Here is a 56,841-nt window from a genome sequence, read left to right as displayed (position 1 = left end):
CACCCCCGACGCTTCCGACCCGGCGGCCGAGGACGGGCCCGGCGAGGACGGGTCCGCCCCGGCCGACGGCGGGGGGACGTCCGCGTCCCAGGGAGACGCCGGAGTCCCGGCGTCCCCGGCCCACGCCCGCGCCCTCCCGCCGGAGGCGGCCGTCACCGTCCCCGCCCCCCGCGAGCCCGGAGCCGACGGCCCCGCCGCCCCCGCCGGGGACCAGGCGGGGGCGGACGCCGACGGGGCGCCCGCGGCGGCCGCCCCGCGCAGACCCGCCGGACCGGCGGCCCCCGGGTACGACGACGCCGAGCGCGAGGCCGTGCTGAAGGTCATGCGGGAGCGCCGCGACATCCGCAACGGCTTCCGCGACGACCCCATCCCGCACGAGGTGCTGCTCCGGGTCCTGGAGGCCGCCCACACCGCGCCCTCCGTCGGCCACTCGCAGCCCTGGGACTTCGTCGTCATCCGCTCCGGCGAGACCCGCCAGGCGATGCACGAACTGGCGATGCGGCAGCGCGACGCCTACGCGAAGTCGCTGCCCAAGGGCCGGGCCAAGCAGTTCAAGGAACTGAAGATCGAGGCCATCCTCGACACCCCGGTCAACATCGTCGTCACCGCCGACCCCACCCGGGGCGGACGGCACACCCTGGGCCGCCGGACGCAGCCGCAGATGGCGCCCTACTCCTCGGCGCTCGCCGTCGAGAACCTGTGGCTCGCCGCCCGCGCCGAGGGCCTCGGCGTCGGCTGGGTCAGCTTCTTCGACGAGCGCGAGATGGTCCGCGCCCTCGGCCTCCCCGAACACCTGGAGATCGTGGCCTACCTGTGCGTCGGCTACGTCGACGAGTTCCCGGACGAGCCCGAGCTGGTGCGGGCCGGCTGGTCCAAGCGCCGCCCGCTGTCCTGGGTCGTGCACGAGGAGACGTACGGCCGCCGCGCCCTGCCCGGCGAGGAGCCGCACGACCTGCTGGCCGAGACCGTCGCGCAGATCCGCCCGCTGGACGCCAAGGCGCTCGGCGAGGCGTGGGAGCGCCAGAAGCGGATGACGAAGCCGTCCGGCGCCCTCGGCATGCTGGAGATCATCTCGGCCCAGCTCTCCGGGCTCTCCCGGCAGTGCCCGCCGCCCATCCCGGAACCCGCGGCCGTCGCCGTCTTCGCGGGCGACCACGGGGTGCACGCCCAGGGCGTCACCCCCTGGCCGCAGGAGGTCACGGCCCAGATGGTGGCCAACTTCCTGGGCGGGGGAGCGGTCTGTAACGCCTTCGCCACCCAGGTGGGCGCCGAGGTCTGCGTCGTCGACGTCGGCGTCGCCGCCGACCTGCCCGCCACCCCCGGTCTGCTGCCGCGCAAGATCCGCGGCGGCACCTCCGACATGACCGCCGGGCCCGCGATGACCCGCGAGGAGGCCAAGCAGGCCGTCGAGGTCGGCATCGAGACCGCCCGCGACCTCGTGGCGGCCGGGAACAAGGCCCTGCTCACGGGGGAGATGGGGATCGCGAACACCACCGTGTCCGCCGCGCTCATCTCCGTCTTCACCGGGGTCGACCCGGCCGAGGTCACCGGGCGGGGCACCGGCATCAACGACGAGACCCTGGTCCGCAAGACCGAGGTGGTGCGCCGGGCCCTCGAACTGCACCGGCCCGACCCGGCCGACCCGCTCGGGGTCCTCGCCGCGATCGGCGGGTTCGAGCACGCCGCCATGGTCGGCCTGCTCCTCGGCGGCGCCTCGCTGCGCACACCGGTGATCCTGGACGGGGTCAGCGCCGGCGCCGCCGCGCTCGTCGCCCGCGCCATCGCCCCCGAGGTCCTCGCGGCCTGCATCGCGGGCCACCGCAGCGCCGAGCCCGGCCATGTCGCCGCGCTCAACACGCTGGGCCTGCGTCCGCTGGTCGACCTCGACCTCCGCCTCGGGGAGGGCACCGGCGCGCTGCTGGCCCTGCCGATGGTGCAGAGCACGGCACGGGCCATGCACGAGGTGGCGACGTTCGACTCGGCCGGCGTGACCGAGAAGTAGCCCCGGCCGGGGGTTCCCGGAGGGCGGCGAACCCCGCACCCTCCGGGAGATCCCCGGCCCCGGGGAACCCCCACCAGGGAACCCCGGCCCCTCGGGATCTCCCCGAGCCGAGCCGGGGCACCGCCCAGGGGGCCAAGCCGCCGCCGTCCCGGGCGCGCACCGGGCCCCCAGGGGCATCCGTCCCTCCCGCAGGGGGCATCCGCCCCGGGGGAGGCGGTCCCCCTCGGGGGAGGCGGCCCCGCGCACGGCCCGCCCCACCCGTAGGGGCGACCACGGCGCACCCCGCCCCACCCGCGTCTTCTAGAATTCCGCACGTCAGGGCCGCTCCAGAGCCGAAGCGTCCCACCGCACCGCCAGGACGAGGAGCCCCGCCTCATGGCCGAACAACCCGCCTACCCCGTAGGCCTCCGCCTCGCCGGACGCCGCGTGGTCGTCCTGGGCGGCGGACAGGTGGCCCAGCGCCGCCTCCCGGCGCTCATCGCGGCGGGCGCCGACATCCGCCTCGTCTCGCCGGAGGCCACCCCCTCCGTCGAGGCCATGGCCGACGCGGGCGAGATCACCTGGGAGCGCCGCCCGTACGCGGAGGGCGACCTCACCGACGCCTGGTACGCCCTGATCGCCACCAGCGACGCCGAAGCCAACACCCGCGCCTCCGCCGAGGGCGAGCGCGGCCGCGTCTGGTGCGTCCGCTCCGACGACGCCGAGGCCGCCACCGCCTGGACCCCGGCGACCGGGCACAGCGAGGGCGTCACCGTCGCCGTCCTCACCGCGAGCCTGCGCGACCGCGACCCCCGGCACACCGCCGCCATCCGCGACGCGGTCGTCGAGGGCCTGCGCGACGGCACCCTCGTCGCCCCCCACCACCGCCGCCGCGGCGGCCACGTCGCCCTGGTCGGCGGCGGCCCCGGGGACCCGGACCTCATCACCGTCCGCGGCCGCCGTCTGCTGGCGGAGGCCGACGTGGTCATCGCCGACCGGCTCGGCCCGCGCGACCTGCTCGCGGAACTGCCGCCGCACGTCGAGGTGATCGACGCCGCGAAGATCCCCTACGGCCGCTTCATGGCCCAGGAGGCCATCAACGCCGCCCTCGTCGAGCACGCCCGGAGGGGCAGGGCCGTGGTCCGCCTCAAGGGCGGCGACCCCTTCGTCTTCGGACGCGGCATGGAGGAGGCCCAGGCGCTGGCCGAGGCGGGCGTGCCGTGCACCGTCGTTCCCGGCATCTCCAGCTCCATCTCCGTCCCCGGCGCGGCCGGCATCCCCGTCACCCACCGGGGCGTCGCCCACGAGTTCACCGTCGTCAGCGGCCACGTGGCGCCGGACGACCCGCGCTCCCTGGTCGACTGGCCCGCGCTGGCCCGGCTCACCGGGACCCTGGTGATCCTCATGGGCGTCGACAAGATCGGCCGCATAGCCGAGGCGCTCGTCGCCCACGGCAAGTCCCCCGACACCCCCGTCGCCCTCGTCCAGGAGGGCACCACGGCGTCCCAGCGCCGGGTCGACGCCACCCTCGCAACGGTCGCCGAGGCGGTCGTCGCCCGCGAGGTCAGGCCGCCCGCCGTCATCGTCATCGGCCCCGTCGTCGACGTGGGCCCCGGGGAGACCGTCGGACGGCCGGGGGAGGAGACCTGACATGGCGGAGCCCATCACCGTCGACGACCCCGACGACCCCCGCCTCGGCGACTACACCGACCTGACCGACGTCGAACTGCGCCGCCGCCGCGAGCCCGCCGAGGGCCTGTTCATCGCCGAGGGCGAGAAGGTGATCCGGCGGGCCGGGGACGCGGGCTTCGCGATGCGCTCCATGCTGCTGTCGGCCAAGTGGGTCGACGCCCTGCGCGACGTCATCGACCGGTCCACCGCCCCCGTGTACGTCGTCGAACCGGCCCTCGCGGAACGCGTCACCGGCTACCACGTGCACCGCGGCGCCCTCGCCTCCATGGAGCGCAGACCGCTGCCCGCCCCGGCCGACGTCCTGGGCGCCGCCCGCCGGGTCGTCGTCATGGAGTCCGTCAACGACCACACCAACATCGGCGCGATCTTCCGCTCCGCCGCCGCCCTCGGCATGGACGCCGTCCTGCTCTCCCCGGACTGCGCCGACCCGCTCTACCGGCGCAGCGTCAAGGTCTCCATGGGCGCCGTCTTCTCGGTGCCGTACGCCCGCCTCGACCGCTGGCCGGGCGGGCTGGACGAGGTCCGGGTGGCGGGTTTCACCCTCCTCGCCCTCACTCCCGACCCGGAGGCCCGCACCCTGGCGGAGACCGCCCCGCAGCACATGGAGCGGGTCGCGCTGATGCTCGGCGCCGAGGGCAGCGGACTCTCCCGCCGGGCCCTGGCCGCCGCGGACAGCCGGGTGCGCATCCCCATGTCCCACGGGGTCGACTCGCTCAACGTCGGCGCGGCGGCCGCCGTCGCCTTCTACGCCGTGGCCACCGGAGGATAGCCGCCCGGCCCGCCGACGCCCGGTCCCGCCGGTGACGGCGGGTGCTCCGGCGGCGCCGGGGAGCGGAGCATGGCGTGGTGCGCGTGCGGGCCGCCCCGCTCGCCGCCGAGCCCGTTCGACGGGCCCTGGCAGCCCTGGGCCGCCGCGATGCCCAGCGCGACCAGCAGCGTCACGACGACGAAGACGAAGAGCCGCTGGCGCAGCAGCCGCGGGTTGGCGGGCCGCAGCCCGGTCCCGGTGGGCCGTTGCCGCGGACGCCCCGCCCCGCTGCGGGGGCCGGTGCGGCCGGGGCCGGGGCGGGTGGCGGTACGCCCCGTCCCGGTGCCGCTGCCGCCGCGGGCGGACCTGGGCATGGCGGGCGTGGGGCGCGCGCCCGTCCCGGTGCCCCGGGAGCCGCCGCGCGCCTGGCCGCCGCCCCGGGAGGACGTGCCGCCGCGCGAGGGGGTCCCGCCGCGCGCGGGGCCGGGGCCCCGGCCGGGCAGCGAACCCGGCTCGGCCCCGGAGGCGGGACCGCGGGAGCCGGTGCCCCGCGCGGCCGGGGTGCCCCGGCCCCCGGCACGGCCGGGGGAGCGCCTCGGCGTCCGTTCCGGGTAGGTGTCCGCGAGCCGGCCGGAGTGCTGGTCCGCCTCCGCCGGGCGGGGCGCGGGCGGCCGCACGTCGGCGAGGCCCTGGGCCTCCCGGGTGGCGATCTCTCTGAGCCGCAGCGAGAGCTGCAGGGTGGTGGGCCGGTCCTCGGGGTCCTTCGCCAGACAGGCCCGCACCAGCGGGGCCAGGGCGTCCGGGACGTCCTGGAGCTGGGCCTCCTCGTGCACCACGCGGTACAGCATCACCTCGGAACTCCCGTGCCCGAAGGGCGAGTCGCCCATCGAGGCGTAGGCGAGGGTGGCGCCGAGCGAGAACACGTCCGTGGCCGGGGTGACGGCGGCGCCCCGGACCTGCTCGGGAGCGAGGAAGCCGGGGGAGCCGACGGCCGTGCCGACGTGGGTCAGCGTCGAGGCCCCCGTGGCCCACGCGATCCCGAAGTCGATGATGCGCGGGCCCTTGGGGGAGAGCAGGATGTTGGACGGCTTCAGGTCCCGGTGCACCACGCCCGCCTCGTGGACGGCGACCAGGCCCTCCGAGAGGGCGGCGCCCACCGAGGCGACGTCGGCCGCGCAGAGCGGCCCGTCGTCGACGACCTTGTCGTGCAGGGACGGGCCGGGCACGTACTGGGTGGCGAACCAGGGGCGCTCCGCGTCCAGGTCGGCGGCGACCAGCCGGGCGGTGCAGCCGCCGCGGATGCGCCGGGCCGCCGACACCTCCCGGGCGAAGCGGGAGCGGAACTCCTGATCCTCCGCCAGATCCGGGCGGATGACCTTCAGCGCGACCCGCTGCCCCTTCTTGTCGGAGCCCAGGTAGACCACGCCCATCCCGCCCGCGCCCAGCCGTCGGTGAAGCCTGAACGAGCCGACGACGCGCGGGTCCTCGCGCCTCAGGCGCATCATCGCCATGTTCATCCCCGCTGCCCGGTCCTGTGACGTGCCCCAGCTTACGTTTCCCCACCCGTCCGGGGGCAGAGGCCGCGCCCTCTCGGGGCGGCGGATTGTCGGTACGGAACGGGAGAGTTGAGGGGGCGTCGGCGGGCCCGGACACCGGGCGGCGCGGGACGGTACGGGGCCAACGTCCCAGCGTCCCGCGGGGGTTGGCCCCGAGCGGGGACGGGCCCGGGGCGTACGGGGCGGGTGGGGCGGAAGTGGCGTCGGGGTTCCCCGGGGGGAGTGAGGGAAGTCACCCGGGGGATGACCCGCACGACCCTTCCGGGAAGACCCCGAGGCGGGGAAGCCCGTCTCCACCCAGGGGAGTACACCGCGGGCGGCGGCTCATCCTCCGGGAGGCCCGGCAAGCGGTACGAGGGCATGACGTCGGGGAATCGGCGGACGCCTAGATTTGTGGTCGAGCGGCGGGTGCCGTACTCGTCCCCCGAGGTCAGACGCCCGCCGCCATCAGGACGGACCACCGGTACGACATGCGAGACGGCCAGGAGAGGACCATGATCCGGACGGCAGCGCGGACCCCGCTCCGCACGCGGGACGACCGCGACCGCCCGGAACGCCGCCACCCCGCGGTGGCGACGCTGATGGCCCTGCCCCTGGCGGCCCTGCTCCTCCTCGTCTTCGACGGGTGGGAGACGGTGGCCACACAGGCGTCGTCCGTGGGTGCGGTGCTGGGGCGCTGAGCGGCGCCCCCAGACCCGGAAGAGCGGTCCGGGCAGTGGGCACCCACCCGGGAAACCCCGTGGGGACGGGGGTGCGGCGGACGGCACGATGCCGGCGCGGCTGGGGAAGCCGCGCCGGCATCCCCTCTCGCCCTCCGGCGCGAGGCTCCCCCGTCGGGGCGGGGCTTTCTCCGGGGCGACCCCGCTTCCCCGCCCTTCCCTGCCCTTCCCCACCGGGCCCGGCCGCCCGTGACTCCGCGCCCGCCGCCCGGCGCCCCGCCCCCGTCGGTCGCGTCCCCGCGCCCCGCCCGGCGCTACGCTCACCCACCGTGACCCCCGCCCCCCTCCTCGCCGCGCTCGCCGACCGTGTCCGAGCGGTCGCCCACGCCCCCGCCGGGCAGGGCGCCCCGCCCGCCGTGCCGCACTGCGACTGCCCGTCCGCCACCCTCGCGCAGCGCCCCGACACCACCGTCGTCCGCCATGCCGCCGCCGTCGCCAAGGCGCACGCGCCGGACAGCGACCCCGACGGCCTCGCCCACCGCGTCGCCGTCGCCGCCGGACTCCCCGGCGTCCTGCTGCCCCCGCTCGCCCCGGCCCCGGCCACCCTCCACGGCCGTCTCGTGACCTACTGGCCCCACGGCCGCCCGGTGGACCCCGGCGACCCCGACGCGGCCCCCTGGGAGGCCGCCGCCACCCTCCTCGCCCGCCTGCACCGCAGCCCCCTGCCCCCGGCGCCGCCCCCGATGCGCGGCCCCGCCAAGACCTCCCGGGCCGTCGCCGCCCTGCGGGCCCTGCCCCGCCCCGGGGCCGACACCGCGGCCGTGCTGCGGGCCTGGGACACCCTCCCCGCCTGGGCCCGCGGCGAGGCCCCGATGCCCCGGGAGGGCGCCGCCCTGTGCCACGGCGACTTCCACCTCGGCCAACTCGTGCGGCACCCCGTCCCCCGGGGCCCCTGGCTGCTGATCGACGTCGACGACCTGGGCGCGGGTGTACCGGCCTGGGACCTGGCCCGCCCCGCCGCCTGGTACGCCTGCGGCCTGCTCCCGTCGGGGGAGTGGGACCGCTTCCTGGCCGCCTACCGGGCGGCGCGCGGCCCGGCCGTCCCACCGGACGGGGACCCCTGGCCCGTCCTGGAGGTCCCGGCGCGCGCCCTCACCGTGCAGACCGCCGCCCGCGCCCTCACCAAGGCGGCGGAGGCGGACCGGCGGCCGGACGAGGGGGAGCGCCGCGTCATCGACGCGTGCGCGCGCATGGCCGCCCTCCCCCTGTCCTCCTCGCGCGGTTGAGCCCACCCGGCGGGCAGTAGGGTGCAACCGACCGCGGCCGGACGGAGTCTGTTCCGGCGAGACGCGAAGCAGCAGCGAACGGCGAGGAGTTGAGCCGACCATGCAGTGCCCCAAGTGCCACGCACCGATGCACACCTACAACCGCAACGGCGTGCAGATCGAGCAGTGCAGCGGATGCCGGGGGATCTTCCTCGACTACGGCGAGCTGGAGGCGCTGACCCGCCTGGAGGCCCAGTGGGCCCAGCCCGCCCCGCCGCCGCCCGCGGCCCCGCAGGCGTACCCCGCCGCCGCGCCCCCGGCCTACCCGGCGGCCCAGGCCCCCGCCTGGGGCGCCCCGCAGGGCCACCACGGGCACTACCGCCAGCGCGGCTTCGGGCGGATGCTCTTCTCCAGCTGAGGAGCGTCCCGCGCTCCGCGGTGGCCGGCGCGCGGCGTCGGGCGCCCGCCGGGGAGCGCGGGACGGCCCTCGGGCGGGAACGCGGAAGCCCCCGGCCGTGGGGAACGGCCGGGGGCTTCCGGATGCGTGGACGATACTGGGATTGAACCAGTGACCTCTTCCGTGTCAGGGAAGCGCTCTCCCGCTGAGCTAATCGTCCTCGGTGGTGCTGCGTGCGCGATACTGGGATTGAACCAGTGACCTCTTCCGTGTCAGGGAAGCGCTCTCCCGCTGAGCTAATCGCGCGGGGTGCGGCCCTCGCGGACCGTCGGTCCTCGCGGACCAGTGGACGATACTGGGATTGAACCAGTGACCTCTTCCGTGTCAGGGAAGCGCTCTCCCGCTGAGCTAATCGTCCTTGGAGGTGGAGACGGGATTTGAACCCGTGTAGACGGCTTTGCAGGCCGTTGCCTCGCCTCTCGGCCACTCCACCAGGAGTGCAGGGGCCCGGGAGGCCCCATCGTTTCGCGAGCGGACGACGAGGTTCGAACTCGCGACCTCAACCTTGGCAAGGTTGCGCTCTACCAACTGAGCTACGTCCGCCTGTCGGTTCGGTCCGCTTGCGCGTCCCGGCGACGTGTTGAACTCTAGCGGATTCCCGGGCCAGCACAAAAACGCGTTTGCGCAGCGTGCTGCGGTGGCTCCGGTACGGGACCGGGCCGGGGCCCGCGGAGGACGGCGTCCGGGCCGCCCCCGTACGGCCAGCCTAGACTCGGACATGTGCACGAACACCCTCCCCTGGCGCGTTTCGGGGACCGCCTCGCGACCGGCCTCCTCGACGTCACGAGCGACCCCGCCGCCCTCGACTCCACCGGCTTCTGGGCCGTCTGCGCCGACTTCGAGGGCCGTGTGACCTGCGCGCGCTTCGCGGACGTACGGACCGTGCCGGTGCCCGCGCCGGTGCCCGGGGGGTGGCGCGGACCGGGGCCCGGCGACTGGACGACCTCGCTGGACCGCGCGGCGTACACCGCCGGGGTGCGGCGGATCCGCGAGCACATCGCGGCCGGGGAGGTCTACCAGGCCAACCTCTGCCGCGTCCTGTCCGCCCCGGTCGGCCCCGACGCCGACGCCGACGCCCTCACCGCGCTGCTGGCGCGCGGCAACCCGGCCCCCTACGCCATGACGATCCGCCTCCCCGGCCACGGTGTGGAGATCGCCGGCGCCTCCCCCGAGCTGTTCCTGCGGCGCGCCGGGCGCACCGTGGAGTCCGGGCCGATCAAGGGCACCGGGGCGACCGAGGACGATCTGCTGGAGAAGGACTTCGCCGAGAACGTGATGATCGTGGACCTCGTCCGCAACGACATCGGCCGGGTCTGCGTCAGCGGCAGCGTGACCGTGCCCGACCTGTGCGCCGTCGAGAAGCACCCCGGGCTCGTGCACCTCGTGTCCACCGTGCGCGGCGAACTGCTCCCGGACGCGGGCTGGCCGGAGCTGCTCGACGCGGCCTTCCCGCCCGGCTCGGTGACCGGGGCGCCCAAGGCGAGCGCGCTGCGGATCATCGACGCCCTGGAGACCGCCCCCCGGGGCCCCTACTGCGGCGGCACCGGCTGGGTCGACGCCGACCGGCGGACGGGGGAGCTGGCCGTCGGCATCCGCACCTTCTGGATCGACCGCGCCGAGGGGGCGCTGCGCTTCGGCACCGGGGCCGGGATCACCTGGGGGTCCGATCCCGGACACGAGTGGCGGGAGACCGAACTCAAGGCGTCCCGGCTGCTCGCGGTAGCGTCTGGCACGTACGAGGCGAACGGCACGGGAGAGGCACTGCACACGTGAAGATCTGGCTCGACGGCGGGCTCCAGGACATCCGGTCCGCCCGCGTCTCCGTCCTCGACCACGGGCTGACCGTGGGCGACGGCATCTTCGAGACGCTCAGGACGACGGACGGCAGGCCGTTCGCCCTCACCCGGCACCTCGACCGGCTGACCCGCTCGGCCCGCGGCCTCGGCCTGCCCGACCCGGACCTCGACGAGGTCCGCCGCGCCTGCGCCGCCGTCCTGGAGGCGAACCCGATGCCGCTGGGCCGGCTGCGGATCACCTACACCGGCGGCCACGGCCCGCTCGGCTCGGACCGCGGTGAGCAGGGCACCACGCTGGTCGTGGCCCTCGGCGGGACCGAACGCCGCCCCGACACCACCGCCGTGATCACGGTGCCCTGGACCCGCAACGAACGTGGCGCGCTCACCGGCCTGAAGACGACCTCCTACGCCGAGAACGTCGTCGCCCTCGCCCGCGCGCGCGAACAGGGGGCCAGCGAGGCCCTGTTCGGCAACACCGCGGGGCGGCTGTGCGAGGGCACCGGCTCCAACGTCTTCGTCGTGCTCGACGGCGAGATCCACACCCCGCCGCTCGCCTCCGGCTGCCTCGCCGGCGTCACCCGGGCCCTGGCCGTGGAGTGGACCGGCGCCCGGGAGACCGATCTGCCGATGGACGTCCTGGACCGCGCCGACGAGGTCTTCCTCACCTCCACCCTGCGGGACGTGCAGGCCGTGCACCGGATCGACGGCCGCACCCTGCCCGGCGCCCCCGGCCCGGTGACCGCCAAGGCCATGCGGGTCTTCGAGGAGCGCGCCGCGGACGACCTGGACCCGTGACCTCCACGGACCCCGGGGCCCAACGGGACTCCCGGGGCCCACGGGTCCCGCCGGTCCCGGGGGTCCCATGGGACCGCGGTGTTCCCCGAAAGCCCGGCGCCCCGGGGCCGGGCGGCACGGGGAGCGGGGCAACAGCCCGGGGAAATGGGCTGATTCACGCGCTCCCGCCGGGTAGAAATCGCTTGATGACCACTACCCTGCGGCCGACCGAGCCGCTCCAGCAGGCGGCCGACGGGACCCGTTCCCGCCACTTCCAGGTGTGCGTGAACAGCCGTCCCGTCGGTGCGGTGCACCTCGCCACGGACCCCTTGTCCGGTGGCGCGGTGGCCCTGATCCACTCCCTGAGCATCGACGAACCCGACCGCCGCCGGGGCCGGGGCACGGTCGCGGCGCTCGCCGCCGAGGAGGTGGCGCGGGGCTGGGGCTGCCGCAGGCTCGAGGTGGCCGTCCCGGCGGGCTCCGAGGCGGGCACCGCGCTGGCCCGCGCCCTCGGCTACACCCTGCGCAACAGGAACATGGCCAAGCGGCTGGACGGTGCCGCGCCCGCCCTGCCCCCGGGCAGCACCGCGCGGGCCATGACGCCGGACGAGTTCGTGGAGTGGCTCGCGGCCGAGACGGAGTCGTACGTCCGGGCCTGGACCGAGCGCGGCATGACCGAGGAGCAGGCCCGCGCCAAGGCCCGGCACGACCACGAGAAGCTGCTGCCGCACGGCGCGGACACCGAGGGCATGCTGATCAGCGTGCTGGAGCACGAGGGCACCCGGGTCGGCACCCTCTGGCTCGCGCTCCAGGCCGAGCAGTCGTTCGTCTTCGACGTCGAGGCCGACGCCGCCCACCGGGGCCGGGGGCACGGCCGCACACTGCTGCTGCTGGCCGAGGCCCAGACCCTGGCCGCCGGGCGCCGCGCGATCGGCCTCAACGTCTTCGCGGGCAACACCCCGGCCGAGCGGCTCTACGAGGGACTCGGCTACGTGCCGACGCTGTACGCGTACTACAAGCCCCTGCTGTAGGGGGAGGGAGGCGGGCGGTGCGGGCGCGGCCGCCGGCCGGGGACGTCCGCATCCCGCCGAACAGGGCCCAGGGACCCCGGACCTCCCGGACCCCGGCTGCCCACCCCGTCCGGGAACGCCCGGTCCGGGAACGCCCGCACGGTGCCCGGGAGCTCCCGGACCCGTGGCCCGGGCTCCGGCGCGGTGGGTCAGTCCTGCGGGGCGGCGGCCAGCAGCCGGTCGGCGATCTCCTCGATCCGCTCGCGCAGCCCCTCCTGGCTCCTGCCGCCGTCCAGCCGCTCGCCGCCGATCACATAGGTGGGGGTGCCGGTCACGCCGATCGCCTTGCCCTCGGCCTGGTCGGCGTCCACGATCAGGATGTGCCGTCCGTCGATCAGGGCGGTGTCGAACTCCTCCGCGTCCAGCCCCAGCTCCCCGGCCACCTCGACGAGCAGCGGCTCGCCACCGCGGTCCAGCTCCTCGACCCGCTCCAGGACGGCCTCCGCGTACGGCCATCCCCGGCCCTGCGCCGCGGCCTCCTCGGCGGCCTGGGCGGCGGGGAAGGCCTGCTTGTGCTTCTCCAGCGGGAAGTGCCGGAGCCTGATGTCCAGCCGTTCGCCGTACCGGGCGCGCAGGGCGCGCAGATCGTCGAGGGCGGTACGGCAGTCGGGGCACTGGAGCTCGAACCAGACGTCGAGCACGGCCGCGGGGGAGCGGTCGGGGGCGGAGTCACTCATCCCCCCAGTCTTCCAGCCCGCGCCCGGCCCCCTCGCATCGCCCGGGGCGGCGCGGGCCCGGCCGGGTGCGCGGTGGGAGGGTGACCCCGAGATGTCCCTGATGTTCACCCCGGGACATGGCGCCCAGGGGTGGGGGCGGGGCAGGATGGAAGGGAGAAGCGCCACCGCACGACCGAGCCTGGAGGACCGCATGATTGCCGAGACCGTCTGCTCAGCGGTGTCCGCGGCCGGCCTGGGCATCGCCGCGGTCACCGCGTACCGAAGGCGTTTCCTCGCGGCCGTCCGGGTCGCCGCCTACGCCCTCGTCCCGCTGGGCCTGGTGCTGACCGGGGCCGTGAAGTGGCTGTCCGGCCTCGCCGTCAGCCCGACCGCCTGGCTCGGCTTCGCCCTGCTCGGCGTCTCCTGGCTGCTGTTCATGATCGTCCGTGCGGTGGAGCGCCGCCGCGCCGGCGCCCCGCGCGAGGAGCGCGGAGCGGCCGGGGCCGCCCCCCGCGACGGGGCGGTGGCCCCCGCCGCCTCGAAGCCCGCCGTGGGCGGGGCGTCCCGCGCGGTCGCCCGCCCGGGGAGCGGATCGTCCCGCGGTGAGGACGACTTCAGCGACATCGAGGCCATCCTCAAGAAGCACGGCATATGACCGGGCGGGCGCCCGGCCCCGGCCGGTGCCCGCCCGCCGCCCTGTCCGGACCGGCGGTCCCCCGAGGTCTCCGGCCGCTCCGGAACGATCACAAGCCGAACCGGGCAGAGCGGGATCTTGCGGAATTCGGCGAACTCCCGGTCAATGCGGGCAAGGTGATCGCGCGCGGCACCTGAACTGCGCCATCATCGCCGCGAGATGCAGGACACCACTCAGCTGGACACACAGCTGGACACGAGACAGAGCGACCCCGCGCTCCCGGAGCATGAACCGCGCGGCTGCCTCTTCGCCCTTTCCCAGCCACCGCTCATGATCTTCCTCGCGGTGATCGGGTGTCTGCTGCTCATGGCCGCGTTGCACGACCTGCTGTTGCTGTGAGCCGTACCCGCGCTCCCCGGCGTCACCCGCCGGGGGCCGCGACTCAGCCCGCGGCCTCCTTGCGGCGCGCCCGGTAGGCGGCCACGTGCAGCCGGTTCCCGCAGGTGCGGCTGTCGCAGTACCGCCGGGAGCGGTTGCGCGACAGGTCGACGAAGGCCCGCCCGCAGTCGGGGGCCTCGCAGCGGCGCAGCCGCTCCTGCTCCCCGGCGACCACGAAGAAGGCCAGCGCCATTCCGCAGTCGGCGGCCAGGTGGTCCGCGATCGAGGCACCGGGCGCGAAGTAGTGGATGTGCCAGTCGTAGCCGTCGTGGTCGGTGAGGCGCGGCGTGGTGCCGGCCGCGGCGACCAGTTCGTTGATCAGCTCGGCGGCGGCCCGCGCGTCGGACGCGGCGAAGACCGTCGAGAACCGCCCGCGGATCTCCCGCACCGCCGCGAGGTCCCCCTCGGTCAGGGAGCCCACGTCGCTGATCTCGTGCGCCGCCACGAACCGCTCCAGGCCCGCGAGGTCCGACAGCCCGTCCGCCGCCGAGGTCTCCTCCGGCACGGTGTTCACCAGATCCACCACGGTGTCGAGCGCGCACCGGGTGTCGTGGGTGATCAGCACGATTCGCTCCCTGGCCTGGGGGTCGGGCGGGCGCCCGCCGATGCTGGCCGATGGTAGTGGCTTCCGCGGCGCGGGGCCCGGGGGAGCGCGCACCGGTGCCGCCCCCGTGCGATCGCGCGGTGACGGCGTCGGCGTGTGCCGTATGCGGTTGTCCGTACCCGTGCCGTCACCCCGAGTCGACGGCGCCGGGCGGCCTGGTGCGCCCTCGCGCCCTAGCTTTCCGCCAGGATGTGCGAGAGCTCCTGATCGAGGTCGAAGTGCCGGTGCTCCGTGCCCGGCGGCACGGCGGCGTCGGTGCGCTTCAGGAAGGACTCCAGGGCCCGCGCGGGGGCCTCCAGCAGCGCCTCGCCCTCCGGGGAGCTGAGGGCGATGCACACGACGCCCTGGCCGTGGCTGCGCGACGGCCAGACGCGGACGTCGCCGGTGCCGGTGGGCCGGTGGAGGCCTTCGGCGAGGAGGTCGCGGGCGAACACCCACTCGACGGTCTCCTCGGCTCCGGTGTGGAAGGTGGCGTGCACGGCGTAGGGATCGGCCGTGTCGTACCGCAGGCCTGCGGGGACAGGCAGGGAGGACTCGCTCGACACAACGAGGCGCAGGTGCAGCTCGCAGCTGACCGTGGTGTTCATAAGCGCCAGGGCCTTTCGCTCAGTGTGCGCTCGGGGATTCGCACGTCGGCGAAATCGACATGCCACCTACGCTGCCGTTGTAAACCCCTCTGCGTGTTTTGCCTGCCTTTATGTAACTCATCCGGCCGAGAGATCGTTTGTCAAGGTGCGTCCATTCCGGTGATCGGATTGCTCGGGTAGGGTTCCGTCATATGAATACGGGGAGTGACGGGCCCGGCGACGGCGGCCCGGAGGAAGACGGAGCGGGGTCGAGCGGCACGGGGCCGGACCGGACCGGGGGCGGGCGGGCGCTCGGCTCCCGGGCACCGGAGTTCGTCAGGGCCCGCCGCGCCCTCCACGTGAGCTGGCAGGTCGGCGTCTTCGTGATCGGGCTGGCGGTCGTGGTCATCGGCGTGATCATGCTGCCGCTGCCCGGTCCCGGCTGGGTCGTGATCTTCGGCGGCATGGCGATCTGGTCGACCGAGTTCGTCTGGGCCCAGCTTGTACTGCGCTGGACCAAGCGGAAGGTCACCGAGGCCGCCCAGCGGGCCCTCGACCCCCGCGTACGACGGCGCAATATCGCCCTGACCTCCGTCGGTCTGGTGATCATGGCCGCATTCATCGGCTTCTACGTGTGGAAGTTCGGCCTGGTCATGCCCTGGAAGGTCAAGGACCAGTGACCGGCCGCGGACCGCGGCGGGCGATGGTCACGGGCACCCCCTGACATGGGGTAATGTTCTTCCTGCACCCGGGGCGATTGGCTCAGTGGTAGAGCGCTTCGTTCACACCGAAGAGGTCACTGGTTCGAACCCAGTATCGCCCACCGGATCATCGAATGGCCCGGCCCACGATCGTGGGCCGGGCCATTTCGTTGGTCACGCGAGCGGCGGCCGGCGCGGGTGGTACGGCGTCGGAGGTGACGGTCCGTCATCGCTCCTCGCGGCGCGGGGCCCGGGGCGAATCCGGCGGCGTCGGCGCGGCGTTCCGCCGTCACAACCGCCGCGAGGTGAAATCAAGGGCCGCTTCCGGCCGTTCATCCGCATACCCGGGAAGCCCAACGCGCGGGCGTCCGGCGGGAATCCGGTGAACGCCCTCCGGAAATACCCCCCGGTTTTTCCCGGAACACCGCGGGGTGAATACCGGCCCGTCCGGCACCCGCGCCGCGGGGGAGCCCGCCACACTGTCCCCATGGACTGGAACCATTACCGCTTCCGCAGTCTGTGGGACCTGCCGGCGCCCCTCCCCGCCGCCCACCGGGCCCTGGACCGGCTGGAGGACTACCCCCGCTGGTGGCCCCAGGTGCGCGAGGTCACCCGGCTCGACCGCACCCACGCGCTCGTCCGCTTCCGCTCCCTCCTCCCCTACGACCTCACCGCCACCCTGCGGGAGACGCGGCGCGACCCCGAGGCCGGGGTGCTGGAGGCGGCGATGGGCGGGGACATGGAGGGGTGGGCGCGCTGGACCCTGGCCCCCCGGGGAGAGGGCACCCTCGTCCACTACGACCAGGAGGTGGACGTCCGCAAGGACCTGCTGCGCCGGTTCGCCGTACCGGGCCGCCCGCTGTTCCGGGCCAACCACCGGCTGATGATGCGCGCCGGGCGGCGCGGCCTGGCCGCGCACCTGAAAGCGGTTTGAACCAACCCCTCGGAGCCCTGTAGTGTTCAGTGCGTTCCCGGGCGATTGGCTCAGTGGTAGAGCGCTTCGTTCACACCGAAGAGGTCACTGGTTCGAACCCAGTATCGCCCACCGGGAAGAAACCGGTCCGCACAGGCGGACCGGTTTTCTCATGCCCGGAGCCCGGAGCCGGGGCGGGCGGACCGCGCGCGGTGTCCGGCGCGCGCCGGACGGGGGAGCGGGGCGCGGGGCGGGTCCGTACCGCCCCTCACGCCGCCGCGGGCACCCCCGGGCGCAGCGGCCAGGCCGGGTCCACCGGCTCCTCCGAGCCGTTCAGCGCGAACCACGCCTGGAGCCCGCGTGCCTGCCCCGCGTGCCACGCCGCCTGCCGGGCGTGCAGTTCGGCGGGGGAGAGCCGCTCCAGCCGGGCCGGGAACCGGCGGCCCAGCGCCCGGACCACCTCCATCGCCGCCAGCGCGTCGGCCGCCGCGTCGTGCGCGCCCTCCAGCGGGACGCCGTAGTGCGCGCACAGGTCGGTGAGGGTGCGGCGGCCCTTGCGGTACCGGTCCAGGTGCTTGTCCAGCACCCACGGGTCGAGCACGTGCAGCGCCGCCCGGTCCAGCCAGCGCCCCAGCGAGGAGGCCCGGTGCCGGCGCAACTCCCGGTCCAGCAGCGTCAGATCGAACGGCGCGTTCATCACCACCAGCGGGCGCCCGGCCCGCGCCTGGTCGGCCAGCGCCTCCGCCACCTCGTACATCACGGGCGCCGGCCAGCGCCCGTGCCGCTGGAGGTGCTCCTCCGTCAGCCCGTGCACCGCCGTGGCCGCGCCCGGCACCGTCACGCCCGGGTTGACCAGCCAGCGGGTGATCCGCGGCCTGAGTCCCGGTGCGTCCTGGAGGACGAGGGCGGCCGACACTATCCGGTCGGCCTCCACGTCCACCCCCGTCGTCTCCGTGTCGAAGGCGGCCAGCGGCCCCTCGAACCAGCTCGCCATGAGGCACCAACTCCTTCTCCCTGAGCGGCGACTGACCAGCCGTCGTCCGTCCCGATCGGGTGATACCCGGGCGGTTCACGGCGTACGCCGGAAGGGGGAGACGGGAGTGCGGGCGGGGGCGGGGGCGGGGTCCGTCCGGTGCGGTGCCCCGCCGGGGCCGACGGACCGTCGGCCGGGGACGTCAACCGTTGCCGCGCCACCGCGCCACCGCGCCACCGCGCCACCGCGCCACCGCGCCACCGACTCACCGTGCCACCGTGCCTTCCCACTGACGGCAGCGCCCGCCCGCCGACGGCGGTACCCGGCACGTCCCGACACCGCCCCGGTACCAGGGGGCCACCGCCCGGCGCCCGTCCGGCAGCGGCAGCCCTGTCATGCACGGACTGCCACTGCCCGGTGCCGGCCGTCACCGCCCGGCGCGGGCCATCGCACGGGCACGCGCGCCGCCCTCCGCCCATCCCTCCGCCCCGGGCAGCTCCGCCCACCGAGACGCCCCGGGCCTCCTCCGGCCCCCGGCCTCCGCCGGGCCCCCGGCCGGACACGGCCGAGGGCTTCGCCCCGGTCGAGTCGGCCCGCCCCAGATGGGCGCCCCGCCGCGGATCGCCCGCACGCCGTCCCCGCGGGGCACCGGCGGTGTGCCGTCCCGCGGACACCGGACGCGCCCGCCCCGCGACCCCGGGAGCCTCCCGGGGGCTCCGGGGCGCGGGACGGTGCCGGAGGCGGCACGGCACGGAACCGGGAAACCCCGGAGGCCCCCCGGCCCCCCGGGCGGGAATCGGCTTCGACCCGGGGGGTGCCGGGTCGGTACGATCGGCGGGTGCGTGCGCTCCGGTATGGCGCCGCAGCCCCCTTCAGTCAGGAGAGACCGGTGTCAGACGTCCGTGTGATCATCCAACGCGATTCCGAGCGGGAAGAACGCGTGGTGACGACGGGCACTACGGCCGCCGAGCTCTTCGCCGGCGAGCGCTCGGTCATCGCCGCCCGCATCGGTGACCGCCTGGTGGACCTCGCGCACGAGGTCGGGGAGGGCGACACCGTCGAGGCCGTCGACATCTCCTCCGAGGACGGTCTCGGCATCCTGCGCCACTCCACCGCGCACGTCATGGCCCAGGCCGTGCAGGAGCTCTTCCCCGAGGCCAAGCTGGGCATCGGCCCGCCGGTCCGGGACGGCTTCTACTACGACTTCGACGTCGAGAAGCCGTTCACGCCCGAGGATCTCAAGGCCATCGAGAAGAAGATGCAGGAGATCCAGAAGCGCGGCCAGCGCTTCTCGCGCCGTGCGGTCACCGACGACGCGGCCCGCGAGGAGCTGGCGGACGAGCCGTACAAGCTGGAGCTGATCGGCCTCAAGGGTTCCGCCTCCCACGACGACGGCGCGGACGTCGAGGTCGGCGCCGGTGAGCTGACGATCTACGACAACCTGGACGCCAAGACCGGCGACCTGTGCTGGAAGGACCTCTGCCGGGGTCCCCACCTGCCCACCACCCGGAACATCCCGGCCTTCAAGCTGATGCGCAACGCCGCCGCCTACTGGCGCGGCAGCGAGAAGAACCCGATGCTCCAGCGCATCTACGGCACGGCCTGGCCGTCCAAGGAGGAGCTGAAGGCGCACCTGGAGTTCCTCGCCGAGGCCGAGAAGCGCGACCACCGCAAGCTGGGCGCCGAGCTGGACCTCTTCTCCGTCCCGGAGCAGATCGGCTCCGGCCTCGCCGTCTTCCACCCCCGGGGCGGCATCATCCGCCGGGTCATGGAGGACTACTCGCGGCGCCGCCACGAGGAGGAGGGCTACGAGTTCGTCTACACCCCGCACGCGACGAAGGGGAAGCTCTTCGAGACCTCGGGCCACCTGGACTGGTACGCCGACGGCATGTACCCGCCCATGCAGCTCGACGAGGGCGTGGACTACTACCTCAAGCCCATGAACTGCCCGATGCACAACCTGATCTTCGACGCGCGGGGCCGCTCCTACCGCGAGCTGCCGCTGCGCCTCTTCGAGTTCGGGACCGTGTACCGGTACGAGAAGTCCGGTGTGGTGCACGGCCTGACCCGGGCCCGCGGCTTCACCCAGGACGACGCGCACATCTACTGCACCCGCGAGCAGATGGCGGACGAGCTCGACACGACGCTCACCTTCGTGCTGAACCTGCTGCGGGACTACGGCCTGACCGACTTCTACCTGGAGCTGTCCACCAAGGACCCGGAGAAGTTCGTCGGCACCGACGACGCCTGGGAGGAGGCGACCGAGACGCTCCGCCAGGTCGCCGAGAAGCAGGGCCTGCCGCTGGTCCCGGACCCGGGCGGCGCCGCCTTCTACGGTCCCAAGATCTCCGTCCAGGCCAAGGACGCCATCGGCCGCACCTGGCAGATGTCGACCATCCAGCTCGACTTCAACCTGCCGGAGCGCTTCGGCCTGGAGTACACCGGCGCGGACGGCACCAAGCAGCGGCCGGTCATGATCCACCGCGCGCTGTTCGGCTCGATCGAGCGGTTCTTCGCGGTGCTCCTGGAGCACTACGCGGGCGCCTTCCCGGCCTGGCTGGCGCCGGTCCAGGCGGTCGGCATCCCGGTCGGGGACGCGCACGTGGAGTACCTGGAGACGTTCGCCGCCCAGGCCCGCAAGAAGGGTCTGCGGGTGGAGGTCGACTCCTCCTCCGACCGCATGCAGAAGAAGATCCGCACGGCGCAGAAGCAGAAGGTGCCCTTCATGATCATCGTCGGTGACGACGACATGAACGCGGGCACGGTCTCCTTCCGCTACCGCGACGGTTCGCAGGAGAACGGGGTCCCGGTCGACGAGGCCCTCGCCAAGCTGGCGCGGGTGGTCGAGGAGCGGGCCCAGGTCTGATCCGTCCGCCGGAGGCCCCCGGGAGTTCCCGGGGGCCTTTCCTGTCGCCGGGCGCGACGCCATATGCTGCACACATGACGATTGAGCCGGAGCAGCAGCGGGGAGTGGGGACGCCGGACGCGTTCCAGCGACTGTGGACGCCCCACCGGATGGCGTACATCCAGGGGGAGAACAAGCCCAGCGGCCCTGGGGCCGACGACGGCTGCCCCTTCTGCTCGATCCCGGCCAAGTCCGACGAGGACGGGCTGATCGTCCGCCGCGGCGAGCTGGTCTACGTGGTGCTCAACCTGTACCCCTACAACGGCGGCCATCTGATGGCGGTCCCCTACCGCCATGTCGCCGACTACACGGAGCTGACCGACGCGGAGACCGCCGAGCTGGCCGTCCTCACCAAGCAGGCGATGACGGCGCTGCGCACCGCCTCCGGGGCCCATGGGTTCAACATCGGGATGAACCAGGGCACGGTGGCCGGCGCGGGCATCGCCGCGCACCTCCACCAGCACATCGTGCCCCGCTGGGGCGGCGACACGAACTTCATGCCGGTCGTCGGCCACACCAAGGTGCTGCCCCAGTTGCTCGGGGACACCCGTGAGATGCTCGCGAAGGCATGGCCCACGGACTGACGCCGTCCGGCACCACTGCCCCGCCCGGCACCGGCACCGGTATCCGCCCGGTCCCGGCGTCGGGACCGGCCCGCCGCGCTCCGGCACCCGCCGTGTCCCGATGGGTCCGGTCACGGCGGGAGGGGCGGCGCCGGTCCGGCACCGCCCCTCCCGTTCGCTCCCGCCCCGGGCCGACCGCCCGCGGCGTCACCCGTCGTACGCGGTTGTCACGCGTTGTAGAGGTCCGCCTTCCCCGGCGACGGGTCCTGTATGGCCGTGCTGAGGGACGAGGAGCGGCTGCCGAACTTCTCGGTGTCCACCCCGTTCTCCGCCAGCACCCGGATCGCCGCCGTGTGCACCACGCGCAGCACCGGCGTCGCCGCCCGCAGCGCGTCGTCGGCCATGAAGCGGTGCCGCCAGGGCTGGTCCGCCCACACGTGCCGCAGCCCGAACGGCTCGGGCAGGCCGATGGTGCCGCCCAGCCAGTTCAGCAGCGGCGGGTACCAGGTGAGGGGGGCGCGCAGGGCGAGCCGCACCACCTCGTTGGCGTCGACCAGCGGGAGCATCACCTTGCGGGACTCCCACGGCTTGAACGACTTGGTCACCGACTTCGAGGGGGCCTCCGGCTTCCCCATGAACAGCCCGTTGATCGGGCCCAGGGCATGGCCGGTGACCTCGATGCGCAGGGTCGAGTGCAGCACCGTCACCGTGATCAGCATGGTGAGGACGAGCTGTCCGTCCCACAGCGTCCACTGGACGCCCAGGTAGTGCCGGTCCCCGGCGCCGAACTGCTGCTTGTTGCAGATCTCCTGTATGGCGTGCGGCTTGACCTGGTGGGCCTCGACGTCCGCCCCGGCCGGGCGGGAGACGCCCTTGGCGTTCTCCCCGACGGGGGTGACGATCCAGTGCCGGATGGACGGCTTGGTGAAGCCGCCGGTGTTCAGCGGGCCCCGCTCCAGCAGGCTGAGCTGGTCGTGGATGGCGCGTATGACGTCCCAGCTCCGGAAGGGGTGGATCTCGCGGGACGGGTCGGCGGGCACCAGCTCCTCCGCCAGCTGCCAGCTCCCCCAGCGGGTGCCCATGCCGAGGATGCCCTTGGGCCCGGCGTAGAACACGGAGTTGGACTGCTGCTCGGCGCCGAGGTTGGCCAGGGACTGGCGGAGCTGCTCGGCGGCGGTCTCGTTGGGGTTGCTCGGGACGGCCTCGGGGACCTTGGCGCCGACGCCGCCGCCGGAGAGCAGGCCCGACCAGTGGTCGCGCAGCTCGTTGGCGGTGCTCTCGCAGATCCGCTTGGCCCAGAACCAGCCGACGACGGGCATCACGATCGCCGCCCGCCCGTACCAGGCCCAGAAGCCGGTGAAGGGCATCCTGAGCAGGAACAGCACGGCCAGCACGCCGATGGCGAAGAGCACCGCGGTGCCCAGGGCGCCGGCCTGCTTGCGCTCGGTCCTGGCGACGCCCGCGCGGATCTGGAAGCCGAGCAGCCAGACCAGGGTGCCGGGCAGGAAGAGCAGACCGCAGACCACGCTGATCAGGGTCAGCCGGCTGTCGCGGGCCTTGCGGATGCCGTTGGCGGCCAGGCAGTGCTCGACGACCACCTGGGGCTCGGCGCCGAAGGACTGGATCAGCGGCGCGCGCCCGGAGCCCAGCATGCGGGCGGTCACCGCGCGGGAGAACGCCTCACCGAGGTTGGGCCGGAACAGCTTCGCCCAGGGGCGGCCCGTGTTGACCGAGGTCTCGTACCACTCGTTGTCGGCCTTCTTGATGTCCTCCACCGGGTTGTCCCGATAGGCGGCCGACGCCAGCGCGAAGGTGGGCGTCTGCCCTCCGTCGCCCGCGCGCGGCACCTGCGGCCCGAAGAAGTCCGCGAAACCGCCGTCACCGCTCATTCCCGCCCCCGATCGCCACCACTGTCCCTCCTGCGGCCTTCCCGACCAGCCTGCTGCGCACACCTGTTGATCAGGTCATCAGCGTATCCGCCGCCTCCCGGATGCGTCAGCGGTCGTCCAAAGCCGCCCCCGTGTGCGCGGGTTGCACCCGGGATGCGCCGTCGCGCGCCGGGCGCCCGGCGCGCCCCGGGCCCCGCGCGGGAGGCCCCCCGCCGCGCTCGCCCCGAGCCCGGCCCGCCTCGGCCCGTCCCGGTCGTGTTCCGGTCGCCCGGGACCGTGCCAACGGCTGCCCGGCACACGGACGCTGACACCGGGTCGACCGCCCCGGACCCGTCCGACGCGGAGACCCCGGTGCCGCGGTCCCGGTGCCGTCCGGGCCGCGGACCCTCATGTGCCCGCGGCTCCTCCCGCCCCGCGCATCCGCCGGGCCACCCGCTCCGGGACCGGCTCGTACCGCGCGCGGCGGCGCCCGAAGCGGGCGGTGCCGTGGGAGAGCGAGCGCGACTCCACCGCGTACCGGTCCAGTTCCACCTCCGGCACCTCGGCGCGGATTCGTGTGCGTCCCCCGGCGGCCTGTTCGGTGCCGAAGACCCGGCCGCGCCGTGCGGACAGATCGGTCAGCACCGCGCCCACGAGGTCGTCCCCGGCCAGCACCCGCACCTCCGCCACCGGCTCCAGCAGCCGCAGCCCGGTGCCGGCCGCCGCGTCCCGCAGGGCCAGCGCGCCCGCCGCCTGGAAGGCGGCGTCGGAGGAGTCCACCGCGTGCGCCCTGCCGTCCCGCAGGGTGACGCGGACGTCGGTGAGCGGACGGCCCGGGCCGAGGCCCCCGGCGGCCTGCGCGCGCGCCCCCTTCTCGACGGAGGCGACGAACTGCCGGGGCACCGCGCCGCCGACGACCCGGTCCGCGAACTCGACGCCGGAGCCGCCCGGCAGCGGTTCCACCCCGATCCCGCAGACGGCGTACTGCCCGTGCCCGCCGGACTGCTTGACGTGCCGTCCGGTTCCGGTGGCGGGCGCGGCGAAGGTCTCCCGCAGCGCGACCCGGTGCGGCACGACGTCGACCCGGACACGGTGCCGGTCGCGCAGCCGCTCCAGGGCGACCTCGGCGTGGGCCTCGCCCGGGCACCACAGCACGACCTGCCGGGTGTCCGGGTCGTGCTCCAGCCGCAGGGCCGGGTCCTCGGCCGCCAGCCGGGCCAGGCCCCGGGAGAGCCGCTCCTCGTCGGGGCCGCCGTGGGCCTCCAGGGCCACTGGGAGCAGCGGGTCGGGCGGCTCCCACGGGGCGATCAGCAGCGGGTCCTCCGGGTCGGACAGGGTGTCCCCGGTCCCCGCGGTGTCCAGCCGGGCCACGCGGCCCAGGTCGCCCGCGATCACCCGGTCGCCCGGCCGGCGCCCGCCGCGGGGCGCGGACGGGGCCGCCGCGCGTTCGTCGGCGTCATGGCCCCCGCCGTCCCGGCCGTGCCCGCTGACGTGCACCTCCCGGTCGGCGCGGAGCGTCCCGGAGAAGACCCGCACCAGGCAGATCCGGCCCGTACGGGTCGTCGGAGGTGCCGACGACCTCCGCCGCCAGCGTCGCCCCGGGGTCGCAGGCCCTCGGCGGGCGCGGCGTGCCGTCGGGCGAGGTCACCGGGGGGGGGGCGCTCCAGCGGGCTGGGGAAGCCGTGGACGATCAGCTCCAGGATCTCCACCGTGCCGAGTTCCCGCCGGGCGTCCCCGGCGGCCATCAGCACCGGGAAGAGGGCGCCGCGCGCGACGGCCCGCTCCAGGTCCCGGAGCAGGATCCCGTCCTCGATCTCCGCGCCGCCGAGGTAGCGGTCCATCAGGGACCCGTCCTCGCTCTCCGCGATGATCCCCTCGATGAGCCGGGCGCGGGCGGCCTCCAGCGCGGGCACCCGGTCCGGGTCGGGCGGGACCTCCACCCGTCGGCCCGAGGAGTGGTCGGCCCAGGTCCGCGACAGCGCCCCGGCCGGCCCGGCCGCCGGCGCGTGCCCGTCGGCCGCCGCGGGGCCGCGCAGCGGCAGGACGAGGGGGAGGACGGCGTCGGGGTCCCCGGCGCCGAACACCTCGGCGCAGAGCCGGGCCGTCTCCTCGAAGCCGCCGCGGCCGGACCCCGGGCGGGTGACCACGACGGCGCGCGGTGTGCCGACCGCCGCGCACTCCTCCCAGAGCGCCGGGGCGGTGGCGTCGAGGCCGTCGGAGGCCGGGACGACGAAGAGGGCGGCGTCCGCGGCGCGCAGTCCGGCCCGCAGCTCCCCGGTGAAGTCGGCGTACCCGGGGGTGTCCAGCAGATTGATCCGGACGCCGTCCCAGGTGACCGGGGTCAGGGCCAGGCGTACCGAGCGGTGCTGCCGGTGCCCGCTCCCCTCGTGGTCCGGGGCGCCGCCGTTCCCGGTGCGGCCCGGCCGGTCCGTCGCCCCGGCGGTCAGCGCGAGCGCCTCCACCAGGGCCGTCCTGCCCGCCCCGGAGGGGCCGACCAGCGCCACGTTGCGCACCGCGGCGGGCCCCCGCGGGCCGCCGTCCCCGTGCCGGGGGTGTGCCCTGTCGCCCATGGCCTCGCCTCCCGTGCGCGGTGGGGCGCCGCGGGGGCGGGCACGCTGCACCGTGTGCTCGGCGTCCGGGTGGCTCCCGCGGTCCTTCGAGCCTTCCACTCCCACCGGTCCGCGTCCAGGCGAACGGTCCGGGGCCGCCGCGCGCCCGTCCCGTGCCGGGACGGACGGGTGCCCGGCGTCAGGGGTGCCCCGGCGTGACTACGATGGGCCAGCCGGTGGCCATCAAGGGCCGCGCGGCCACACCGACCGTCGGGAAGGCCATGCTGAACAAGTACGCGCGTGCATTCTTCACGCGTGTCCTCACACCGTTCGCCGCGTTTCTCATCCGCCGGGGCGTCAGCCCCGACACGGTCACGCTGATCGGAACGGCCGGGGTGGTCGCGGGTGCGCTGGTCTTCTACCCCATGGGCGAGTTCTTCTGGGGCACGGTCGTGATCACCCTCTTCGTCTTCTCCGACCTGGTCGACGGCAACATGGCCCGCCAGCTCGGACGCTCCAGCCGGTGGGGCGCCTTCCTGGACTCCACCCTCGACCGGGTCGCGGACAGCGCGATCTTCGCCGGGTTCGCCCTCTGGTACGCGGGCCGCGGCGACGACAACGTGCTGTGCGCCGTGTCGATCTTCTGCCTGGCCAGCGGGCAGGTGGTGTCGTACACCAAGGCGCGCGGCGAGGCCATCGGCCTGCCGGTGGCCGTCAACGGCCTGGTCGAGCGCGCCGAGCGGCTCGTCGTCTCGCTGGTCGCGGCCGGTTTCGCCGGGCTGCACGCGTTCGGTGTGCCGGGCATCCAGTACCTGCTGCCGGTCGCCCTCTGGATCGTGGCCGTCGGCAGTCTCGTCACGCTGGTGCAGCGGGTCGTCACGGTCCGCCGCGAGTCCGCCGAGGCGGAGGCCGCCGCCCAGCAGGACCAGGACACCGGGGCGGCGACGTGACGGTCCGGGAGCGACTGGCCGACTCCCTGTACGGGGCCGGCTGGAGCACCGTCCGACGGCTGCCCGAACCGGTCGCCGTACGGCTCGGCCGGACCGTCGCCGACATCGCCTGGAAGCGGCGCGGCGCGGGCGTCCGCCGCCTGGAGGGCAACTACGCGCGGGTGCGGCCCGGCGCGAGCCCCGAGCAACTCGCCGCGCTCTCGCGCGCGGGCATGCGCTCCTACCTGCGCTACTGGATGGAGTCCTTCCGGCTCCCCGCGTGGAGTCCCGAGCGGGTCCGTAACGGCTTCGATCCCCGGGACGTCCACCACCTCACCGACGGCATGGCCGCGGGCAGGGGCGTCATCCTGGCCCTGCCGCACCTGGGCAACTGGGACCTGGCCGGCGCCTGGGTCACCACCCGGCTCGGCATCCCCTTCACGACCGTCGCCGAGCGGCTGCGGCCGGAGTCCCTCTACGACCGCTTCGTCGCCTACCGCGAGGGCCTCGGCATGGAGGTCCTGCCGCACAGCGGCGGCGCCGCCTTCGGCACCCTGGCCCGGCGGCTGCGCGCGGGCGGCCTGGTCTGCCTGGTCGCGGACCGCGACCTGTCCGCCTCCGGCGTGGAGGTCGACTTCTTCGGCGAGACGGCCCGCATGCCCGCCGGTCCCGCCCTGCTCGCCCAGCAGACCGGCGCGGTGCTGCTCCCGGTGACCCTCTGGTACGACGACTCGCCGGTCATGCGGGGGCGGGTGCACCCGCCCGTCGCCGTCCCCGTCGACGGCACCCGGCGGGAGCGGACCGCCGTCATGACCCAGGCCCTGGCCGACGCCTTCGCCACGGGCATCGCGGACCACCCGGAGGACTGGCACATGCTCCAGCGCCTGTGGCTGAAGGACCTCGACCCCGCGCGGGCACCGGGCACCGGGGAACGGGACGCCTCGTGAGGATCGGCATCGTCTGCCCGTACTCCTGGGACGTGCCGGGCGGCGTCCAGTTCCACATCCGCGACCTCGCGGAGTACTTCATCCGCCTCGGCCACGAGGTGTCCGTCCTCGCCCCCGCCGACGACGACACCCCGCTGCCGCCCTACGTCGTCTCCGCCGGGCGCGCCGTCCCGGTGCCGTACAACGGCTCGGTGGCCCGGCTGAACTTCGGCTTCCTGTCGGCGGCCCGGGTGCGCCGCTGGCTGCACGAGGGCGCCTTCGACGTCATCCACATCCACGAGCCCACCTCGCCGTCGCTGGGGCTGCTGACCTGCTGGGCGGCGCAGGGCCCGATCGTCGCGACCTTCCACACCTCCAACCCGCGCTCCCGCGCGATGATCGCCGCCTACGCCATCCTCCAGGCGGCCCTGGAGAAGATCAGCGCCCGGATCGCGGTCAGCGAGTACGCCCGCCGCACCCTCGTCGAACACCTCGGCGGGGACGCCGTGGTGATCCCCAACGGGGTCGACGTCGACTTCTTCGCCCGCGCCGAGCCCCGCCCCGAGTGGCAGGGCGGCACCATCGGCTTCATCGGCCGCATCGACGAACCCCGCAAGGGCCTGCCGGTGCTGATGCGGGCGCTGCCGGGGATCCTCGCCGCCCGGCCGGAGACCCGGCTGCTGGTGGCCGGACGCGGGGACGAGGAGGAGGCCGTGGCCACGCTCCCGGCCGCGCTGCGCTCCCGGGTGGAGTTCCTCGGCATGGTCAGCGACGAGGACAAGGCCGCCCTGCTGCGCAGCGTCGACCTGTACGTCGCCCCCAACACCGGCGGCGAGAGCTTCGGCATCATCCTCGTCGAGGCCATGTCGGCGGGCGCCCCCGTGCTCGCCTCCGACCTGGACGCCTTCGCCCAGGTCCTGGACCAGGGCGCGGCCGGCGACCTGTTCCCCAACGAGGACGCCGACGCCCTGGCCGACGCGGCGGTGCGGCTGCTGGCGGACCCGGAGCGCCGCGCCGGGCTGCGGGAGCGGGGCAGCGCCCATGTGCGGCGCTTCGACTGGTCGACGGTGGGCGCGGACATCATGTCCGTCTACGAGACGGTGACGGCGGGCGCGGCGGCGGTGGCGGCGGACGACCGCGCCACGGGCCTGCGCGCGCGCCTCGGCCGCTCCCGCGACTGAGCCCGCGCGGGCCGGGCCCGCGCGACGTGAAGCCCGCGCCCGGGACCGGTTCCGGGCGGACCCCGGACCCGGGCCGGCCCGTCCCCGGGCCCCCGGAGCGGACTCGCCCCCGCCCCGCCGGCCGGGCCCCGGCCCCGACCGCCCGGTGACCGGCGGGCACCGCGCCGGGCGGTCGGGGCCCCCGCGCACGAAGGAGCCGCGCCCGTCCGTCGGGACGTGACCTCCGCGGCACGCCCTGGGGTCTTTCGTTCGGATCGGGCCGGATCGGGCCGGATCGGGGAGCGGGGTCCGGCACAGTGCGTCGCGAGGCGGAGGAGGGAGTCGGGGCGGGGCCCGGCGACCGACGACAGCGCGGCGAGATGCGGCGCCAGGGCCCGCGAGCCCGGCATGATCCAAACGAGAGGCCCTAGGCTTGCGGCCCGTGACCGCAACCCTGATCTGGACCCTGGTCGTCCTCGTGGCGATCGGCCTCTACCTGAGCTGGACGGCGGGCCGCCTGGACCGGCTGCACGCCCGGATCGACGCCGCCCGCGCCGCGCTCGACGCGCAACTGCTGCGCCGGGCCTCGGTGACCCAGGAGCTCGCGACCTCGGGCGTCCTCGACCCGGCCGCCTCGATCGTGCTGTACGAGGCCGCCCACGCCGCCCGGCAGGCCGAGGAGGAGCAGCGGGAGGTCGCGGAGAGCGCGCTCAGCCACGCGCTGCGGGCCGTGTTCGAGGACGCGGCGCAGGTGGAGGCCGTACGGGAGGCGCCCGGGGGAGAGGAGGCGGCCCGGGAACTGGCCGAGTCGGTGCGCAGGGTGCCGATGGCCCGGCGCTTCCACAACGACGCGGTGGGCGCCGCCCGGCGGCTGCGCGAGCACCGCAAGGTCCGCTGGTTCCGCCTCGCCGGGCACGCCCCCTTCCCGCTGGCCTTCGAGATGGACGACGAGCCCCCGGCGGCCCTCGTCGAACGGGCCGGGTGACGGCGCCGCACGCCCGCGCCGCGCCCCCGCGGCGCACGCCCCGGCCGCCCCGCCCGGCGAAAACGATCCACCGCCCGATCATTGGCCCTTGCCGTGGACTGGTCCCCTCGCGTTGGCTCGGGGCTGCAGAAACCCCCTCTTCCCCAGTGAGGTATCCCGTGTCCAGCACGCTCTCCGCACATCCGTCCCCCGAGACCGGCACCGCCCGCGTCAAGCGCGGCATGGCCGAGCAGCTCAAGGGCGGCGTGATCATGGACGTCGTCACCCCGGAGCAGGCGAAGATCGCCGAGGACGCGGGAGCCGTCGCCGTCATGGCCCTGGAGCGGGTCCCGGCCGACATCCGCAAGGACGGCGGCGTGGCCCGCATGTCCGACCCGGACATGATCGACGGCATCATCGGCGCCGTCTCCATCCCGGTCATGGCCAAGTCCCGGATCGGCCACTTCGTCGAGGCCCAGGTCCTCCAGTCGCTCGGCGTGGACTACATCGACGAGTCCGAGGTCCTCACCCCGGCCGACGAGGTCAACCACTCCGACAAGTGGTCCTTCACCACCCCCTTCGTGTGCGGGGCCACCAACCTCGGCGAGGCGCTGCGCCGGATCGCCGAGGGCGCCGCGATGATCCGCTCCAAGGGCGAGGCCGGCACCGGCAACGTCGTGGAGGCCGTCCGCCACCTGCGCCAGATCAAGAACGAGATCGCCCGGCTGCGCGGCTTCGACAACCACGAGCTGTACGCCGCCGCCAAGGAGCTGCGCGCCCCCTACGAGCTGGTCAAGGAGGTCGCCGAGCTGGGCAGGCTGCCGGTGGTCCTCTTCTCCGCCGGCGGTGTCGCCACCCCGGCCGACGCCGCGCTCATGCGCCAGCTCGGCGCCGAGGGCGTCTTCGTCGGCTCCGGCATCTTCAAGTCCGGCGACCCGGCCAAGCGGGCCGCGGCCATCGTCAAGGCGACCACCTTCTACGACGACCCGAAGGTGATCGCGGAGGCCTCCCGCAACCTGGGCGAGGCCATGGTCGGCATCAACTGCGACACCCTTCCCGAGTCCGAGCGCTACGCCAACCGCGGCTGGTAGGCGCGCGGATGAGCGGCACACCCGTGATCGGCGTCCTGGCCCTCCAGGGCGACGTCCGGGAGCACCTCACCGCCCTGGCCGCGGCCGGCGCCGCGGCCCGGGCGGTCAGGCGCCCCGGGGAACTCGCCGGGGTCGACGGGCTCGTACTGCCCGGCGGCGAGTCCACCACCATGTCCAAACTGGCCGTCCTCTTCGGCCTGATGGACCCGCTGCGCGCCCGCGTGCGCGCGGGCATGCCCGTCTACGGCACCTGCGCGGGCATGATCATGCTGGCCGACAGGATCCTCGACCCGCGCTCCGGCCAGGAGCCCGTCGGCGGCATCGACATGGTCGTGCGCCGCAACGCCTTCGGACGGCAGAACGAGTCCTTCGAGACCGCCGTCGAGGTCACCGGGGTGCCGGGCGGTCCCGTGGAGGGCGTCTTCATCCGCGCCCCCTGGGTGGAGTCCGTCGGCGCCGCCGTCGAGGTGCTCGCGGAGCACGACGGCCACATCGTCGCGGTCCGTCAGGGGACGGCGCTGGCCACGTCCTTCCACCCGGAGCTGACCGGCGACCACCGGGTGCACCGGCTCTTCGCGGACATGGTGCGCGAGAACCGCGGGGCCGACTCCTTGTAGGATTCCTGCGTTCGTTGCAGGGATGGGTTACGCGAAGGAGACAGGCAGATGTCCGGCCACTCTAAATGGGCCACGACGAAGCACAAGAAGGCCGTCATCGACGCCAAGCGCGGCAAGCTCTTCGCGAAGCTGATCAAGAACGTCGAGGTCGCGGCGCGGATGGGCGGCTCCGACATCGAGGGCAACCCGACGCTCTACGACGCCATCCAGAAGGCCAAGAAGCAGTCGGTCCCGAACAAGAACATCGACTCCGCGGTCAAGCGCGGCGCCGGCCTGGAGGCCGGCGGCGCCGACTACGAGACGATCATGTACGAGGGCTACGGTCCGAACGGCGTCGCGGTGCTCATCGAGTGCCTCACCGACAACCGCAACCGCGCCGCCTCCGACGTGCGCGTCGCCATGACCCGCAACGGCGGCTCCATGGCGGACCCCGGCTCGGTGTCGTACCTGTTCCACCGCAAGGGCGTCGTGATCGTCCCGAAGGGCGAACTGGGCGAGGACGACGTCCTCACCGCCGTCCTGGAGGCGGGCGCCGAGGAGGTGAACGACCTCGGCGAGAGCTTCGAGGTGCTCAGCGAGGCCACCGACCTGGTCGCGGTCCGCACCGCGCTCCAGGAGGCTGGCATCGACTACGAGTCGGCCGACGCCAGCTTCGTCCCCACGATGCAGATCGAGCTGGACGAGGACGGCGCCCGGAAGATCTTCAAGCTGATCGACGCCCTGGAGGACAGCGACGACGTGCAGAACGTCTACGCCAACTTCGACGTGAGCGACGAGATCATGGAAAAGGTCGACGCCTAGGCCCTGCTTCCGGGCCGTCCCGCCCCGGGGCGGGACACGTCCGTGCCGCGGCGCCCCCGGTGGCGCGACCGCGGGCGCGGTGAGGATTCCGGCGGGCCGGAGGGACGGACACGTCCCCCGGCCCGCCGCCGTTGTCGGCACCACCCGATAGCCTGCACAAACAGGTGATCGACGGAAGGGGCCCGCCGTGCGCGTGCTGGGGGTGGACCCGGGGCTGACCCGCTGCGGGATCGGCGTCGTGGAGGGGGTGGCCGGCCGGCCGCTCACCATGATCGGCGTCGGTGTCGTCCGCACCCCCGCCGACGCCGACCTCGGCCCCCGCCTCGTCGCCGTCGAGCGGGGCATCGAGGAGTGGCTCGACGAGCACCGCCCGGAGTACGTCGCCGTCGAGCGCGTCTTCAGCCAGCACAACGTGCGCACCGTGATGGGCACCGCCCAGGCCAGCGCCGTCGCCATCCTCTGCGCCTCCCGCCGCGGCATCCCCGTCGCCCTGCACACCCCCAGCGAGGTCAAGGCCGCCGTCACCGGCTCGGGGCGCGCCGACAAGGCCCAGGTCGGCGCCATGGTGACGCGGCTGCTGCGGCTCGCCGCGCCGCCGAAGCCGGCCGACGCGGCGGACGCCCTCGCCCTCGCCATCTGTCACATCTGGCGCGCCCCCGCGCAGAACCGCCTCCAGCGGGCCGCCGCCCTGCACACCGCGGCCGTCCGGTCCCGGGCCGCCGTCCCCGGGGCCCAGGCCCCCCACCCGTCGAAAGGCCGTACGCCATGATCGCCTTCGTCAGCGGCACGGTCGCCGCCCTCGCCCCCGACTCCGCGGTGGTCGAGATCGGCGGCGTCGGCATGGCCGTCCAGTGCACCCCGGGCACGCTCGCCGGGCTCCGCGTCGGCCGGGCCGCGCGGCTCGCCACCTCCCTCGTCGTCCGCGAGGACTCGCTGACCCTGTACGGCTTCGCCGACGACGACGAGCGCCAGGTCTTCGAGCTGCTCCAGACCGCCAGCGGCGTCGGCCCCCGCCTCGCCCAGGCCATGCTCGCCGTGCACGCCCCCGACGCCCTGCGCAGGGCCGTGGCCACGGACGACGAGAAGGCGCTGACCGCCGTCCCCGGCATCGGCAAGAAGGGCGCCCAGAAGCTCCTGCTGGAACTGAAGGACCGCCTCGGCGCCCCCGTCGGGGCCCCTGCCGTCGGCGCCCCGGTCAGCACCGGCTGGCGCGACCAGCTGCACGCCGCCCTGATCGGCCTCGGCTACGCGACCCGCGAGGCCGACGAGGCCGTGACCGCCGTCACCCCCCAGGCCGAGGCGGCCGGCGGGACGCCCCAAGTGGGGCAGCTCCTCAAGGCGGCCCTGCAGACCCTCAACCGCGCCCGGTGACCCGCCCCCCGGCGCCCCCGCGGACCCGGGGGCCCGGACCCGCTCCGACCGGCGGCCCCTGGGCCCCGCCGTCACCTCCCCGTCCGCCCGGCGGCGCCGCGCGCGCACCCGGCGCCACCGGACCCGCCCGCCGGGCGGACGGGGGCGCGGTCACGACGGGACCCGGCGGGCGCCGGACCTCCCCCAGCCCGTACCGAGAGCCGAGGCACACCTGATGAACTGGGACGACACGACCGACGCGGACGCGGCCGAGCGGCTCGTCGGGGCGTCCGCCGACGGCGAGGACCAGGCCGTGGAGGCCGCCCTCCGCCCCAAGGACCTGGACGAGTTCATCGGCCAGGAGAAGGTCCGCGAACAGCTCGACCTCGTGCTGCGCGCCGCCCGCGCCCGCGGCGCCACCGCCGACCACGTCCTGCTCTCCGGCGCTCCCGGCCTCGGCAAGACCACCCTCTCCATGATCATCGCCGCCGAGATGGGCGCCCCCATCCGCATCACCTCCGGCCCCGCCATCCAGCACGCCGGGGACCTCGCGGCGATCCTCTCCTCCCTCCAGGAGGGCGAGGTCCTCTTCCTCGACGAGATCCACCGCATGTCCCGGCCCGCCGAGGAGATGCTCTACATGGCGATGGAGGACTTCCGGGTCGACGTCATCGTCGGCAAGGGCCCCGGCGCGACCGCCATCCCCCTGGAACTGCCGCCGTTCACCCTGGTCGGCGCCACCACCCGGGCGGGACTGCTGCCGCCCCCGCTGCGCGACCGCTTCGGCTTCACCGCCCACATGGAGTTCTACGGCCCCGCCGAGCTGGAGCGCGTCGTCCACCGCTCCGCCGGCCTGCTCGACGTCGGCATCGACCCGGCGGGCGCCGCCGAGATCGCCGGCCGCTCCCGGGGCACCCCCCGCATCGCCAACCGCCTGCTGCGCCGGGTCCGCGACTACGCCCAGGTCAAGGCCGACGGCCGGGTCACCCTGGAGGTCGCCGCCGCGGCCCTCGCGGTGTACGAGGTCGACGAGCGGGGCCTGGACCGGCTGGACCGGGCCGTCCTCCAGGCGCTGCTGAAGCTGTTCGGCGGCGGTCCGGTGGGCCTGTCCACGCTCGCCGTCGCCGTCGGCGAGGAGCGTGAGACAGTGGAGGAGGTCGCGGAACCGTTCCTCGTCAGGGAGGGGCTGCTCGCCCGTACCCCGCGCGGACGGATCGCGACCCCCGCCGCATGGGCGCACCTCGGCCTCACCCCGCCGGGCCCGCGGTCCGCAGGAAACGGACAACGGGATCTCTTCGGGACGTGACGGTCCCATGGCGTCCCCGCCGGGGCCCGGCACATTCGCCGGACCAGGAACCCCGGTGCCGTGCCGAGCGTTGTTCCCTGCGCGCGGACTCGCTTAGACTCCGCCGATGCCGTCGTGTCGGCGGCGTACACACCCCCAACCAGCAGGCCGCGCGCCAGCGCGGTCGTGTGAAGGAAGTACCGACCCGTGAGTCTCGTGACCCTCCTCCCGTTCATCGTGCTCATCGGGGCCATGTTCCTGATGACGCGGTCGGCGAAGAAGAAGCAGCAGCAGGCCGTCGACATGCGGAACCAGATGCAGCCCGGTTCGGGCGTCCGAACCATCGGGGGCATGTACGCCACGGTCAAGGAGGTCAGCGAGGACACGGTCCTCCTCGACGCCGGACCCGGCGTCGAACTGCTCTTCGCCAAGAACTCCATCGGTGCCGTTCTCACCGACGACGAGTACAACCGCATCGTCCACGGCATCGAGCACGACCTGAAGTCCGACGCCGACATCGTCCCCGACGACGCCTCCTCCCTCACCGAGACCGACGCCTCCCACGCCGACGCCTCCGACGACACGGCCGACAAGGACGACCGGTCCGTCGACCTCGGCAAGAAGGACGCGCCCGACGAGCAGACGGCCGACTCCGAGCCCGCCAAGGCGGACAAGGAGGACGACCCGAAGAAGTCCGACGGCGGCCCCGAGGCGAAGTAGCCGTGTTACGGGGTGCGCGGACCGTTCCCGCGCACCCCGCTCCACGTGCGGCTCGAACAGCACCCCACACCATGTGACGGCCGCCGGTGCGCCGGTCTCGGCGTGAGCGGCCCCGAGAGGGAGTACGAACAGGTGGTTTCAGTCAAAAAGGGAAAGAACGCGAGCGCCCAGAGCAAGCCCGGGCGCTCGCTGGCCCTGATTCTGATCGCCATTGTGGCGCTCACCGGAGGGATGTTCGCCTCCGGACACACCGCTCCGCGTCTCGGCATCGATCTCGCCGGGGGGACGAGCATCACTCTCCGGGCGGTCGCGGAACCCGGCCAGGCGTCCGCGATCAACAAGACCAACATGGACACCGCGGTCGAGATCATGGAGCGCCGTGTCAACGGACTGGGCGTCTCCGAGGCCGAGGTGCAGACCCAGGGCGACCGGAACATCATCGTCAACATCCCCAAGGGGATGAACTCGAAGGAAGCCCGGGCCCAGGTCGGCACCACGGCCAAACTCTACTTCCGCCCCGTCCTCGCCACCGGGCTCTCCGGCCCCGGCATGAACGCCAGCCCGTCCGCCGCCCCCTCGGGCAGCCCCTCCGGCGCACCGAGCGGTGAGCCCACGGACAAGGCCACCGGCAAGGCGGGCGACGAGGCCACCGGCCCCGCGGACGGACAGGACGGGGCGAGCACCCCGCCGTCCGGCACCCCCACGGACGGAGCCACCACCCAGGGCCGCGCCGTCACCGGCGCCCTGAAGGCCGACCCCAGCCCCTCCGCGAGCCCCTCCGGCGCCGCCTCCCCGGCCGCCGGCACCCCGGCCGACGACGGCAACGCCAAGCTCCAGGCCGCCTACGACGCGCTCGACTGCACCAAGGAGTCCCAGCGCGCCAAGGCGGGCGAGGGCGCCAAGCCCGGCGACACCACGCTGGCCTGCGGCACCAACTCGGACGGCCTCTGGCAGAAGTACATCCTCGGCCCGGCCGAGGTCGACGGCACCGAGGTGGACAAGGCCCAGGCCGTCTACAACACGCAGAGCGCCGCCGGCTGGACCGTCACGATGCAGTTCACCGACAAGGGCGCCAAGAAGTTCGCCGACATCACCGGCAAGCTCGCCAAGAACCAGACCCCGCAGAACCAGTTCGCCATCGTCCTGGACAACGAGGTCGTCTCCGACCCGTACGTCCGCCAGGCGCTCACCGGCGGCAACGCGGAGATCTCCGGCAGCTTCGACCAGCAGGAGGCCCAGAGCCTCGCCAACATGCTGAGCTACGGCGCGCTGCCGCTGAGCTTCCACGAGGACAGCGTCACCACCGTCACCGCCGCCCTCGGCGGCGAGCAGCTCCGCGCCGGACTGATCGCCGGTGCCATCGGCCTCGCGCTGGTCATCATCTACCTGCTGGTCTACTACCGCGGCCTGTCCTTCATCGCCATCGCCTCGCTGGGCGTCTCCGCCTCGCTGACGTACGTGATCATGTCGCTGCTCGGCCCGACCATCGGCTTCGCGCTGAACCTGCCCGCCGTCTGCGGCGCCATCGTCGCCATCGGCATCACGGCGGACTCGTTCATCGTCTACTTCGAACGGGTCCGCGACGAGATCCGCGAGGGACGCTCGCTGCGCCCCGCGGTGGAGCGCGGCTGGCCCCGGGCCCGGCGCACCATCCTGGTCTCCGACTTCGTCTCGTTCCTCGCCGCCGCGGTGCTCTTCATCGTCACCGTCGGCAAGGTGCAGGGCTTCGCCTTCACCCTCGGCCTCACCACCCTGCTCGACGTGGTCGTGGTGTTCCTCTTCACCAAGCCGCTGCTCACGCTGATGGCCCGCCGCAGGTTCTTCGCTAGCGGTCACAAGTGGTCCGGCCTCGATCCGACGGCACTGGGGGCCAAACCCCCGCTCCGCCGCACCCGCCGTCCGGCCGCCGGCCCCGTCGACCCGAAGGAGGCGTGAGATGTCGAAGCTCGGCAACCTCGGCGCACGCCTGCACCATGGCGAGATCAGCTACGACTTCATCCGCAACCGCAAGCTCTGGTACGGGATCTCGATCCTGATCACCATCACGGCGATCGTCGGCCTGTCGGTCCGCGGTCTCCACATGGGCATCGAGTTCCAGGGCGGCGCGGTCTTCACCACCCCGAAGAAGATGAGCGCCTCGGTGGCCCACGCCGAGGAACTCGCGGAGAACGCCTCCGGCCACGACGCGATCGTCCAGAAGCTCGGCGACGGCAGCCTGCGCATCCAGATCTCCGGCATCGAGACCGGCAAGTCGGACGACATCAAGGAAGCGCTCGCCAAGGACCTGAAGGTCGACGCGGAGAAGATCAACGCCGACCTCGTCGGCCCGAGCTGGGGCGACCAGATCGCCAACAAGGCCTGGCAGGGCCTCGGGATCTTCATGGTCCTGGTGGTGATCTACCTGGCCATCGCGTTCGAGTGGCGGATGGCCGTCGCCGCCCTGGTCGCGCTGGTCCACGACATCACCATCACGGTCGGTGTCTACGCCCTCGTCGGCTTCGAGGTCACCCCCGGCACGGTGATCGGCCTGCTGACCATCCTCGGCTACTCGCTCTACGACACCGTCGTGGTCTTCGAGAGCCTCAAGGAGCAGTCGAGGGACATCACCAAGCAGTCCCGCTGGACCTACAGCGAGGTCGCCAACCAGTCGATCAACGGAACCCTGGTGCGCTCCATCAACACCACCGTGGTCGCCCTGCTGCCCGTCGCCGGCCTGCTCTTCATCGGCGGCGGCTTCCTCGGCGCGGGCATGCTCAACGACATCTCGCTCTCGCTCTTCGTGGGCCTCGCGGCCGGCGCCTACTCGTCGATCTTCATCGCCACGCCGCTCGTCGCCGACCTCAAGGAGGCCGAGCCGCAGATGAAGGCCCTCAAGAAGCGCGTCCTCGCCAAGCGCGCCCAGGGCGGCGCCAAGGACGGGGGCGAACCGGCACCGGCACCCGCCGGGGCCGGCCACGGCGACAGGGACGAGGACGAGGTGGCCGCAGCCGCGGTCGTCGGTCCCCGCAGCCAGCCCGCATCCCGCGGCAGAGGCCGCGGACGACCCTCGGGGAAGCGCCGATGACCGACATCCGGGACCTGCTGCTCAGCCGTATCCGGGACGTGGCCGACTATCCGGCCCCGGGCGTGGTGTTCAAGGACATCACGCCGCTCCTGGCGGACCCGGCGGCCTTCTCGGTGCTCACCGACGCCCTCGCGGACGTCGCCCGGCGCACCGGCGCCACCAAGGTCGTCGGACTGGAGGCCCGGGGCTTCATCCTGGGCGCCCCGGTCGCCCTGCGGGCCGGCCTCGGCTTCGTCCCGGTGCGCAAGGCGGGCAAGCTCCCCGGAGCCACCCTCGGCCAGTCCTACGACCTGGAGTACGGCTCCGCCGAGATCGAGGTGCACGCCGAGGACCTCGCCGTCTCCGACCGGGTCCTGATCGTCGACGACGTGCTCGCCACCGGCGGCACGGCCGAGGCGTCGGTCCAGCTCGTCCGACGGGCCGGGGCCGCCGTCGCGGGCCTTGCCGTCCTGATGGAGCTGGGCTTCCTGAACGGCCGGGCCCGGCTGGCGCCGTCCCTGGACGGGGCCCCGTTGGAGGCGCTGCTCCTCGTCTGACGGCCGCCGGAGGCGGGCACCGGAGGAATCCGGCGCCCGCCTCTGGTGTTATCCGTACCGGAGCCCCCCACAATGGCCTGAAGGCGATGCTCGGGCACGGGATCGCTACGATGGGGTATCCGGAGCCTGACCGGGGGACCCGGATCGCGCACGAGGAGTCCTCTTGCCAGACGAGGCCCAGCCACTGACCGCCGCCAAGCCCGAGTCCGTCTCGGCAGCCGCGGCGAAGCCCGCACCGAGCGCGCCGCACGCGAAGAACGACCTCCGCGGGCCCATCGAGCACGCCCGGTCGGCGCCGGTCGACAAGCCCGCCGACGAGCAGTCGCGGCCCAAACCCGCCCCGCCCGAGCGCGACCGGAACTCGCCCGTCGTCCGCGCCCCCGCCGGGCAGCCCGCCCGCTCCGGCTCCTCCAACCGCGTCCGCGCCCGGCTGGCCCGCCTCGGGGTCCAGCGCGCCAACCCGTACAACCCGGTCCTGGAACCCCTGCTGCGCATAGTGCGGGGCAACGACCCCAAGATCGAGACGGCGACGCTGCGCCAGATCGAGCGCGCCTACCAGGTCGCGGAGCGCTGGCACCGCGGCCAGAAGCGCAAGAGCGGCGACCCGTACATCACCCACCCGCTCGCCGTCACCACCATCCTCGCGGAACTGGGCATGGACCCCGCCACCCTGATGGCCGGGCTGCTCCACGACACCGTCGAGGACACCGAGTACGGCCTGGAGGACCTGCGCCGCGACTTCGGCGACGTGGTGGCCCTGCTCGTCGACGGCGTCACCAAGCTGGACAAGGTCAAGTTCGGCGAGGCCGCGCAGGCCGAGACCGTCCGCAAGATGGTCGTCGCCATGGCCAAGGACCCCCGCGTCCTGGTCATCAAGCTCGCCGACCGCCTGCACAACATGCGCACCATGCGCTACCTCAAGCGCGACAAGCAGGAGAAGAAGGCGCGCGAGACCCTGGAGATCTACGCGCCGCTCGCCCACCGCCTGGGCATGAACACCATCAAGTGGGAGCTGGAGGACCTCGCCTTCGCGATCCTCTACCCCAAGATGTACGACGAGATCGTCCGCCTGGTCGCGGAGCGGGCCCCCAAGCGCGACGAGTACCTGGCCGTCGTCACCGACGAGGTCCAGCAGGACCTGCGCTCGGCCCGGATCAAGGCGACCGTCACCGGGCGCCCCAAGCACTACTACAGCGTCTACCAGAAGATGATCGTCCGCGGCCGGGACTTCGCGGAGATCTACGACCTGGTGGGCATCCGCGTCCTCGTGGACACCGTCCGCGACTGCTACGCGGCGCTCGGTACCGTGCACGCGCGGTGGAACCCGGTCCCCGGCCGGTTCAAGGACTACATCGCGATGCCCAAGTTCAACATGTACCAGTCGCTGCACACCACGGTGATCGGCCCCGGCGGCAAGCCCGTCGAGCTCCAGATCCGCACCTTCGACATGCACCGCCGCGCCGAGTACGGCATCGCCGCGCACTGGAAGTACAAGCAGGAGGCCGTCGCCGGCGCCTCCAAGGTGCGCACCGACGCCCCGAAGTCCTCCGGCAAGGACAAGGACGCCATCAACGACATGGCGTGGCTGCGGCAGCTCCTGGACTGGCAGAAGGAGACCGAGGACCCGGGCGAGTTCCTGGAGTCCCTGCGCTTCGACCTCTCCCGCAACGAGGTGTTCGTCTTCACCCCCAAGGGCGATGTCATAGCGCTCCCCGCCGGGGCGACCCCGGTGGACTTCGCCTACGCCGTCCACACCGAGGTCGGCCACCGCACCATAGGGGCGCGCGTCAACGGCCGCCTGGTGCCGCTGGAGTCCACCCTGGACAACGGCGACCTGGTCGAGGTCTTCACCTCCAAGGCGGCCGGCGCCGGGCCCTCCCGCGACTGGCTCGGCTTCGTGAAGTCGCCGCGCGCCCGCAACAAGATCCGGGCCTGGTTCTCCAAGGAACGCCGGGACGAGGCGATCGAGCAGGGCAAGGACGCCATCGTCCGCGCCATGCGCAAGCAGAACCTCCCGATCCAGCGCATCCTGACCGGCGACTCCCTGGTCACCCTGGCGCACGAGATGCGGTACTCGGACATCTCCGCGCTGTACGCGGCGATCGGCGAGGGCCATGTCTCGGCGCCCAACATCGTGCAGAAGCTCGTCCAGGCGCTCGGCGGCGAGGAGGCCGCCACCGAGGAGATCGACGAGTCGGTCCCGCCCGCCCGGGGCCGCGGCCGCAAGCGCCGTACCAACGCCGACCCCGGGGTCGTCGTCAAGGGCGTCGAGGACGTGTGGGTCAAGCTGGCCCGCTGCTGCACCCCGGTGCCCGGCGACCCGATCATCGGCTTCGTCACCCGGGGCAGCGGCGTCTCCGTCCACCGCAGCGACTGCGTCAACGTGGACTCGCTCTCCCGTGAGCCCGAGCGCATCCTCGAAGTGGAGTGGGCGCCGACCCAGTCCTCGGTCTTCCTGGTCGCCATCCAGGTCGAGGCACTGGACCGGTCCCGGCTGCTGTCCGACGTCACCCGGGTCCTGTCCGACCAGCACGTCAACATCCTCTCGGCGGCCGTGCAGACCTCCCGCGACCGGGTCGCCACCTCCCGCTTCACCTTCGAGATGGGCGATCCCAAGCACCTCGGACACGTCCTCAGGGCCGTCCGCGGCGTGGAGGGCGTCTACGACGTCTACCGGGTCACCTCGGCCCGAAGGCCCTCGTAGCACCGCGTACGCGTGGGGCCCCGCACCGATCGGTGCGGGGCCCCACGCGTACGCGGCGGCGGGGGATCAGCCGCCGAACTCCTGCAGACCCTTGAGCGCCTGGTCCAGCAGGGCCTGGCGGCCCTCCAGCTCACGCGCCAGCTTGTCGGCGCGGGCGTTGTTGCCCTGGGCGCGCGCCTGCTCGATCTGCCCGGCGAGCTTGTCCACCGCGGCCTGGAGCTGCCCGGTCAGGCCCTCGGCACGCGCGCGCGCCTCCGGGTTCGTCCGGCGCCACTCGCTCTCCTCGGCCTCCTGGAGGGCCCGCTCGACGGCGTGCATCCGGCCCTCGACCTTCGGCCGCGCGTCGCGCGGCACGTGCCCGATGGCCTCCCAGCGCTCGTTGACCGAACGGAACGCGGCACGGGCCGCCTTCAGATCCGTCACCGGGAGCAGCTTCTCGGCCTCCCCGGCCAGCTCCTCCTTGAGCTTGAGGTTCTCCGACTGCTCCGCGTCCCGCTCGGCGAAGACCGAGCCGCGGGCGGCGAAGAACACGTCCTGGGCGCCGCGGAAGCGGTTCCACAGGTCGTCCTCGTGCTCGCGCTGCGCGCGGCCCGCCGCCTTCCACTCGGCCATCAGGTCGCGGTAGCGGGCGGCCGTCGTCCCCCAGTCCGTGGAGTTCGACAGGGCCTCGGCCTCCGCGACCAGCCGCTCCTTGATCCGGCGGGCGTCCTCGCGCTGGGAGTCGAGCTGCGCGAAGTGCTGCTTGCGCCGCTTGGAGAACGCCGAGCGGGCGTGCGAGAAGCGGTGCCACAGCTCGTCGTCGGACTTGCGGTCCAGCCGCGGCAGGCCCTTCCAGGTGTCCACCAGGGACCGCAGCCGCTCGCCGGCCGCCCGCCACTGGTCGGACCGCGCCAGTTCCTCGGCCTCCGCGACCAGCGCCTCCTTGGCGCCGCGCGCCTCGTCGGACTGCTTGGCCCGCTGGACCTTGCGCTCCTCGCGGCGCGTCTCCACCAGCTCGGTGAGCCTGTCCAGCCGCGCTCCGAGCGCCTCCAGGTCGCCGACCGCGTGGTGCGCGTCGACCTGCTCGCGCAGATGACCGACGGCGGCCGTGGCGTCCTTGGCCGACAGGTCGGTGGTCCTCACCCGCTTCTCGAGGAGGCCGATCTCCACAACCAGGCCCTCGTACTTGCGCTCGAAGTAGGCCAGCGCCTCCTCGGGGGAGCCGGCCTGCCAGGAACCGACGACCTTCTCGCCGTCGGCCGTACGCACGTACACGGTCCCCGTCTCGTCGACGCGGCCCCACGGGTCGCTGCTCACAGCGCCTCCTCCACATGATGCCTGCGGAGGGCTTTGCTCCCCCGGGCATCGTCCACAGTTTCGTCACCGCCAACATAGGCGAACGACAGGTGGCCTGTCCGCATCCCGCGAACCGAAATTTCGCAGCGTGCGGTCAGGATTTCGCGACCGTCGCCTTGTTGATCACCACCGTCGCGTTGGGCGCGGTCATCCCCGTCGTGGGGTCCGCGGCCTGGGACCCGGCGGCGGAGATCTTCTCCAGGACCTTCATGCCGCCCGCGCCCACGGTGCCGAACGGGGTGTAGTTGGGCGGCAGCGGACTGTCCTTGTAGACCAGGAAGAACTGGCTGCCGCCGGTGTCGGGCTGGCTGGTGTTGGCCATCGCGACGGTGCCCGCCGGGTAGGTGTCGCCCTTCAGGCTCGGGTCCTTCAGGTTCTCGTCCGGGATGGTGTAGCCCGGGCCGCCGTTCCCCTTGCCCGTCGGGTCGCCGCACTGGAGGACGAAGATGCCCTCGGTGGTGAGCCGGTGGCACGGCGTGTGGTCGAAGTAGCCCTTGCCGGCGAGGAAGTCGAAGGAGTTCACCGTGCGCGGCGCGTCCTTCGCCTTGAGCGCGATGTCTATGTCACCGCAGTTCGTCGCCAGCTTCATCGTGTAGTCCGCCGACTTGTCGATGGCCAGCGCCGGCTCCTTCTTCCAGGTCAGCTTCGCGGCCCCGCCCCCGGCCGGCTTGTCGCAGGGGTCCGGCGCCTTGCTGGTGGGCACCGTGCTCGGCGTCACCTCGGCGCTCGTCGTCGTCTTGTCGTCGTCGCCCTTGAGGGCACCCGTCGTGTAGAGCGCGACACTGCCGATCAGGACGACGCCGAGCACCGACGCGACCACCGCGTTGCGGGTGCGGGCCTTGCGGCGCGCGGAGGTGCGTCGCTGCTGCTGCCGCAAGAACTTCTCCCGGGCGAGCTGACGCCGCCGCTGCTCCTGGGTGACCACCGGGTTCTCTCCTCATGCGTCGTGGATACCGACCGGCACGCGTGCGGACGGACGGGCCGACCGCCCGCGTGTAGCCCGTACCGTATAGGGGTTCGCTGAGGAAACGGCACCGCCGGTAGTCTCTGACCACGGGCGCGGCCGTCCGCAGCGCCGCCCCTGCCGACCCAAGCGAAGGACGAACGTGCTGATTGCCGGGTTCCCCGCAGGCGCCTGGGGGACGAACTGCTATCTCGTCGCCCCCGCCGCGGGCGAGGAGTGCGTGATCATCGACCCCGGCCACCGGGCCGCCGAGGGAGTCGGGGAAGCGCTCGCCAGGCACCGTCTCAAGCCCGTCGCCGTCGTCCTCACGCACGGCCACATCGACCATGTGGCCTCGGTCGTCCCCGTCTGCGGGGCGCACGGCGTACCGGCGTGGATCCACCCCGAGGACCGGTACATGATGAGCGACCCCGAGAAGGGCCTCGGCCGCGCCATCGGCATGCCGCTGATGGGCGAGCTGACCGTGGGGGAGCCGGACGACGTCCACGAGATGACCGACGGCACGACGCTGGAGCTGGCGGGGCTGGAGCTGACGGTCGCGCACGCGCCGGGCCATACCAAGGGGTCGGTGACCTTCGGGCTGCCCGAGGCGGCGGACATCCCGCCGGTGCTCTTCTCGGGCGACCTGCTGTTCGCCGGCTCCGTCGGACGCACCGACCTGCCCGGCGGCGACATGGCCGAGATGCTCGACTCGCTGGCCCGCGTGTGCCTGCCGCTCGACGACTCGACCGTGGTGCTGTCCGGCCACGGCCCCCAGACCACCATCGGCCAGGAGCGCGCCACCAACCCGTATCTGCGGCAGGTGGCCTCCGGCCAGGGAGCCCCCGGGGCTCCCCGACGAGGAATGTGACGAAAGCTTCCGTGAGCACCTTCAAGGCCCCCAGGGGCACGTACGACCTGCTGCCGCCGGACTCCGCGACGTACCTGGCCGTCCGCGAGGCCATCGCCGCCCCGCTGCGCGCCTCCGGCTACGGCTACATCGAGACGCCCGGTTTCGAGAACGTCGAACTGTTCGCCCGCGGGGTGGGCGAGTCCACCGACATCGTGACCAAGGAGATGTACGTCTTCGAGACCAAGGGCGGCGACCGGCTCGCCCTGCGCCCGGAGACGACGGCCCCCGTGCTGCGCGCCGTCCTGGAGGCCAACCTGCACAAGGCCGGCAACCTGCCGGTCAAGGTCTGGTACTCGGGCTCCCAGTACCGCTACGAGCGCCCCCAGAAGGGCCGCTACCGCCACTTCTCCCAGGTCGGCGCCGAGGCCATCGGGGCCGAGGACCCCGCCCTGGACGCCGAGCTGATCATCCTCGCCGACCAGGCGTACCGCTCCCTGGGCCTGCGCGGCTTCCGCATCCTGCTCAACAGCCTGGGCGACAAGGAGTGCCGTCCCGTCTACCGGACCGCCCTCCAGGACTTCCTGCGCGGCCTCGACCTCGACGAGGAGACCCTGCGCCGCGCCGGGATCAACCCGCTGCGCGTCCTGGACGACAAGCGCGCGGACGTCCAGCGGCAGCTCACCGGGGCCCCCCTGCTGCGCGACTACCTGTGCGACGCCTGCAAGGCGTACCACGAGGAGGTCCGCGAGCTGATCACCGCGGCGGGCGTGGCCTACGAGGACGACCCCCGGCTGGTGCGCGGCCTGGACTACTACACGCGCACCACCTTCGAGTTCGTCCACGACGGCCTCGGCTCGCAGTCCGCGGTGGGCGGCGGGGGCCGCTACGACGGGCTGTCCGAGATGATCGGCGGCCCCGCGCTGCCGTCCGTCGGCTGGGCCCTCGGCGTCGACCGCACCGTCCTCGCCCTGGAGGCCGAGGGCATCGAGCCGGACGTCCCCGCGACCACCTCCGTCTTCGCCGTGCCGCTCGGCGAGGAGGCCCGCCGGATCCTGTTCGCCAAGGTCACCGAACTGCGCAGGAACGGCGTCGCCGCCGACTTCGCCTACGGAGGCAAGGGGCTGAAGGCGGCCATGAAGGCGGCCAACCGCTCGGGCGCCCGCTACGCGCTGGTGCTGGGCGAGCGGGACCTCGCGGACGGGGTCGTCCAGCTCAAGGACATGGAGTCCGGCGAGCAGACCGCGATCGGCGTGAACGAGGTCGTCGCGGAGCTGGAGTCGCGGCTCGGCTGACCCGCGCCGGAACCGGCGCCCGGCCGCCGCCCGGGCGGCCGGGCCCACCGTGCCGTCCCGGCTTCCGGTGCCGCCCGGGCTCCCCGTGCCGCCCCGTTCCCCGGGGCGGCACCGCCGTCCGGGCCCCGGCCGGGAGCGCGGCTCCTCGCCCGTGTGTGCGCCCGGCGAACGGGCGTCGGTCCCGCCCCGAGCCCTGGGGGCGATCGCCGGTACGTTCTTATGAAGAACGAACGGTGGGCTCACAGGCACGTCCGGCACAATGGCCCTGCCCGAAGCAGGTCCCGACCCCGAACGACGGAATCGGTGTGATGAGCAAGACGACAGTGAAGGATGCCTCCACCGTGGCAGAGCCAGCGCCGGACCCCACCACCGGCCGTTCGCGCACCGAGGGCGGCAGCCGAGCCCTCGCCCTGCTGTTGATCATCACCGGCGCGGCGGGCCTGCTCGCCGCGTGGATCATCACGATCGACAAGCAGAAGATCCTCGAGGCCAAGATCGCCGGCACCACGTTCACCCCCGGCTGCAGCCTCAACCCCGTCGTCTCCTGCGGCAACATCATGGAGAGCGAGCAGGCGTCCGTCTTCGGCTTCCCCAACCCGCTGCTCGGGCTGGTCGCCTACGGCATGGTCGTCTGCGTCGGCGTGACCCTGCTCACCGGCGCGCGCTTCCCGCGCTGGTACTGGCTCACCTTCAACGCCGGCTGCCTGTTCGGCGTCGGATTCGTCACCTGGCTCCAGTTCCAGTCCCTGTACCGGATCAACTCCCTGTGCCTCTGGTGCTGCCTGGCCTGGGTCGCCACCATCGTGATGTTCTGGTACGTGACCTCGCTCAACATCCGCAAGGGCTTCCTGCCCGCGCCCGGCTGGCTGCGCTCCTTCTTCGGCGAGTTCACCTGGGTGCTGCCCGTGGTGCACGTCGGCATCATCGGCATGATGATCCTCACCCGCTGGTGGGACTTCTGGACGAGCTGACGGACGGGCCGGTCCCGGGACCGGCCCGACCCGTTGTCGGCGGTGTCGCTTAGGGTTCAGGACGTGGAGCCCGACCTGTTCACCGCCGCAGCAGAAGAACGCCAGGAGAAGGACCCGGCCGGCAGCCCCCTCGCCGCCCGGATGCGGCCGCGCACCCTCGACGAGGTCGTCGGCCAGCGCCATCTCCTCAACCCCGGCGCCCCCCTGCGCCGCCTCGTGGGGGAGGGGGCCGCCGGGCCCGCCGGCCCCTCCTCGGTGATCCTCTGGGGTCCGCCCGGCACCGGCAAGACGACCCTCGCCCACGTGGTCTCCAGGGCCACCAACAAGCGGTTCGTGGAGCTGTCGGCCATCACCGCGGGCGTCAAGGAGGTCCGCGCGGTCATCGACGGCGCCCGCCGCGCGGTCGGCGGCTACGGCCGGGAGACCGTCCTCTTCCTCGACGAGATCCACCGCTTCAGCAAGGCCCAGCAGGACTCCCTGCTCCCGGCCGTCGAGAACCGCTGGGTCACCCTGATCGCCGCGACGACGGAGAACCCGTACTTCTCGGTGATCTCCCCGCTGCTCTCCCGCTCGCTCCTGCTCACCCTCGAACCGCTCACCGACGACGACGTCCGGGACCTGCTCCGCCGGGCCCTCGCCGACGAGCGGGGCCTCAAGGGCTCCGTCACCCTGCCCCCGGACACCGAGGAGCACCTGCTGCGTATCGCCGGCGGCGACGCCCGCCGCGCCCTGACGGCGCTGGAGGCCGCCGCCGGGGCCGCCCTGGACAAGGGCGAGGCGGAGATCACGCTGACCACGCTGGAGGAGACGGTCGACCGCGTCGCGGTCGCCTACGACCGCGACGGGGACCAGCACTACGACGTGGCCAGCGCCCTGATCAAGTCCATCCGCGGCTCCGACGTCGACGCCGCCCTGCACTACCTGGCCCGGATGATCGAGGCCGGCGAGGACCCCCGGTTCATCGCCCGCCGCCTGATGATCTCCGCCAGCGAGGACATCGGCCTCGCCGACCCGAACGCGCTGCCCCTCGCGGTCGCCGCCGCCCAGGCCGTCGCCATGATCGGCTTCCCCGAGGCCGCCCTCACCCTCAGCCACACCACCATCGCCCTGGCCCTCGCCCCCAAGTCCAACGCCGCGACCACCGCCATCGGCGCCGCCCTGGACGACGTCCGCAAGGGGCTGGCCGGACCGGTCCCGGCCCATCTGCGCGACGGCCACTACCGGGGCGCGGGCAAGCTCGGCCACGGCAAGGGCTACGTCTACCCGCACGACCTGCCCGAGGGCATCGCCGCCCAGCAGTACGCGCCGGACGCCCTGGCCGGGCGGACCTACTACACGCCCACCCGGCACGGTGCCGAGGCCCGGTACGCCGACGCCGTCGAATGGACCCGGGGGCACCTCGGTCGCAAGGGGTCCTGAGCGGCCTGTAGAATCGCCCGGAGCGCCGAGTCCCGTGCCGTCAGAACGGGACATCCGGCCGGAGCCCCCAGCGGGCTCCAGGAGCGTCGCGCACCGTCGAACGGTGTCGCGGGCAGCCCACCACCCCCGGGGCATCCCGGACGGCCGGTGGGCCACTCGCGTGCTGCACGTATGTGCCCAGACCAGGGAAGCGGCTGCCCGACGGGTCCCTCGTGGCCCCGCGGGTTCTCCCGGCTGCGGATGCGACCTCCCTCAACCCTGACAAGCCGGAAACCCAGAAAAGAGACACAGACAGTGGCGAACCAGTCCCGCCCCAAGGTCAAGAAGTCGCGTGCGCTCGGCATCGCGCTGACCCCGAAGGCCGTCAAGTACTTCGAGGCCCGCCCCTACCCGCCGGGCGAGCACGGCCGCGGCCGCAAGCAGAACTCGGACTACAAGGTCCGTCTGCTGGAGAAGCAGCGTCTGCGCGCGCAGTACGACGTGAGCGAGCGCCAGCTCGTCCGCGCCTACGAGCGTGCCGCCAAGACCACCATGAAGACCGGTGAGGCCCTGGTCATCGAGCTGGAGCGCCGTCTCGACGCCCTGGTCCTGCGGTCGGGCATCGCCCGCACCATCTACCAGGCCCGCCAGATGGTCGTCCACGGCCACATCCAGGTCAACGGCCAGAAGGTCGACAAGCCGTCCTTCCGCGTCCGCCCGGACGACGTGGTGCAGGTCCGCGAGCGCAGCAAGGACAAGACGCTCTTCACCATCGCCCGTGAGGGCGGCTTCGCCCCCGAGGGCGAGACCCCGCGCTACCTCCAGGTGAACCTCAAGGCCCTGGCGTTCCGCCTGGACCGCGAGCCGAACCGCAAGGAGATCCCGGTGATCTGCGACGAGCAGCTCGTCGTCGAGTACTACGCCCGCTGATCCAGCCGGACGCAGTACCACCCGGTGGTGCCTCGGCCCGCCGTCCCCCGCCCTCCCGGCGGGCGGGGCGGCGGGCTTCGCCGTCCCCCGCCCGGGACCGGCCGCCCCGCGGATCGCGCGGCGCCCCGGCCGGAATCCGGTACGGAGTCCGGTGCCCGGCGCGATAGGCTCGGTGCACGACTTTCTCGATGTTCAGGCACGTTTCCAGGGAGCGGGTGCGCGGTGTCCGGTGGTGAGGTGGCCGGGATCCTGGTGGCCGTCTTCTGGGCGATCCTGGTCTCCTTCCTCGCCGTCGCGCTGGCGAGGCTGGCCCAGACGCTCAGGGCGACCACCAAGCTGGTGGCGGACGTGACCGACCAGGCCGTCCCGCTGCTGTCCGACGCCTCCTCCGCGGTGCGCTCGGCGCAGACCCAGCTCGACCGGGTCGACGCCATCGCCTCGGACGTGCAGGAGGTCACCTCCAACGCCTCCGCCCTGTCGACCACCGTGGCCTCCACCTTCGGCGGGCCCCTGGTGAAGGTCGCGGCCTTCGGCTACGGGGTGCGCCGCGCCCTCGGCGGACGCCGGGAGGCGGCGGCCCCCGCCCCGGAGCCCCGGCGCACCGTGATCGTCGGCCGTACGCTCGGCGCCGGGCGACGCACCAAGCGGAAGAAGGACTGACGCAGGGATGTTCCGCCGTACGTTCTGGTTCGGCACCGGCGTCGCCGCCGGTGTGTGGGCCACCGCCAAGGTCAACCGGAAGCTCAGGCAGCTCACCCCCGAGAGCCTCGCCGCGACCGCGGCGAACAAGGCGCTCGACGCGGGCACCCGGATCAAGGACCGCGCGGTGGGCTTCGCCCTCGACGTCCGCGACAACATGGCCCAGCGGGAGGCCGAACTCGGCGACGCGCTCGGGATCGGCGCCCCCGTCGACCGGGAGCTGCCCGCGCCCCGGCACTACGCCGTCATCGAGAACCGCAACGACCCGACGTACGCCGACCGCACGACGTACCCGCACAACCGGAATGAGGACCACTGATGGAGTCGGCCGAGATCCGCCGCCGCTGGCTGAGCTTCTTCGAGGAGCGCGGTCACACCGTCGTCCCTTCGGCGTCGCTCATCGCGGACGACCCGACTCTGCTGCTGGTCCCGGCCGGCATGGTGCCCTTCAAGCCCTACTTCCTGGGTGAGGTCAAGCCGCCGTTCGACCGCGCCACCAGCGTGCAGAAGTGCGTGCGCACGCCCGACATCGAAGAGGTCGGCAGGACCACGCGCCACGGCACGTTCTTCCAGATGTGCGGCAACTTCTCCTTCGGGGACTACTTCAAGGAAGGCGCCATCACCTTCGCCTGGGAGTTGCTCACCGGCTCCCGGGACAAGGGCGGCTACGGCCTGGACCCCGAGCGCCTGTGGATCACCGTCTACCAGGACGACGACGAGGCCGAGCGCATCTGGCACGACGTCGTGGGCGTCCCCACCGAGCGCATCCAGCGCCTCGGCAAGAAGGACAACTACTGGTCCATGGGCGTCCCCGGCCCCTGCGGTCCCTGCTCCGAGATCAACTACGACCGCGGCCCCGAGTTCGGCGTCGAGGGCGGCCCGGCCGTCAACGACGAGCGGTACGTGGAGATCTGGAACCTCGTCTTCATGCAGTACGAGCGGGGCGAGGGCATCGGCAAGGAGGACTTCGAGATCCTCGGTGAACTGCCGAGCAAGAACATCGACACCGGCCTCGGCCTCGAGCGCCTCGCCATGATTCTGCAGGGCGTGCGGAACATGTACGAGATCGACACCTCCATGGCGGTGATCGACCGGGCCACCGAGCTGACCGGCGTGGCCTACGGCGACGCCCACGCCTCGGACGTCTCGCTGCGGGTGGTCACCGACCACATGCGCACCTCCGTGATGCTCATCGGCGACGGCGTCACCCCCGGCAACGAGGGCCGCGGCTACGTGCTGCGCCGCATCATGCGCCGCGCCATCCGCAACATGCGGCTGCTCGGCGCCACCGGGCCGGTCGTCAAGGACCTGATCGACGTGGTGATCACCATGATGGGGCAGCAGTACCCCGAGCTGATCACCGACCGCGAGCGGATCGAGAAGGTCGCCCTCGCCGAGGAGAACGCCTTCCTGAAGACGCTGAAGGCCGGCACCAACATCCTCGACACCGCCGTGAGCGACACCAAGGCCGCCGGGGGCTCCGTCCTCGCCGGTGACAAGGCCTTCCTGCTCCACGACACCTGGGGCTTCCCCATCGACCTCACCCTGGAGATGGCCGCCGAACAGGGCCTCTCCGTGGACGAGGACGGCTTCCGGCGCCTGATGAGGGAGCAGCGGGAGCGCGCCAAGGCCGACGCCCGCGCCAAGAAGACCGGCCATGCCGGGACGGGCGCCTACCGCGAGATCGCCGACCGGGCCGGGGCCACCGACTTCGTCGGCTACTCCGACACCGAGGCCGAGTCCACCATCGTCGGCATCCTCGTCGACGGTGTCTCCTCGCCGGCCGCCACCGAGGGCGACGAGGTCGAGATCGTCCTCGACCGCACCCCCTTCTACGCCGAGGGCGGCGGCCAGATCGGGGACACCGGCCGGATCAGGGCCGACTCGGGTGCCGTCATCGAGGTCCGGGACTGCCAGAAGCCCGTCCCCGGCGTCTACGTCCACAAGGGCGTCGTCCAGGTGGGCGAGATCACGGTCGGCGCCAAGGCGCACGCCTCCATCGACGGGCGGCGCCGCAAGGCCATCGCCCGCGCCCACTCGGCCACCCACCTGACCCACCAGGCCCTGCGCGACGCCCTCGGCCCGACGGCCGCCCAGGCCGGTTCGGAGAACCAGCCCGGCCGCTTCCGCTTCGACTTCGGCTCCCCGGCCGCCGTTCCGACGGCCGTGATGACCGATGTCGAGCAGAAGATCAACGAGGTGCTCGCCCGCGACCTGGACGTGCGCGCCGATGTCATGGGCATCGACGAGGCCAGGAAGCAGGGGGCCATCGCGGAGTTCGGCGAGAAGTACGGCGAGCGGGTCCGCGTCGTGACCATCGGCGACTTCTCCAAGGAGCTGTGCGGCGGCACCCATGTGCACAACACCGCCCAGCTCGGCCTGGTCAAGCTGCTGGGCGAGTCCTCCATCGGCTCCGGGGTGCGCCGCATCGAGGCCCTGGTCGGCGTGGACGCCTACCAGTTCCTCGCCCGTGAGCACACGGTCGTCGCCCAGCTCCAGGAGCTGGTCAAGGGCCGCCCGGAGGAGCTGCCGGAGAAGGTCTCCGCCATGCTCGGCAAGCTGAAGGAGGCCGAGAAGGAGATCGAGCGGTTCCGCGCCGAGAAGGTCCTCCAGGCCGCCGCCGGTCTCGCCGAGTCCGCCCGGGACGTGCGGGGCGTGGCCCTGGTCACCGGCCGGGTCCCGGACGGCACCACCGCCGACGACCTGCGCAAGCTGGTCCTGGACGTGCGCGGCCGCATCCAGGGCGGGCGGGCCGTGGTGGTGGCCCTGTTCACCACGGCCAACGGCCGGCCGCTCACCGTCATCGCCACCAACGAGGCGGCCCGGGAGCGCGGGCTCAAGGCCGGTGAGCTGGTGCGCACCGCCGCGAAGACGCTCGGCGGCGGCGGTGGCGGCAAGCCCGACGTCGCCCAGGGCGGCGGCCAGGACCCGGAGGCCATCGGGGAGGCCGTCGCGGCCGTCGAGCGCCTCGTCGCCGAGACCGCGAAGTAGGCGGACGATGCGCAGAGGACGCCGCCTCGCCATCGACGTCGGGGACGCCCGGATCGGGGTCGCCTCCTGCGACCCCGACGGGATCCTGGCCACCCCGGTGGAGACGGTCCCGGGCCGCGACGTCCCGGCGGCCCACCGCCGGTTGCGGCAGCTGGTGGAGGAGTACGAGCCGATCGAGGTCGTCGTCGGGCTCCCGCGTTCCCTCAAGGGCGGCGAGGGCCCGGCCGCGGCCAAGGTCAGGGGCTTCGCCCAGGAGCTGGCCCGGGGCGTCGCGCCGCTGTCCGTGCGGCTGGTCGACGAGCGGATGACGACGGTCACCGCGAGCCAGGGGCTGCGCGCCTCCGGGGTGCGGTCCCGGAAGGGCCGCGCGGTCATCGACCAGGCCGCCGCCGTGATCATCCTCCAGCAGGCCCTCGAATCCGAACGGGTGTCAGGTGAGGCACCCGGCGAGGGCGTCGAAGTGGTCATGTGATCGCGATACGGTAACGTTCCGCGCGATGCGGCAGTGTTCGAACAGCCGCCGCTCAGCAAGAGACGGAACGGGAGCGGGCCACCAGGATTCGGCCGCTCACACCGCCGCCTCGCGGCTCTAGGGGATCGATGACCGAGTATGGCCGGGGCCAGGGCTCCGAACCGTGGCATCCGGAGGACCCGTTGTACGGGGACGGCGGATGGGGGGGACAGCAGGCCCATCCGGACCCGCAGTCCCCCTACGGCGGCGGCCGGCCACAGGACTATCCGCAGCAGCCCCAGCAGCCGCAGGCGCAGTACGAGGCCTGGGGCGACGGCGGGCAGCCGTACGACCCCTACGGGCAGCAGCACCCCGGGCAGCACCAGGGCGCGCCGCAGCCCGGACAGCAGCATTCCGGCCAGGGGTACGACCCCTACGGGCAGCAGGGATACGACCAGGGCGGCCAGTACGGGCAGCAGCCCCCGGGGCAGCAGCAGTACGACCCGTCGCAGTACGACCCGCGGTACGGCTCCCCGGCGCAGAACCAGCACGGCCACGACGGCGGCTGGGACGGCGGGGGGCACCAGGGCGGCCACCCTCCCGCAGCCCACCCCCAGGCCCCCGGGCCGCATCCCGGTGCCGCCTACCCCGGCGATCCCTCCGACCCCTACGGGCAGCAGGGCGCCGACTACGGGACGGAGCGGCCGGACCGGTACGGCACCCAGGAGGCGTATCCGCCGCCCGAGCCGCCGGGCCGCCGCCGCGCCGAGCCCGCGCCGGAGCGGCGGGACGAGTGGGAGGACGGGCCGGAGGGCGAGGAGCACGCCTTCTTCGCGGACGGCGACACCGACGACCGCGACCGCCGCCGGGCCTCCGGCGGCGGGGACGACGACGGGGACGACGGTCCGCGCGGCGACGGCCCCCGGGGCGGCGGCCGGGGCGAGCGCCGGGGCCGGGGCGCCCGGCCCAGGAAGCGCCGCAACGGCACGGCCTGCCTGGTGGTCTGCCTGGTCCTCGGCGGCGGCGCCGCGGGCGTCGCCTACTTCGGCTTCCAGTTCTACCAGGACCGCTTCGCGGCCGACCCGGACTTCGCGGGCGAGGGCAACGGCGAGCAGGTCATGGTCACCATCCCCAAGGGTGCCGGGGGCTCCGCGATCGGCCAGGAGCTGAAGCGGGCGGGCGTAGTCAAGAGCGTGGACGCCTTCGTCGCCGCCCAGCAGAGCGACCCGCGCGGCAAGAGCATCCAGGACGGCGTCTACACGCTGCAGAAGGAGATGTCGGCCAAGAGCGCGGTCGAACTGCTCCTCAGCCCGCGCAGCCGCAGCAACCTGATCATCGCCGAGGGCCGCCGCAACGTCGCCGTCTACAAGGACATCGACAAGCGCCTCGGTGTGAGCGAGGGCACCACCGCCGCCGTCGCCAAGAAGGAGTGGAAGAACCTCGGGCTGCCCGACTGGGCGCAGAACCACAAGGACGTCAAGGACCCGCTGGAAGGATTCCTCTTCCCGTCCAGCTACTCCGCGGCCAAGGGCCAGCAGCCCGAGGACGTGCTGAAGCAGATGGTGGCGCGCTCCAGCGAGAAGTACGAGCAGCTCGGCCTGGTGGAGAAGGCCAAGGACCTCGGTCTGGACGGACCCTGGCAGCTGCTGACCGTGGCCAGCCTGGTGCAGGCCGAGGGGAAGACCCACGACGACTTCCGCAAGATGTCCGAGGTCGTCTACAACCGCCTCAAGCCGACCAACACCGAGACCAACCAGAAGCTCCAGTTCGACTCGTCCTTCAACTACCTGATGGGCCAGAGCAAGATCCACATCAGCCAGTCCGAGATCAACACCAACCCGGACCCGTACAACACCTACTACCACCGGGGCCTGCCGCCGGGTCCCATCGGCAACCCGGGCGACGAGGCGTTCCAGGCGGCGCTGGACCCGACCGAGGACGGCTGGATCTACTTCGTGGCCACCGACGGCCTGAACAAGACCGAGTTCGCCAAGACCCACTCCGAGTTCCTGAAACTGAAGGACAAGTTCAATGCCAGCTCGGGCAACTGACCGCCGCCGCGCCGCCGTGCTCGGCTCCCCGATCGCCCACTCCCTCTCGCCGGTCCTGCACCGCGCCGCCTACGCCGAGCTGGGGCTCGACCACTGGTCGTACGACGCCTTCGAGGTGGACGAGCGGGCGCTGGAGGACTTCGTCGGGAAGCTGGGCCCGGAGTGGGCGGGGCTGTCGTTGACGATGCCGCTCAAGCGGGCGGTGATCCCGCTGCTGGACGGGGTCAGCGGGACGGCCGCCTCGGTGGACGCGGTGAACACCGTGGTGTTCGGCGAGGACGGTCGCCGCACGGGTGACAACACCGACATACCCGGCATGGTCGCGGCCCTGGCCGAGCACGGCGTCGAGCAGGTGGAGAGTGCCGCCGTCCTGGGCGCCGGCGCCACCGCCTCCTCCGCCCTGGCCGCCCTGGCCCGCGTCTGCACCGGTGAGATCGCCGTCTACGTCCGCAGCCCCGAGCGCGCCGCCGAGATGCGCGGCTGGGCCGAACGGCTGGGAACCGAGGTGCGCGTCGTCGACTGGGCCCGCGCCGAGGAGGCGCTGAGCGCCCCCCTGGTGGTGGCCACCACCCCGGCCGGCAGCACCGACGCGCTCGCCACCGCCGTACCGGAGCGGCCCGGCACCCTCTTCGACGTGCTCTACGACCCCTGGCCCACCGCTCTCGCCGCCCGCTGGTCGGCGCACGGCGGCGCGGTGGTCGGCGGTCTCGACCTGCTGCTGCACCAGGCGGCGCTCCAGGTGGAGCGCATGACGGGCCGTTCCCCCGCCCCCCTGGCGGCCATGCGGAAGGCCGGCGAGCGCGCCCTGGCGGAACGCTAGTGACCTGAGTCAGAGATATCCGGGTAGCTCTCGCGAGCTGCCCGGCGTGCCGGAGGCCGAATGTCGGCAGGCCGGGCCGGATCTGTCGGCCGCACGGCATCCGGCTGATGGCCGCGATCTGACGAAGAATCTCTGACTCAGGTCACTGGGGCCTCTCGTTCGGATCATGCCGGGCTCGCGGGGTCCGGCCCGATCCAAACGAAAGACCCCGGGACGCCGCGCCGCCCGCCGCCGCGCCCGGCCGGGCCCCCTGGCGCGGGCACCGGTGGTGTCCGCCCCGGTCGCCCGGGCCGCGCCCCCGGACCGGGGGAGCGCGGGCGCCGGTCCCTCCGGCGACGTTCCCCGCTCGTCCGCCAGATGGACCGGCCGCCGGATCCGCCGGCCGGACGTGGGAGGATCGGACCCGGCGGGCCGGGGCCGCGCACCGGTCGAGCCGTCGCCGTACGCGAGCAGACGCGTACGCAGGGATTACCGGGGCGCGAGCACGGAGGAGCACCGTTGAGCAGGTTGCGCTGGCTGACGGCGGGGGAGTCGCACGGTCCCGCACTGGTGGCGACGTTGGAGGGGCTTCCGGCCGGGGTGCCGGTGACCA

49 protein-coding genes, 7 tRNA genes and 2 pseudogenes (1 of these 58 only partly in view) are annotated in these 56,841 nt (G+C 73.7%); 44 read left to right on the top strand and 14 right to left on the bottom strand.

Annotated features, from left to right (window positions below; genetic code table 11):
- The 3 genes from cobT to ACZ7LB_RS17035 form a co-directional block, all read left to right on the top strand.
- Positions 1-2,002, top strand: partial view of a nicotinate-nucleotide--dimethylbenzimidazole phosphoribosyltransferase gene (gene cobT / locus ACZ7LB_RS17045; protein WP_471469200.1) — the 3' portion only. 1,484 nt of this gene lie to the left of the window's left edge; only the last 2,002 of its 3,486 coding nucleotides appear in the window; its start codon lies beyond the left edge, outside the window; it ends in the stop codon at positions 2,000-2,002.
- Positions 2,003-2,377: 375 nt separating this feature from the next.
- The gene (gene cobA, locus ACZ7LB_RS17040) at positions 2,378-3,631 is read left to right on the top strand and encodes a uroporphyrinogen-III C-methyltransferase (RefSeq protein WP_471468942.1); all 1,254 of its coding nucleotides are present in this window, start codon (positions 2,378-2,380) and stop codon (positions 3,629-3,631) included.
- Between the two features lies 1 nt (position 3,632).
- Entirely contained in the window at positions 3,633-4,442 is an 810-nt protein-coding gene (locus ACZ7LB_RS17035; RefSeq protein ID WP_471468940.1) for a TrmH family RNA methyltransferase, read from the top strand.
- Here ACZ7LB_RS17035 and ACZ7LB_RS17030 read toward each other — a convergent pair.
- Positions 4,418-5,938 (bottom strand): serine/threonine-protein kinase, encoded by a 1,521-nt coding sequence (locus tag ACZ7LB_RS17030; protein ID WP_471468939.1) that lies wholly within the window; start codon positions 5,936-5,938, stop codon positions 4,418-4,420. The genes ACZ7LB_RS17035 and ACZ7LB_RS17030 overlap by 25 nt on opposite strands.
- 533 nt (positions 5,939-6,471) lie before the next feature.
- Between ACZ7LB_RS17030 and ACZ7LB_RS17025 the strand changes: the two genes are divergently transcribed.
- The 3 genes from ACZ7LB_RS17025 (at position 6,472) to ACZ7LB_RS17015 (ending at position 8,319) form a co-directional block, all read left to right on the top strand.
- Positions 6,472-6,657 carry a hypothetical protein gene (locus tag ACZ7LB_RS17025; RefSeq protein ID WP_471468937.1) on the top strand — a complete coding sequence of 62 codons (186 nt, stop codon included), beginning with the start codon at positions 6,472-6,474 and terminating at the stop codon, positions 6,655-6,657.
- Between the two features lie 308 nt (positions 6,658-6,965).
- On the top strand, positions 6,966-7,922 hold the full coding sequence (locus ACZ7LB_RS17020) for a phosphotransferase family protein (RefSeq protein ID WP_471468936.1): 957 nt from the start codon (positions 6,966-6,968) through the stop codon (positions 7,920-7,922).
- 100 nt (positions 7,923-8,022) lie between these two features.
- Positions 8,023-8,319: a TFIIB-type zinc ribbon-containing protein gene (locus ACZ7LB_RS17015; protein ID WP_161228165.1), complete on the top strand. Its 297-nt coding sequence runs from the start codon at positions 8,023-8,025 to the stop codon at positions 8,317-8,319.
- Positions 8,320-8,446: 127 nt separating this feature from the next.
- Here ACZ7LB_RS17015 and ACZ7LB_RS17010 read toward each other — a convergent pair.
- The 5 genes from ACZ7LB_RS17010 to ACZ7LB_RS16990 form a co-directional block, all read right to left on the bottom strand.
- Positions 8,447-8,518, bottom strand: a tRNA-Val gene (locus tag ACZ7LB_RS17010).
- A gap of 14 nt (positions 8,519-8,532) precedes the next feature.
- Positions 8,533-8,604 (bottom strand) — tRNA-Val (locus ACZ7LB_RS17005).
- A 40-nt stretch (positions 8,605-8,644) separates the two neighbouring features.
- Positions 8,645-8,716 (bottom strand) — tRNA-Val (locus ACZ7LB_RS17000).
- A 1-nt stretch (position 8,717) separates the two neighbouring features.
- Positions 8,718-8,791: transfer RNA gene (locus tag ACZ7LB_RS16995), tRNA-Cys, on the bottom strand.
- Between the two features lie 37 nt (positions 8,792-8,828).
- Positions 8,829-8,901 (bottom strand) — tRNA-Gly (locus ACZ7LB_RS16990).
- A 177-nt stretch (positions 8,902-9,078) separates the two neighbouring features.
- On the opposite strand from ACZ7LB_RS16990, the gene ACZ7LB_RS16985 reads away from it, so the two are divergent.
- The 3 genes from ACZ7LB_RS16985 (at position 9,079) to ACZ7LB_RS16975 (ending at position 11,959) form a co-directional block, all read left to right on the top strand.
- Positions 9,079-10,131 carry a chorismate-binding protein gene (locus tag ACZ7LB_RS16985; protein WP_471468933.1) on the top strand — a complete coding sequence of 351 codons (1,053 nt, stop codon included), beginning with the start codon at positions 9,079-9,081 and terminating at the stop codon, positions 10,129-10,131.
- On the top strand, positions 10,128-10,949 hold the full coding sequence (locus ACZ7LB_RS16980) for an aminotransferase class IV (RefSeq protein ID WP_471468931.1): 822 nt from the start codon (positions 10,128-10,130) through the stop codon (positions 10,947-10,949). The genes ACZ7LB_RS16985 and ACZ7LB_RS16980 overlap by 4 nt, the downstream gene beginning before the upstream one ends.
- Before the next feature lie 185 nt (positions 10,950-11,134).
- Entirely contained in the window at positions 11,135-11,959 is an 825-nt protein-coding gene (locus tag ACZ7LB_RS16975; RefSeq protein ID WP_471468930.1) for a GNAT family N-acetyltransferase, read from the top strand.
- Positions 11,960-12,147: 188 nt separating this feature from the next.
- Here ACZ7LB_RS16975 and ACZ7LB_RS16970 read toward each other — a convergent pair whose 3' ends face one another.
- Positions 12,148-12,675, bottom strand: a complete 528-nt coding sequence (locus tag ACZ7LB_RS16970; protein WP_471468929.1) for a DsbA family protein — start codon at positions 12,673-12,675, stop codon at positions 12,148-12,150.
- 190 nt (positions 12,676-12,865) lie between these two features.
- On the opposite strand from ACZ7LB_RS16970, the gene ACZ7LB_RS16965 reads away from it, so the two are divergent.
- Positions 12,866-13,309 (top strand): hypothetical protein, encoded by a 444-nt coding sequence (locus ACZ7LB_RS16965; protein WP_471468927.1) that lies wholly within the window; start codon positions 12,866-12,868, stop codon positions 13,307-13,309.
- Positions 13,310-13,507: 198 nt separating this feature from the next.
- Positions 13,508-13,687: a hypothetical protein gene (locus tag ACZ7LB_RS16960; RefSeq protein ID WP_161228175.1), complete on the top strand. Its 180-nt coding sequence runs from the start codon at positions 13,508-13,510 to the stop codon at positions 13,685-13,687.
- Between the two features lie 43 nt (positions 13,688-13,730).
- Here the strand turns inward: ACZ7LB_RS16960 and ACZ7LB_RS16955 are convergent, their stop codons facing one another.
- The gene (locus ACZ7LB_RS16955; protein ID WP_471468925.1) at positions 13,731-14,291 is read right to left on the bottom strand and encodes a CGNR zinc finger domain-containing protein; all 561 of its coding nucleotides are present in this window, start codon (positions 14,289-14,291) and stop codon (positions 13,731-13,733) included.
- A gap of 212 nt (positions 14,292-14,503) precedes the next feature.
- Positions 14,504-14,917: an SsgA family sporulation/cell division regulator gene (locus tag ACZ7LB_RS16950; RefSeq protein WP_004002642.1), complete on the bottom strand. Its 414-nt coding sequence runs from the start codon at positions 14,915-14,917 to the stop codon at positions 14,504-14,506.
- Between the two features lie 191 nt (positions 14,918-15,108).
- On the opposite strand from ACZ7LB_RS16950, the gene ACZ7LB_RS16945 reads away from it, so the two are divergent.
- From ACZ7LB_RS16945 to ACZ7LB_RS16930, 4 genes are all read left to right on the top strand, one after another.
- Positions 15,109-15,576: a TIGR02611 family protein gene (locus ACZ7LB_RS16945; protein ID WP_471468923.1), complete on the top strand. Its 468-nt coding sequence runs from the start codon at positions 15,109-15,111 to the stop codon at positions 15,574-15,576.
- 71 nt (positions 15,577-15,647) lie between these two features.
- Positions 15,648-15,719: transfer RNA gene (locus tag ACZ7LB_RS16940), tRNA-Val, on the top strand.
- 365 nt (positions 15,720-16,084) lie between these two features.
- Positions 16,085-16,531: an SRPBCC family protein gene (locus ACZ7LB_RS16935; RefSeq protein ID WP_471468921.1), complete on the top strand. Its 447-nt coding sequence runs from the start codon at positions 16,085-16,087 to the stop codon at positions 16,529-16,531.
- Positions 16,532-16,570: 39 nt separating this feature from the next.
- A tRNA-Val gene (locus tag ACZ7LB_RS16930) sits at positions 16,571-16,642 on the top strand.
- A gap of 136 nt (positions 16,643-16,778) precedes the next feature.
- Here ACZ7LB_RS16930 and ACZ7LB_RS16925 read toward each other — a convergent pair.
- Positions 16,779-17,504 (bottom strand): exonuclease domain-containing protein, encoded by a 726-nt coding sequence (locus ACZ7LB_RS16925; RefSeq protein ID WP_471468919.1) that lies wholly within the window; start codon positions 17,502-17,504, stop codon positions 16,779-16,781.
- Between the two features lie 868 nt (positions 17,505-18,372).
- Here ACZ7LB_RS16925 and thrS point away from each other — a divergent pair.
- Positions 18,373-20,349 carry a threonine--tRNA ligase gene (gene thrS / locus ACZ7LB_RS16920; protein ID WP_265292929.1) on the top strand — a complete coding sequence of 659 codons (1,977 nt, stop codon included), beginning with the start codon at positions 18,373-18,375 and terminating at the stop codon, positions 20,347-20,349.
- A gap of 74 nt (positions 20,350-20,423) precedes the next feature.
- Complete coding sequence (locus ACZ7LB_RS16915; protein ID WP_161228184.1) at positions 20,424-20,972, top strand: HIT family protein; 549 nt, start codon at positions 20,424-20,426, stop codon at positions 20,970-20,972.
- Between the two features lie 206 nt (positions 20,973-21,178).
- On the opposite strand, the gene ACZ7LB_RS16910 is transcribed toward ACZ7LB_RS16915, so the two are convergent.
- Positions 21,179-22,840, bottom strand: a complete 1,662-nt coding sequence (locus ACZ7LB_RS16910; RefSeq protein ID WP_471468917.1) for a hypothetical protein — start codon at positions 22,838-22,840, stop codon at positions 21,179-21,181.
- Between the two features lie 387 nt (positions 22,841-23,227).
- Positions 23,228-25,389 (bottom strand): annotated as a pseudogene (locus ACZ7LB_RS16905) (elongation factor G-like protein EF-G2).
- A 203-nt stretch (positions 25,390-25,592) separates the two neighbouring features.
- Here ACZ7LB_RS16905 and pgsA point away from each other — a divergent pair.
- From pgsA to relA, 15 genes are all read left to right on the top strand, one after another.
- Positions 25,593-26,318 (top strand): phosphatidylinositol phosphate synthase, encoded by a 726-nt coding sequence (pgsA, locus tag ACZ7LB_RS16900; RefSeq protein ID WP_471469198.1) that lies wholly within the window; start codon positions 25,593-25,595, stop codon positions 26,316-26,318.
- Positions 26,315-27,244: a phosphatidylinositol mannoside acyltransferase gene (locus ACZ7LB_RS16895; RefSeq protein ID WP_471468915.1), complete on the top strand. Its 930-nt coding sequence runs from the start codon at positions 26,315-26,317 to the stop codon at positions 27,242-27,244. The genes pgsA and ACZ7LB_RS16895 overlap by 4 nt, the downstream gene beginning before the upstream one ends.
- A complete protein-coding gene (locus ACZ7LB_RS16890; RefSeq protein ID WP_161228190.1) occupies positions 27,241-28,404 on the top strand; it encodes a glycosyltransferase family 4 protein in 1,164 nt (387 codons plus the stop codon). Before ACZ7LB_RS16895 ends, ACZ7LB_RS16890 begins: the two co-directional genes overlap by 4 nt.
- 421 nt (positions 28,405-28,825) lie before the next feature.
- On the top strand, positions 28,826-29,368 hold the full coding sequence (locus tag ACZ7LB_RS16885; protein WP_161228191.1) for a LemA family protein: 543 nt from the start codon (positions 28,826-28,828) through the stop codon (positions 29,366-29,368).
- Positions 29,369-29,526: 158 nt separating this feature from the next.
- On the top strand, positions 29,527-30,438 hold the full coding sequence (gene pdxS, locus ACZ7LB_RS16880) for a pyridoxal 5'-phosphate synthase lyase subunit PdxS (protein ID WP_471468912.1): 912 nt from the start codon (positions 29,527-29,529) through the stop codon (positions 30,436-30,438).
- An 8-nt stretch (positions 30,439-30,446) separates the two neighbouring features.
- Positions 30,447-31,055, top strand: a complete 609-nt coding sequence (pdxT, locus tag ACZ7LB_RS16875; RefSeq protein WP_471468910.1) for a pyridoxal 5'-phosphate synthase glutaminase subunit PdxT — start codon at positions 30,447-30,449, stop codon at positions 31,053-31,055.
- Positions 31,056-31,103: 48 nt separating this feature from the next.
- Positions 31,104-31,856: a YebC/PmpR family DNA-binding transcriptional regulator gene (locus tag ACZ7LB_RS16870; protein WP_471468909.1), complete on the top strand. Its 753-nt coding sequence runs from the start codon at positions 31,104-31,106 to the stop codon at positions 31,854-31,856.
- A 187-nt stretch (positions 31,857-32,043) separates the two neighbouring features.
- Positions 32,044-32,625 (top strand): crossover junction endodeoxyribonuclease RuvC, encoded by a 582-nt coding sequence (gene ruvC / locus ACZ7LB_RS16865; RefSeq protein ID WP_471468907.1) that lies wholly within the window; start codon positions 32,044-32,046, stop codon positions 32,623-32,625.
- Positions 32,622-33,227, top strand: a complete 606-nt coding sequence (ruvA, locus tag ACZ7LB_RS16860) for a Holliday junction branch migration protein RuvA (RefSeq protein WP_471468905.1) — start codon at positions 32,622-32,624, stop codon at positions 33,225-33,227. Before ruvC ends, ruvA begins: the two co-directional genes overlap by 4 nt.
- A gap of 214 nt (positions 33,228-33,441) precedes the next feature.
- A complete protein-coding gene (gene ruvB / locus ACZ7LB_RS16855) occupies positions 33,442-34,512 on the top strand; it encodes a Holliday junction branch migration DNA helicase RuvB (RefSeq protein WP_471468903.1) in 1,071 nt (356 codons plus the stop codon).
- 186 nt (positions 34,513-34,698) lie between these two features.
- Positions 34,699-35,211 carry a preprotein translocase subunit YajC gene (gene yajC / locus ACZ7LB_RS16850; RefSeq protein WP_471468901.1) on the top strand — a complete coding sequence of 171 codons (513 nt, stop codon included), beginning with the start codon at positions 34,699-34,701 and terminating at the stop codon, positions 35,209-35,211.
- A gap of 132 nt (positions 35,212-35,343) precedes the next feature.
- On the top strand, positions 35,344-37,146 hold the full coding sequence (gene secD, locus ACZ7LB_RS16845) for a protein translocase subunit SecD (protein ID WP_471468899.1): 1,803 nt from the start codon (positions 35,344-35,346) through the stop codon (positions 37,144-37,146).
- A gap of 1 nt (position 37,147) precedes the next feature.
- Entirely contained in the window at positions 37,148-38,275 is a 1,128-nt protein-coding gene (gene secF, locus ACZ7LB_RS16840) for a protein translocase subunit SecF (protein WP_471468897.1), read from the top strand.
- Positions 38,272-38,811, top strand: a complete 540-nt coding sequence (locus ACZ7LB_RS16835; protein WP_161228206.1) for an adenine phosphoribosyltransferase — start codon at positions 38,272-38,274, stop codon at positions 38,809-38,811. Before secF ends, ACZ7LB_RS16835 begins: the two co-directional genes overlap by 4 nt.
- Before the next feature lie 163 nt (positions 38,812-38,974).
- Positions 38,975-41,515 carry a GTP pyrophosphokinase gene (gene relA, locus ACZ7LB_RS16830; protein ID WP_471468895.1) on the top strand — a complete coding sequence of 847 codons (2,541 nt, stop codon included), beginning with the start codon at positions 38,975-38,977 and terminating at the stop codon, positions 41,513-41,515.
- Between the two features lie 66 nt (positions 41,516-41,581).
- Here the strand turns inward: relA and ACZ7LB_RS16825 are convergent, their stop codons facing one another.
- Together ACZ7LB_RS16825 and ACZ7LB_RS16820 are read right to left on the bottom strand one after the other, a co-directional pair.
- Positions 41,582-42,811: a DUF349 domain-containing protein gene (locus tag ACZ7LB_RS16825; protein WP_471468893.1), complete on the bottom strand. Its 1,230-nt coding sequence runs from the start codon at positions 42,809-42,811 to the stop codon at positions 41,582-41,584.
- Positions 42,812-42,944: 133 nt separating this feature from the next.
- A complete protein-coding gene (locus ACZ7LB_RS16820; protein WP_471468892.1) occupies positions 42,945-43,775 on the bottom strand; it encodes a peptidylprolyl isomerase in 831 nt (276 codons plus the stop codon).
- A 181-nt stretch (positions 43,776-43,956) separates the two neighbouring features.
- Between ACZ7LB_RS16820 and ACZ7LB_RS16815 the strand changes: the two genes are divergently transcribed.
- The 12 genes and pseudogenes from ACZ7LB_RS16815 to ACZ7LB_RS16760 form a co-directional block, all read left to right on the top strand.
- Positions 43,957-44,664 (top strand): MBL fold metallo-hydrolase, encoded by a 708-nt coding sequence (locus tag ACZ7LB_RS16815; protein WP_161228213.1) that lies wholly within the window; start codon positions 43,957-43,959, stop codon positions 44,662-44,664.
- An 11-nt stretch (positions 44,665-44,675) separates the two neighbouring features.
- Positions 44,676-45,938 (top strand): histidine--tRNA ligase, encoded by a 1,263-nt coding sequence (gene hisS / locus ACZ7LB_RS16810; protein WP_471468890.1) that lies wholly within the window; start codon positions 44,676-44,678, stop codon positions 45,936-45,938.
- A 308-nt stretch (positions 45,939-46,246) separates the two neighbouring features.
- Entirely contained in the window at positions 46,247-46,909 is a 663-nt protein-coding gene (locus ACZ7LB_RS16805; RefSeq protein WP_161228216.1) for a vitamin K epoxide reductase family protein, read from the top strand.
- A 63-nt stretch (positions 46,910-46,972) separates the two neighbouring features.
- A complete protein-coding gene (locus ACZ7LB_RS16800) occupies positions 46,973-48,328 on the top strand; it encodes a replication-associated recombination protein A (protein ID WP_471468888.1) in 1,356 nt (451 codons plus the stop codon).
- Positions 48,329-48,622: 294 nt separating this feature from the next.
- Positions 48,623-49,237 (top strand): 30S ribosomal protein S4, encoded by a 615-nt coding sequence (gene rpsD / locus ACZ7LB_RS16795; RefSeq protein ID WP_161228220.1) that lies wholly within the window; start codon positions 48,623-48,625, stop codon positions 49,235-49,237.
- Between the two features lie 222 nt (positions 49,238-49,459).
- Positions 49,460-49,897: a DUF948 domain-containing protein gene (locus tag ACZ7LB_RS16790; protein WP_161228222.1), complete on the top strand. Its 438-nt coding sequence runs from the start codon at positions 49,460-49,462 to the stop codon at positions 49,895-49,897.
- A gap of 7 nt (positions 49,898-49,904) precedes the next feature.
- Positions 49,905-50,255, top strand: a complete 351-nt coding sequence (locus ACZ7LB_RS16785; protein ID WP_471468886.1) for a hypothetical protein — start codon at positions 49,905-49,907, stop codon at positions 50,253-50,255.
- The gene (gene alaS / locus ACZ7LB_RS16780; protein ID WP_471468885.1) at positions 50,255-52,927 is read left to right on the top strand and encodes an alanine--tRNA ligase; all 2,673 of its coding nucleotides are present in this window, start codon (positions 50,255-50,257) and stop codon (positions 52,925-52,927) included. Before ACZ7LB_RS16785 ends, alaS begins: the two co-directional genes overlap by 1 nt.
- Before the next feature lie 7 nt (positions 52,928-52,934).
- A complete protein-coding gene (gene ruvX, locus ACZ7LB_RS16775) occupies positions 52,935-53,399 on the top strand; it encodes a Holliday junction resolvase RuvX (protein ID WP_471468884.1) in 465 nt (154 codons plus the stop codon).
- Positions 53,400-53,527: 128 nt separating this feature from the next.
- Positions 53,528-55,429 carry an endolytic transglycosylase MltG gene (mltG, locus tag ACZ7LB_RS16770; RefSeq protein WP_471468882.1) on the top strand — a complete coding sequence of 634 codons (1,902 nt, stop codon included), beginning with the start codon at positions 53,528-53,530 and terminating at the stop codon, positions 55,427-55,429.
- Positions 55,410-56,249, top strand: coding sequence for a shikimate dehydrogenase (locus ACZ7LB_RS16765; RefSeq protein WP_471468880.1), 840 nt, complete (start codon positions 55,410-55,412; stop codon positions 56,247-56,249). The genes mltG and ACZ7LB_RS16765 overlap by 20 nt, the downstream gene beginning before the upstream one ends.
- A 396-nt stretch (positions 56,250-56,645) precedes the next feature.
- Positions 56,646-56,841: pseudogene (locus ACZ7LB_RS16760) on the top strand (hypothetical protein); the annotation flags it as partial.

This window comes from Streptomyces sp. NPDC107521, assembly GCF_055598485.1.
This window is presented reverse-complemented; position numbering and strand designations above follow the sequence as displayed.

Excerpts from the sequence above, each read along its gene's own strand:
- ACZ7LB_RS16805 (WP_161228216.1), top strand. The coding sequence starts at position 46,247 with ATGAGCAAGACGACAGTGAAGGATGCCTCCACCGTGGCAGAGCCAGCG.
- mltG (WP_471468882.1), top strand. The coding sequence starts at position 53,528 with ATGACCGAGTATGGCCGGGGCCAGGGCTCCGAACCGTGGCATCCGGAG.
- ACZ7LB_RS17030 (WP_471468939.1), bottom strand. The coding sequence starts at position 5,938 with ATGAACATGGCGATGATGCGCCTGAGGCGCGAGGACCCGCGCGTCGTC.
- ACZ7LB_RS17035 (WP_471468940.1), top strand. The coding sequence starts at position 3,633 with ATGGCGGAGCCCATCACCGTCGACGACCCCGACGACCCCCGCCTCGGC.
- ACZ7LB_RS16910 (WP_471468917.1), bottom strand. The coding sequence starts at position 22,840 with ATGAGCGGTGACGGCGGTTTCGCGGACTTCTTCGGGCCGCAGGTGCCG.
- ACZ7LB_RS16975 (WP_471468930.1), top strand. The coding sequence starts at position 11,135 with ATGACCACTACCCTGCGGCCGACCGAGCCGCTCCAGCAGGCGGCCGAC.
- ruvB (WP_471468903.1), top strand. The coding sequence starts at position 33,442 with ATGAACTGGGACGACACGACCGACGCGGACGCGGCCGAGCGGCTCGTC.
- ACZ7LB_RS16765 (WP_471468880.1), top strand. The coding sequence starts at position 55,410 with ATGCCAGCTCGGGCAACTGACCGCCGCCGCGCCGCCGTGCTCGGCTCC.
- ruvX (WP_471468884.1), top strand. The coding sequence starts at position 52,935 with ATGCGCAGAGGACGCCGCCTCGCCATCGACGTCGGGGACGCCCGGATC.
- ACZ7LB_RS16785 (WP_471468886.1), top strand. The coding sequence starts at position 49,905 with ATGTTCCGCCGTACGTTCTGGTTCGGCACCGGCGTCGCCGCCGGTGTG.
- alaS (WP_471468885.1), top strand. The coding sequence starts at position 50,255 with ATGGAGTCGGCCGAGATCCGCCGCCGCTGGCTGAGCTTCTTCGAGGAG.
- ACZ7LB_RS16945 (WP_471468923.1), top strand. The coding sequence starts at position 15,109 with ATGAATACGGGGAGTGACGGGCCCGGCGACGGCGGCCCGGAGGAAGAC.
- ACZ7LB_RS17025 (WP_471468937.1), top strand. The coding sequence starts at position 6,472 with ATGATCCGGACGGCAGCGCGGACCCCGCTCCGCACGCGGGACGACCGC.
- pgsA (WP_471469198.1), top strand. The coding sequence starts at position 25,593 with ATGGGCCAGCCGGTGGCCATCAAGGGCCGCGCGGCCACACCGACCGTC.
- ACZ7LB_RS16960 (WP_161228175.1), top strand. The coding sequence starts at position 13,508 with ATGCAGGACACCACTCAGCTGGACACACAGCTGGACACGAGACAGAGC.
- ACZ7LB_RS16935 (WP_471468921.1), top strand. The coding sequence starts at position 16,085 with ATGGACTGGAACCATTACCGCTTCCGCAGTCTGTGGGACCTGCCGGCG.
- secF (WP_471468897.1), top strand. The coding sequence starts at position 37,148 with ATGTCGAAGCTCGGCAACCTCGGCGCACGCCTGCACCATGGCGAGATC.
- ACZ7LB_RS16970 (WP_471468929.1), bottom strand. The coding sequence starts at position 12,675 with ATGAGTGACTCCGCCCCCGACCGCTCCCCCGCGGCCGTGCTCGACGTC.
- ACZ7LB_RS17015 (WP_161228165.1), top strand. The coding sequence starts at position 8,023 with ATGCAGTGCCCCAAGTGCCACGCACCGATGCACACCTACAACCGCAAC.
- ACZ7LB_RS16870 (WP_471468909.1), top strand. The coding sequence starts at position 31,104 with ATGTCCGGCCACTCTAAATGGGCCACGACGAAGCACAAGAAGGCCGTC.
- pdxT (WP_471468910.1), top strand. The coding sequence starts at position 30,447 with ATGAGCGGCACACCCGTGATCGGCGTCCTGGCCCTCCAGGGCGACGTC.
- ACZ7LB_RS16965 (WP_471468927.1), top strand. The coding sequence starts at position 12,866 with ATGATTGCCGAGACCGTCTGCTCAGCGGTGTCCGCGGCCGGCCTGGGC.
- ACZ7LB_RS16915 (WP_161228184.1), top strand. The coding sequence starts at position 20,424 with ATGACGATTGAGCCGGAGCAGCAGCGGGGAGTGGGGACGCCGGACGCG.
- ACZ7LB_RS16835 (WP_161228206.1), top strand. The coding sequence starts at position 38,272 with ATGACCGACATCCGGGACCTGCTGCTCAGCCGTATCCGGGACGTGGCC.
- ACZ7LB_RS16925 (WP_471468919.1), bottom strand. The coding sequence starts at position 17,504 with ATGGCGAGCTGGTTCGAGGGGCCGCTGGCCGCCTTCGACACGGAGACG.
- ruvA (WP_471468905.1), top strand. The coding sequence starts at position 32,622 with ATGATCGCCTTCGTCAGCGGCACGGTCGCCGCCCTCGCCCCCGACTCC.
- ACZ7LB_RS16950 (WP_004002642.1), bottom strand. The coding sequence starts at position 14,917 with ATGAACACCACGGTCAGCTGCGAGCTGCACCTGCGCCTCGTTGTGTCG.
- cobA (WP_471468942.1), top strand. The coding sequence starts at position 2,378 with ATGGCCGAACAACCCGCCTACCCCGTAGGCCTCCGCCTCGCCGGACGC.